57 protein-coding genes (2 of these 57 cut by a window edge) are annotated in these 57,671 nt (G+C 41.0%); 45 read left to right on the top strand and 12 right to left on the bottom strand.

The features are described from left to right. Positions 1–969: the 5' end (the start) of a pyruvate carboxylase gene (gene pyc / locus ACQV1I_RS20380; RefSeq protein ID WP_116334268.1), read on the bottom strand. The gene continues 2,478 nt to the left of window position 1, outside the view; 969 of the gene's 3,447 nt are visible here — the first part of the coding sequence; the start codon lies at positions 967–969; its stop codon lies off the left edge, out of view. A gap of 351 nt (positions 970–1,320) precedes the next feature. Here pyc and ACQV1I_RS20375 point away from each other — a divergent pair, with 351 nt between their 5' ends. From ACQV1I_RS20375 to ACQV1I_RS20315, 13 genes are all read left to right on the top strand, one after another. Further along, positions 1,321–2,148, top strand: coding sequence for a lipid II flippase family protein (locus tag ACQV1I_RS20375; protein WP_018671701.1), 828 nt, complete (start codon positions 1,321–1,323; stop codon positions 2,146–2,148). A gap of 354 nt (positions 2,149–2,502) precedes the next feature. Then, the gene (locus ACQV1I_RS20370; protein ID WP_116334267.1) at positions 2,503–3,030 is read left to right on the top strand and encodes a hypothetical protein; all 528 of its coding nucleotides are present in this window, start codon (positions 2,503–2,505) and stop codon (positions 3,028–3,030) included. Between the two features lie 95 nt (positions 3,031–3,125). After that, complete coding sequence (gene tpx, locus ACQV1I_RS20365) at positions 3,126–3,644, top strand: thiol peroxidase (protein WP_018671703.1); 519 nt, start codon at positions 3,126–3,128, stop codon at positions 3,642–3,644. 280 nt (positions 3,645–3,924) lie between these two features. Then, complete coding sequence (locus ACQV1I_RS20360) at positions 3,925–4,944, top strand: ABC transporter ATP-binding protein (RefSeq protein WP_094701073.1); 1,020 nt, start codon at positions 3,925–3,927, stop codon at positions 4,942–4,944. Next, the gene (locus ACQV1I_RS20355) at positions 4,941–5,936 is read left to right on the top strand and encodes an ABC transporter ATP-binding protein (protein WP_104149973.1); all 996 of its coding nucleotides are present in this window, start codon (positions 4,941–4,943) and stop codon (positions 5,934–5,936) included. Before ACQV1I_RS20360 ends, ACQV1I_RS20355 begins: the two co-directional genes overlap by 4 nt. 41 nt (positions 5,937–5,977) lie before the next feature. After that, positions 5,978–7,702: an oligopeptide ABC transporter substrate-binding protein gene (gene opp4A / locus ACQV1I_RS20350; RefSeq protein WP_116334266.1), complete on the top strand. Its 1,725-nt coding sequence runs from the start codon at positions 5,978–5,980 to the stop codon at positions 7,700–7,702. A 29-nt stretch (positions 7,703–7,731) separates the two neighbouring features. Further along, a complete protein-coding gene (opp4B, locus tag ACQV1I_RS20345; RefSeq protein WP_018671707.1) occupies positions 7,732–8,697 on the top strand; it encodes an oligopeptide ABC transporter permease in 966 nt (321 codons plus the stop codon). Positions 8,698–8,710: 13 nt separating this feature from the next. After that, entirely contained in the window at positions 8,711–9,622 is a 912-nt protein-coding gene (gene opp4C, locus ACQV1I_RS20340; RefSeq protein WP_116334265.1) for an oligopeptide ABC transporter permease, read from the top strand. A 122-nt stretch (positions 9,623–9,744) separates the two neighbouring features. After that, positions 9,745–10,638, top strand: a complete 894-nt coding sequence (locus ACQV1I_RS20335) for an RluA family pseudouridine synthase (RefSeq protein WP_104033314.1) — start codon at positions 9,745–9,747, stop codon at positions 10,636–10,638. Positions 10,639–10,691: 53 nt separating this feature from the next. Then, positions 10,692–11,033, top strand: a complete 342-nt coding sequence (locus ACQV1I_RS20330) for a DUF3870 domain-containing protein (RefSeq protein ID WP_018671710.1) — start codon at positions 10,692–10,694, stop codon at positions 11,031–11,033. 230 nt (positions 11,034–11,263) lie between these two features. Continuing rightward, positions 11,264–12,214: a fumarylacetoacetate hydrolase family protein gene (locus tag ACQV1I_RS20325; protein WP_116334276.1), complete on the top strand. Its 951-nt coding sequence runs from the start codon at positions 11,264–11,266 to the stop codon at positions 12,212–12,214. A gap of 15 nt (positions 12,215–12,229) precedes the next feature. Beyond that, positions 12,230–13,393 (top strand): homogentisate 1,2-dioxygenase, encoded by a 1,164-nt coding sequence (locus tag ACQV1I_RS20320; protein WP_094701077.1) that lies wholly within the window; start codon positions 12,230–12,232, stop codon positions 13,391–13,393. A gap of 21 nt (positions 13,394–13,414) precedes the next feature. Continuing rightward, positions 13,415–14,038 (top strand): flavin reductase family protein, encoded by a 624-nt coding sequence (locus ACQV1I_RS20315; RefSeq protein WP_116334264.1) that lies wholly within the window; start codon positions 13,415–13,417, stop codon positions 14,036–14,038. A 38-nt stretch (positions 14,039–14,076) separates the two neighbouring features. On the opposite strand, the gene ACQV1I_RS20310 is transcribed toward ACQV1I_RS20315, so the two are convergent. Together ACQV1I_RS20310 and ACQV1I_RS20305 are read right to left on the bottom strand one after the other, a co-directional pair. Then, entirely contained in the window at positions 14,077–15,813 is a 1,737-nt protein-coding gene (locus ACQV1I_RS20310) for an ABC transporter permease/substrate binding protein (RefSeq protein ID WP_094701078.1), read from the bottom strand. Continuing rightward, a complete protein-coding gene (locus ACQV1I_RS20305) occupies positions 15,813–17,009 on the bottom strand; it encodes a quaternary amine ABC transporter ATP-binding protein (RefSeq protein ID WP_116334263.1) in 1,197 nt (398 codons plus the stop codon). Before ACQV1I_RS20305 ends, ACQV1I_RS20310 begins: the two co-directional genes overlap by 1 nt. Before the next feature lie 289 nt (positions 17,010–17,298). Here ACQV1I_RS20305 and ACQV1I_RS20300 point away from each other — a divergent pair, with 289 nt between their 5' ends. Then, positions 17,299–17,859 carry a GbsR/MarR family transcriptional regulator gene (locus ACQV1I_RS20300; protein ID WP_094701080.1) on the top strand — a complete coding sequence of 187 codons (561 nt, stop codon included), beginning with the start codon at positions 17,299–17,301 and terminating at the stop codon, positions 17,857–17,859. A gap of 133 nt (positions 17,860–17,992) precedes the next feature. Here ACQV1I_RS20300 and ACQV1I_RS20295 read toward each other — a convergent pair whose 3' ends face one another. After that, positions 17,993–18,364: a hypothetical protein gene (locus ACQV1I_RS20295; protein WP_094701081.1), complete on the bottom strand. Its 372-nt coding sequence runs from the start codon at positions 18,362–18,364 to the stop codon at positions 17,993–17,995. Between the two features lie 121 nt (positions 18,365–18,485). On the opposite strand from ACQV1I_RS20295, the gene ACQV1I_RS20290 reads away from it, so the two are divergent. From ACQV1I_RS20290 to ACQV1I_RS20265, 6 genes are all read left to right on the top strand, one after another. Beyond that, complete coding sequence (locus ACQV1I_RS20290; RefSeq protein WP_018671718.1) at positions 18,486–18,851, top strand: PspC domain-containing protein; 366 nt, start codon at positions 18,486–18,488, stop codon at positions 18,849–18,851. An 84-nt stretch (positions 18,852–18,935) separates the two neighbouring features. Continuing rightward, positions 18,936–19,106, top strand: coding sequence for a hypothetical protein (locus ACQV1I_RS20285; RefSeq protein WP_181022778.1), 171 nt, complete (start codon positions 18,936–18,938; stop codon positions 19,104–19,106). A gap of 165 nt (positions 19,107–19,271) precedes the next feature. Continuing rightward, on the top strand, positions 19,272–19,511 hold the full coding sequence (locus ACQV1I_RS20280; protein WP_094701082.1) for a hypothetical protein: 240 nt from the start codon (positions 19,272–19,274) through the stop codon (positions 19,509–19,511). Positions 19,512–19,706: 195 nt separating this feature from the next. After that, entirely contained in the window at positions 19,707–20,333 is a 627-nt protein-coding gene (locus ACQV1I_RS20275) for a DedA family protein (RefSeq protein ID WP_116334262.1), read from the top strand. Then, a complete protein-coding gene (locus ACQV1I_RS20270; protein ID WP_094701084.1) occupies positions 20,326–20,805 on the top strand; it encodes a YkvA family protein in 480 nt (159 codons plus the stop codon). Before ACQV1I_RS20275 ends, ACQV1I_RS20270 begins: the two co-directional genes overlap by 8 nt. A 2-nt stretch (positions 20,806–20,807) precedes the next feature. Next, entirely contained in the window at positions 20,808–21,755 is a 948-nt protein-coding gene (locus ACQV1I_RS20265) for a 3'-5' exoribonuclease YhaM family protein (protein WP_116334261.1), read from the top strand. A 110-nt stretch (positions 21,756–21,865) separates the two neighbouring features. On the opposite strand, the gene ACQV1I_RS20260 is transcribed toward ACQV1I_RS20265, so the two are convergent. From ACQV1I_RS20260 to modA, 3 genes are read right to left on the bottom strand one after another with little or no spacing between them, the layout of a single operon-like run. Next, the gene (locus ACQV1I_RS20260) at positions 21,866–22,543 is read right to left on the bottom strand and encodes an ATP-binding cassette domain-containing protein (RefSeq protein ID WP_116334260.1); all 678 of its coding nucleotides are present in this window, start codon (positions 22,541–22,543) and stop codon (positions 21,866–21,868) included. A 30-nt stretch (positions 22,544–22,573) separates the two neighbouring features. Beyond that, complete coding sequence (gene modB, locus ACQV1I_RS20255; protein WP_018671725.1) at positions 22,574–23,263, bottom strand: molybdate ABC transporter permease subunit; 690 nt, start codon at positions 23,261–23,263, stop codon at positions 22,574–22,576. A 53-nt stretch (positions 23,264–23,316) separates the two neighbouring features. Further along, positions 23,317–24,147, bottom strand: coding sequence for a molybdate ABC transporter substrate-binding protein (gene modA / locus ACQV1I_RS20250; protein WP_116334259.1), 831 nt, complete (start codon positions 24,145–24,147; stop codon positions 23,317–23,319). Between the two features lie 139 nt (positions 24,148–24,286). Between modA and ACQV1I_RS20245 the strand changes: the two genes are divergently transcribed. From ACQV1I_RS20245 to ACQV1I_RS20225, 5 genes are all read left to right on the top strand, one after another. After that, positions 24,287–25,255 carry a helix-turn-helix transcriptional regulator gene (locus tag ACQV1I_RS20245; RefSeq protein WP_116334258.1) on the top strand — a complete coding sequence of 323 codons (969 nt, stop codon included), beginning with the start codon at positions 24,287–24,289 and terminating at the stop codon, positions 25,253–25,255. Between the two features lie 171 nt (positions 25,256–25,426). After that, positions 25,427–26,713 carry an ArsB/NhaD family transporter gene (locus tag ACQV1I_RS20240; RefSeq protein WP_104033301.1) on the top strand — a complete coding sequence of 429 codons (1,287 nt, stop codon included), beginning with the start codon at positions 25,427–25,429 and terminating at the stop codon, positions 26,711–26,713. A 130-nt stretch (positions 26,714–26,843) separates the two neighbouring features. Then, complete coding sequence (locus ACQV1I_RS20235) at positions 26,844–27,992, top strand: sugar diacid recognition domain-containing protein (RefSeq protein ID WP_094701090.1); 1,149 nt, start codon at positions 26,844–26,846, stop codon at positions 27,990–27,992. 197 nt (positions 27,993–28,189) lie between these two features. Continuing rightward, positions 28,190–29,458 (top strand): GntP family permease, encoded by a 1,269-nt coding sequence (locus ACQV1I_RS20230; RefSeq protein WP_018671730.1) that lies wholly within the window; start codon positions 28,190–28,192, stop codon positions 29,456–29,458. A 36-nt stretch (positions 29,459–29,494) separates the two neighbouring features. Beyond that, on the top strand, positions 29,495–30,646 hold the full coding sequence (locus ACQV1I_RS20225) for a glycerate kinase (RefSeq protein WP_116334257.1): 1,152 nt from the start codon (positions 29,495–29,497) through the stop codon (positions 30,644–30,646). Positions 30,647–30,719: 73 nt separating this feature from the next. Here the strand turns inward: ACQV1I_RS20225 and ACQV1I_RS20220 are convergent, their stop codons facing one another. Next, positions 30,720–31,466 (bottom strand): undecaprenyl-diphosphatase, encoded by a 747-nt coding sequence (locus ACQV1I_RS20220; RefSeq protein ID WP_018671732.1) that lies wholly within the window; start codon positions 31,464–31,466, stop codon positions 30,720–30,722. A gap of 245 nt (positions 31,467–31,711) precedes the next feature. On the opposite strand from ACQV1I_RS20220, the gene ACQV1I_RS20215 reads away from it, so the two are divergent. The 7 genes from ACQV1I_RS20215 (at position 31,712) to ACQV1I_RS20185 (ending at position 38,495) form a co-directional block, all read left to right on the top strand. Next, on the top strand, positions 31,712–32,683 hold the full coding sequence (locus tag ACQV1I_RS20215; protein ID WP_094701093.1) for a hypothetical protein: 972 nt from the start codon (positions 31,712–31,714) through the stop codon (positions 32,681–32,683). A gap of 23 nt (positions 32,684–32,706) precedes the next feature. Next, the gene (locus tag ACQV1I_RS20210) at positions 32,707–32,925 is read left to right on the top strand and encodes a hypothetical protein (RefSeq protein WP_116334256.1); all 219 of its coding nucleotides are present in this window, start codon (positions 32,707–32,709) and stop codon (positions 32,923–32,925) included. A 110-nt stretch (positions 32,926–33,035) separates the two neighbouring features. Continuing rightward, positions 33,036–35,063: an SEC-C metal-binding domain-containing protein gene (locus tag ACQV1I_RS20205; RefSeq protein ID WP_116334255.1), complete on the top strand. Its 2,028-nt coding sequence runs from the start codon at positions 33,036–33,038 to the stop codon at positions 35,061–35,063. Positions 35,064–35,183: 120 nt separating this feature from the next. Continuing rightward, positions 35,184–35,327, top strand: a complete 144-nt coding sequence (locus ACQV1I_RS20200; RefSeq protein ID WP_197260451.1) for a hypothetical protein — start codon at positions 35,184–35,186, stop codon at positions 35,325–35,327. 331 nt (positions 35,328–35,658) lie between these two features. Beyond that, positions 35,659–37,167 (top strand): LCP family protein, encoded by a 1,509-nt coding sequence (locus tag ACQV1I_RS20195; RefSeq protein WP_116334254.1) that lies wholly within the window; start codon positions 35,659–35,661, stop codon positions 37,165–37,167. Between the two features lie 448 nt (positions 37,168–37,615). Further along, on the top strand, positions 37,616–37,918 hold the full coding sequence (locus ACQV1I_RS20190; RefSeq protein WP_018673191.1) for a hypothetical protein: 303 nt from the start codon (positions 37,616–37,618) through the stop codon (positions 37,916–37,918). A 112-nt stretch (positions 37,919–38,030) separates the two neighbouring features. Then, positions 38,031–38,495, top strand: a complete 465-nt coding sequence (locus tag ACQV1I_RS20185) for a hypothetical protein (RefSeq protein WP_018673190.1) — start codon at positions 38,031–38,033, stop codon at positions 38,493–38,495. A gap of 21 nt (positions 38,496–38,516) precedes the next feature. On the opposite strand, the gene ACQV1I_RS20180 is transcribed toward ACQV1I_RS20185, so the two are convergent. After that, entirely contained in the window at positions 38,517–39,428 is a 912-nt protein-coding gene (locus ACQV1I_RS20180) for an NAD(P)-dependent oxidoreductase (protein WP_236645803.1), read from the bottom strand. Between the two features lie 134 nt (positions 39,429–39,562). Here ACQV1I_RS20180 and ACQV1I_RS20175 point away from each other — a divergent pair, with 134 nt between their 5' ends. Next, entirely contained in the window at positions 39,563–41,563 is a 2,001-nt protein-coding gene (locus ACQV1I_RS20175; protein ID WP_116334252.1) for an FAD-dependent oxidoreductase, read from the top strand. A 135-nt stretch (positions 41,564–41,698) separates the two neighbouring features. On the opposite strand, the gene ACQV1I_RS20170 is transcribed toward ACQV1I_RS20175, so the two are convergent. Together ACQV1I_RS20170 and ACQV1I_RS20165 are read right to left on the bottom strand one after the other, a co-directional pair. Then, on the bottom strand, positions 41,699–43,516 hold the full coding sequence (locus tag ACQV1I_RS20170; RefSeq protein ID WP_116334251.1) for a sensor histidine kinase: 1,818 nt from the start codon (positions 43,514–43,516) through the stop codon (positions 41,699–41,701). Continuing rightward, complete coding sequence (locus ACQV1I_RS20165) at positions 43,513–44,238, bottom strand: response regulator transcription factor (RefSeq protein WP_116334250.1); 726 nt, start codon at positions 44,236–44,238, stop codon at positions 43,513–43,515. The genes ACQV1I_RS20170 and ACQV1I_RS20165 overlap by 4 nt, the downstream gene beginning before the upstream one ends. Before the next feature lie 226 nt (positions 44,239–44,464). On the opposite strand from ACQV1I_RS20165, the gene ACQV1I_RS20160 reads away from it, so the two are divergent. Next, on the top strand, positions 44,465–45,466 hold the full coding sequence (locus ACQV1I_RS20160; protein ID WP_116334249.1) for a M23 family metallopeptidase: 1,002 nt from the start codon (positions 44,465–44,467) through the stop codon (positions 45,464–45,466). Between the two features lie 286 nt (positions 45,467–45,752). On the opposite strand, the gene ACQV1I_RS20155 is transcribed toward ACQV1I_RS20160, so the two are convergent. Then, the gene (locus tag ACQV1I_RS20155) at positions 45,753–47,222 is read right to left on the bottom strand and encodes a peptidase (protein ID WP_116334248.1); all 1,470 of its coding nucleotides are present in this window, start codon (positions 47,220–47,222) and stop codon (positions 45,753–45,755) included. A gap of 204 nt (positions 47,223–47,426) precedes the next feature. Here ACQV1I_RS20155 and ACQV1I_RS20150 point away from each other — a divergent pair, with 204 nt between their 5' ends. The 11 genes from ACQV1I_RS20150 to ACQV1I_RS20100 all read left to right on the top strand — a co-directional run. Next, complete coding sequence (locus tag ACQV1I_RS20150; protein WP_094701103.1) at positions 47,427–48,278, top strand: MurR/RpiR family transcriptional regulator; 852 nt, start codon at positions 47,427–47,429, stop codon at positions 48,276–48,278. 175 nt (positions 48,279–48,453) lie between these two features. Further along, a complete protein-coding gene (gene murQ, locus ACQV1I_RS20145) occupies positions 48,454–49,353 on the top strand; it encodes an N-acetylmuramic acid 6-phosphate etherase (protein WP_094701104.1) in 900 nt (299 codons plus the stop codon). A 230-nt stretch (positions 49,354–49,583) separates the two neighbouring features. Continuing rightward, positions 49,584–49,889: a PTS sugar transporter subunit IIB gene (locus ACQV1I_RS20140; RefSeq protein ID WP_094701105.1), complete on the top strand. Its 306-nt coding sequence runs from the start codon at positions 49,584–49,586 to the stop codon at positions 49,887–49,889. A gap of 62 nt (positions 49,890–49,951) precedes the next feature. After that, complete coding sequence (locus tag ACQV1I_RS20135; protein ID WP_094701106.1) at positions 49,952–51,229, top strand: PTS sugar transporter subunit IIC; 1,278 nt, start codon at positions 49,952–49,954, stop codon at positions 51,227–51,229. Between the two features lie 139 nt (positions 51,230–51,368). Beyond that, positions 51,369–51,656, top strand: coding sequence for a hypothetical protein (locus ACQV1I_RS20130; RefSeq protein ID WP_104033695.1), 288 nt, complete (start codon positions 51,369–51,371; stop codon positions 51,654–51,656). 76 nt (positions 51,657–51,732) lie between these two features. Then, positions 51,733–53,064 (top strand): 6-phospho-beta-glucosidase, encoded by a 1,332-nt coding sequence (locus ACQV1I_RS20125; protein ID WP_116334247.1) that lies wholly within the window; start codon positions 51,733–51,735, stop codon positions 53,062–53,064. 1 nt (position 53,065) lies between these two features. Further along, positions 53,066–54,220: an anhydro-N-acetylmuramic acid kinase AnmK gene (gene anmK, locus ACQV1I_RS20120; protein WP_104149757.1), complete on the top strand. Its 1,155-nt coding sequence runs from the start codon at positions 53,066–53,068 to the stop codon at positions 54,218–54,220. 49 nt (positions 54,221–54,269) lie between these two features. Beyond that, positions 54,270–54,605, top strand: coding sequence for a PTS lactose/cellobiose transporter subunit IIA (locus ACQV1I_RS20115; protein ID WP_026315292.1), 336 nt, complete (start codon positions 54,270–54,272; stop codon positions 54,603–54,605). 17 nt (positions 54,606–54,622) lie between these two features. Beyond that, entirely contained in the window at positions 54,623–55,711 is a 1,089-nt protein-coding gene (locus tag ACQV1I_RS20110) for a DUF871 domain-containing protein (RefSeq protein ID WP_116334246.1), read from the top strand. Between the two features lie 9 nt (positions 55,712–55,720). After that, on the top strand, positions 55,721–56,635 hold the full coding sequence (locus tag ACQV1I_RS20105; protein WP_236645802.1) for a BadF/BadG/BcrA/BcrD ATPase family protein: 915 nt from the start codon (positions 55,721–55,723) through the stop codon (positions 56,633–56,635). A 695-nt stretch (positions 56,636–57,330) separates the two neighbouring features. Continuing rightward, a protein-coding gene (locus tag ACQV1I_RS20100) for a hypothetical protein (protein ID WP_116334245.1) crosses the window boundary here: on the top strand, positions 57,331–57,671 show its 5' end (the start). It continues 1,171 nt past the right edge of the window; 341 of the gene's 1,512 nt are visible here — the first part of the coding sequence; it begins with the start codon at positions 57,331–57,333; its stop codon lies off the right edge, out of view.

Raw genomic sequence — 57,671 nt, 5'->3', positions numbered from 1 at the left:
GCCTTCTGCTACACGGATTTGGGTTTGCACGATATCAATGCCAGTAATCAGCTCTGTAATCGTATGTTCTACCTGAATCCGTGGATTTACCTCAATAAAATAAAATTTATTATCTGGTGTGAGTAAAAACTCAACGGTCCCTGCATTTGAATAACCAGCCGTTTTCATTAAGGTTAGGGCGGCTTGGCAGATTTCTTCACGTAGCTCGTCAGAGAGTGTTGTACTTGGTGCTACTTCTACGACTTTCTGATGACGGCGTTGGATAGAGCAATCGCGTTCAAATAAGTGAACCAGATTACCATACTGATCTCCTATGATTTGTACTTCAATATGTTTTGGATTTTCTAGGTATCGTTCCAGATAAACCTCTGCGTTTCCAAAGGAAGAGTTGGCTTCTGAGCGGGCTCTTTCCAATCCTTCCTGCAATTCCTCTGGACCCCGAACAATTCGCATACCTCGACCGCCGCCGCCGGATACCCCTTTGATAATGATAGGGAAACCTGATTGACGCGAAAAATCTAAGGCTTCATCCAAAGATTCAATGGAGTCTTCCGTACCTGGGATGACTGGGATACCAGCCTCAATTGCCAGTTTACGGGCTTCTACTTTATCACCAAATTTTTTGATTAAATCTGAAGAGGGACCAATAAAGATAATTCCTTCTTCCTTACAACGACGAGCAAACTCCTCATTTTCCGATAAGAAACCATAACCGGGATGGATAGCATCGATATTGTGTCTCTTAGCAATCTCAATGATTCCCTCGATATCCAGATAGGCTTCAATTGGTCCTTTTCCCTCGCCAATTAAGTAAGATTCATCGGCTTTAAATCGATGTAGTGAAATATTGTCTTGCTCTGAGTAAATGGCAACAGTACGGATTGTTAACTCAGTAGCTGCGCGGAAAATGCGAATAGCAATTTCTCCACGGTTTGCTACTAGCAGTCTTTTAATTTTTCTCTGCTCCATGATTTTTCTCCCCTATCGGTATGTAAGTGGTAGGTCAACAACTCTATCATGTGCTTTCTTTCCATGATACAAAAAAACACTTGTATTTACATTATTTTTTGTACCATTTTTCTTGCCTTTTCAGCTAATAAGACAAATTCGTGACTTTATCTACAACTATACCCAAAAAAGGTAGTTTTGAACAAAACGATAAAGAAAGTTAATTTTTAGATTTTCATAAGGATGGTCAAAATAACTCAATTAGAGAGGAAACATACTTTTCTTCTCCTACGAAACATTATAAAATAGGTTAGCGTTAATCAAGAATCATAGATTGCACCGTTATGTAATGTGAATAGGAGAATACTTATTATGAAACTAATGATCGTGGTGGTGGTTACCATGTTGATTAGCTGTGTAGAAACGGTGTCCTATGCTGCACGACTTTCCGGTGCACGTACAGGAAAAATTGGTGCTTCTACTTCGCTTTTCAACATATTGGTGTTATTCGCCCGGTTTGCTGTTATGAGTCAGTCCATTCTGTTGGCCTCAATGCTTGAAGCTGTTACTCGTTTTAAGGATAAGATTCCATTCATGAACTACGAGGAATTAATTAATGATTTGTTAATAAATTTTCGCATTGTTTTGTTTGGAATGAGCATGGGTATCGTGTTGGGGATGTTTCTGTTACCTACAGTTGCACGTGTGCTAGCCATTGGTACACGTAAATTGGATAAGCATGGTAGTGTTCCTAAAATTTTTCGTAGAGAAGGCATTCTGCGCCTATTTTGGAAAATGCCCTCCCAATTTTGGATTCCATCGTTTCGAAATAATTGGCAGATTATAAAAGAAACCCGTATAGGTGCTAATTTCTTTTGGATGAATGCCATTATTTTTTCATTCTATTCCATTGCTATCTTATCATCGCTTTACGCAGGGGTCCTTGTGCCCGATCATCGTACGGTAGCGAACCAAATGGCTACGGTCATTAATGGAGTGGGAACCATTTTATTGGTTATTTTTGTTGACCCGATCTGTTCAAAGCTACTCGATGATGTAGTTAGTGATGCACGACCTTATAAGGATTTAAAGGTTACGGTATTTCATCTCGGTGCTGGACGGTTACTGGGTACAGTAATTGCACAAGTTTTACTATTTCCATTTGCCTACCTGATATCACTCATAGCACCACATATTTAGGAAGAACAAGTATAGTACTACTTGGAATGCCCGAAACGGCTGTTAGGTGCTTCCTCTTACTAGCAGTATATAAGTGTGACCTCCACAGCGCAATTCCTCCCAAAATGGGGAATGCGCTTTTTTTGCTGTTTTATCTGATAGGAAGTCCACAAAGGGCATTAAAATTTCTACTAGACGTGAAAAAAGGCAGTATTTAGGAGGGTTTTTAAATAGCAAATAAACTCCTGCCTATGTTAGGTATTGGAAGCCAGATGATAAAATTAAAATAATCTGATCCTGATATGGATGGTGTATTTGCATGAAACGGTTTACCGGTTCTTTTTTTTGTCCAAAATAGGGAGAGGAGGGAATCATATGGACCTGCTGAGAAGAGAGCCAGTGGAGATTTGGAGATTGCTTATTCCACGAAAACAGTGGTTATTTGCTCAAGATACTGATCCCAGCGAATTTATTTTTCGCTATCGAGATAAAGTGTATGTAGTAAACGAGGATGGTTCTGTGATTTCACTACCTAGACCCCTACAAATAGATCGGATGAGTGTTGTTCAACTACTCGATTTAATGGTGATGGGCTCGGGTACATTTGATTACGATGATAATGGCATTTTTGATGTGGGTGGTGTGTTGAAGGATATGGGCTATATGGCGGCCATTGGATCGGAGAAGTATGATTATCATGTAGAGATTGTTAATACTCTTGATCCAGATACGATGAGTAGCCGCTATACTCTAAAGGATGTAAGCTTCACATTTGCCCTATATCACGCTATCCTGCGATGTCATGAGTTAAATCTAAAAAGTGACGGGCTATTTGAACATGAAGTGAAAGAAATCGTAAAGATTGAACCTAGAAAACATAGATCGAAACGCTATTTACATTAAGAATTACATTTTTAAACGTTTTGATAGTGAAATGTTTCATAAAAACATGTATGATAATTGTACTACATAGTTACAAAGTTAGAGGAGGGTTACCTATGTCTACAATTGAACGTCAAGGCGTCGTTACTTTTAAAGACCAACCAGTTACACTACTAGGTCCAGAAATTAAAGTGGGAGATACAGCTCCTGAGTTTTCCGTGCTTGCAAACAACCTAAGCCCAGTTACACTGGCTGATTCCAAAGGTACGATTCGTCTTATTTCTGTAGTGCCATCCTTAGATACAGGTGTTTGCGATCAACAAACTCGTCGTTTCAACGAAGAGGCAGCTAAATTAGACAATGTAACAATTCTTACCGTTTCTGTAGATTTGCCATTTGCGCAAGCACGTTGGTGTGGAGCTGCTGGCATTGATAAGGTTCAAACTGTATCTGATCATCGTGATCTTTCTTTCGGTTTGGCTTACGGTGTAGCTATTAAGGAACTTCGTTTATTGTCCCGCGCAGTATTCGTTGTAGATTCTAATGATAAAGTTGTTTACGTAGAATATTTGCCAGCAGTAGGCCAGCATCCTAATTACGAAGCAGCAATCGAAGCGGTAAAAGCAGCGAAATAAGGAAGGGAACATTCGCTGTTTCTTTTTTCATAAAGGAAATAAAAAAGTCTTCTCAATTAGAGAGGGCTTTTTTACGTTTGAAAAAGTTAAGTGCGATAAAAAAATTTTAGCATTTAAGAATAATGGTTCTGTATGGTTTTTTTGTATGAATAAATGATAACAATTGGTAAAATTGTTGACTTTTATAGATGTGCTACCCCATAATATGGATAAAATTGTTTTTATAAAATTTTAATTTATCACATAATTCATTCTACTACTCGTGCAAAGCAGGTGACCTATGGAGAAAAAACAGACCGAACCTTTGCTGGAAATCTCTAACCTAGAAGCTGGCTTCCGTATTAACAAACAATTTTACAATGCGGTAGATGGTGTTTCCTTTTCGGTTGATCCTGGCAAAGTGATTTGTATCGTTGGAGAATCAGGTTGCGGAAAAAGCGTCATGTCTTTATCCATTATGGGATTGTTACCAAAAGAAACAGGAAAAGTGGCAAATGGAAGCATTCTTTTCCAAAATAAAAATTTGGTGGGACTCCCAGCAGATGAATTGAATAAAATACGTGGAAAAGAGCTGGGAATGATCTTTCAAGAACCTATGACAGCATTAAACCCCGTGTTTACGATCGGATTCCAGATAGAAGAGGTTTTGTTTAATCATCTGAAAATTTCGAAAAATGAAGCAAGAAGTCGTTCCATTGAATTGCTCTCACATGTTGGAATCCCACGACCAGAAAAACTTGTAGACCAATATCCTCATCAACTATCGGGAGGAATGAGGCAACGTGTCATGATCGCCATGGCCATTGCATGCCAGCCAAAGCTACTGATTGCCGATGAACCTACTACAGCATTGGATGTGACGATTCAGGCACAGATTTTAGAACTATTACGTGACATTCAATCCAAGAGTGGGATGTCTGTCATGCTGATTACACATGATTTGGGAGTAGTAGCTGAGATGGCAGATGAAGTGATGGTTATGTATGCCGGTAAAATTGTGGAGCAAGGTAGTGTAGAACAAATTTTTTATGAGCCGAAGCATCCATACTTACAGCTGTTGTTAGAGTCTATTCCGAAATTGGATGAAAATAAAGACCGACTATATTCCATAAAGGGAATAGTGCCATCACTGGTCAACATGCCAAGGATAGGATGCAGATTTGCTTCCCGATGTCCAAAAGTCATGCCAGAGTGCACCGCGGTCTCGCCAGAGCTAGGTGATATTGGTGATTCACATAAAGTGCGTTGCCTACTTTACCCTCAAAGTCAACCTAACGAAATTGCGGAGGCGTCGCTATGAACCAAACCACTGCTCATACAAAAACAAAAGCTTTGCTAGAAGTCAAGAATCTTAAAAAATATTATCCAATCACAGGTGGCTTATTTAAACGAAAAATTGGTGAAGTGAAGGCAGTAGACGATATTTCATTTGTGCTAAGAGATGGAGAAACACTTGGACTGGTAGGGGAATCAGGCTGTGGAAAATCGACAGCAGGACGTACCATCTTGCGGCTAACGGACCCGACAGCCGGTAGCATTTACTTTGATAATAACGACATTACAAGCATTAAAGGAAAACAGCTATGGGATACTCGTCAACATATGCAAATGGTTTTTCAAGATCCCTACGCTTCGTTAAATCCTAAGATGATGGTAGGACATTTGGTGGCTGAACCAATTCGTAATTACACCAATCGGACGGAAAAAGATATAAAAGCTGAGGTTATGGAGCTACTTATACGTGTCGGGTTACCAGAAGAGGCTTATTATAAATATCCTCATGAATTCTCTGGTGGTCAACGTCAACGGGTTGGGATTGCAAGAGCACTAGCGTTAAAGCCTAAATTAATTTTGGCAGACGAGCCTGTTTCGGCTTTAGATGTATCAGTCCAATCACAAGTGTTGAATCTTTTGCAGGATTTACAGGAAGAATTCAAATTATCCTATTTGTTTATAGCTCATAACTTAAGTGTTGTAAAACATATCAGTGATCGGATAGGGGTTATGTATCTCGGGAGATTGGTTGAAGTAACCGATAAGCATAGCTTGTATAAAGAGCCATTGCATCCATACACACAAGCGCTACTATCTACAATTCCTGTGCCTGATCCACGAGCTAGATTCAACCGAGAGCGAATTATTTTACAAGGAGATGTTCCTTCACCTGAGAAGCCTCCTGCTGGCTGTGCTTTTCATCTTCGCTGTCCATATGTAAAGCAGGAGTGTAAAGAGATAAAACCGAGCTTGAAGGAGGTGAGCGAAGGACATCAAGTTGCTTGCCATTTATATTAGTCAACTAACTTTAATCAGAATAAAATAAGGGGGATTATTACATGAAAAAGAAAAATACAGTTGTTTTGTCAGCTTTTTTAGCCCTATCGATGGGCATAGTAGGGTGTTCTAAGCCAGCGGATACAACACAAACCAAACCAACTGAGCCAACACAAGCGGCTACCACTGAACAACAACCTAAAGATGGTGGGAAAATTGTCTATGCCTATGAAAGCCCGTTTCAAGGCTTATTGGATCGTAGTTTTTATGAAGGGGATGACGATGATCGAATCCTGCGCTTTATGATGGACTCCTTGCTAGATACAGGAGATGATTTGAAAACCTATTCGAAGATCGCTTCCTGGAAAGAAAGTCCTGACCACTTAACCTATACGTTTACCCTTAAAAAGGGCGTAAAGTGGCACAATGGTGATGAGTTGACGGTTGAGGACTGGTTATATGCTTTTGAGGTAATAGGACATAAGGATTATAAAGGATCTCGCTATTCGAATGTAAAAATGATTGCAGGAATGGATGAATATAATAAGGGAGTTGCAAAAACCATTTCTGGTGTAAAAATTATTGATCCGTACAATATTGAAATCAAAATTAAAAAACCTATGGTAAATTTCTTAGATAATATTTGGTCGAATCCAATGCCGAAAAAATATTATGCAGGCATCTCTGTAAAAGACCTACCAAATTCTCCAAAGGTTCGCCAGCAGCCGATCGGACTTGGACCATTTAAAGTGAAAAAAATTCAACCAGGTGAGTTTGTTGAACTAGAGCGTTTTGATGATTACTGGCAAGGCAAACCTCATTTGGATGGTGTTATATATAAAGTCATTGACGGAAAATTAGCAAATAGCTTGTTGAAAAAAGGCGAAGTTGATATTATGGCAATTCCGCGTTCCCAGGTTAAAGAGATAGAAAAAAATGATAATTTGATATTGAAAGAAGTGGATGAGCTAGCGTATAGCTATATTGGATTTAAGCTAGGTCATTGGGATGAAAATAAAAAGGTAAATGTGATGGATAATCCAAAATTTGCTGATAAGCGGTTACGTCAGGCGATGGCCTATGCGCTGGACCGTAAAGCGTTGGCTGATGCCTTTGAAAATGGTAAGGCTGTACCACTTAACTCACCAATGCCACCTGTGAGCTGGGCAAAGGTTCCTGCTGATCAAATTAATGCGTACGAATACAATCCTGAGAAAGCAAAACAGCTACTAGACGAGGCTGGATATAAGGATATTAATGGGGATGGATTCCGGGAAGATCCGCAAGGTAAGAAATTCACAATTAATTATGATGCGATGACACGTGACGAGACTGCCGAACCTCGGGCACAAGCAGTGATGCAATTCTGGAAAGAGGTAGGTTTAGATGCAAAGCTAAATGGTGGAGCATTAAAAGAATTTAACCTATTCTATCGAACAGTCGAAAAAGATGAGCCAAGTGTCGAGGTGTTTGCTGGAGCTTGGTCTCTGGCAAATGATCCTGATCCAACAGGTTTATGGAAAATAGATGCTTTCTGGAATTTCCCTCGATGGGTAAATGCGGAATCAGACAAATTGATTGAAGAAGGAATTAGTGAAAAGGCGTTTGATGAAAATTACCGTAAAGAAGTTTATTTTAAATGGCAAAAACTAGTCAACGAAGAAGTGCCGATGATTATCTTGCACGCTCGTAAGGATATTACCGCGTATAACAAACGTCTACAAGGCGTTCATACCAACTCCTTTACCAACCAGATAGATACGCATAAATGGTGGGTTACCAACTAATACAGCTGTAGAACAAGGGGAGTGTACGAATGGTTGCGTTTGCGCTGCGGAGATTTTTTACCATGATTCCAATTTTGATTCTGATCTCCATTGCGGTGTTCACCCTGGCAAAATTAATGCCAGGGGACGCCCTTTCGGGGAAGATTGACCCTAATAATGCCAATCCTGAGTATATAGCCAAAATGCGAGAATCACTCGGATTTAACGATCCCATTCCTGTTCAATATGGACGCTGGGTGGGTGGCTTTTTACAAGGAAATTTAGGTGATTCATTCAATCATAAAATGCCAGTTACTCAGCTAATTGGTGAACGGTTACCTAATACCATTTTTCTGATGAGTATGTCCTTGATTTTTACTTATCTGGGCGCTTTGGTGATGGGTATGATTGCAGCACGGCGTCGTTTTACATGGATAGATAATATCATTGTGACGCTAAATTATGTTGGATATGCCATTCCATCGTTCTTTGCAGCTATTGTGTGCATATATGTGTTTGCCATTTTATTGGGATGGGTACCCGCAAGCGGTTCCATCGGCGTGGATGTTGATCAGGGAACCCTATCTTACTATTTGAGCAAAATAGGACATACGATTTTGCCTGCTACTGTACTAGGTCTATTTAATACGGCTGCCTATACACAATTTTTGCGCAACGACATCATCGAAGGAAGCGGCAAGGATTATGTACGTACAGCAATGGCAAAAGGCACAGGTGAAACAGCTATTTATAACAAGCATATTTTGCGCAACTCTCTTATCCCGATGGTAACATTTCTAGGACTTGATATTGGTAACCTACTTGGGGGAGCGGTAATAGTCGAAACCATCTTTACTTATCCTGGACTGGGACAACTCTTTATCAACTCCGTTAACAACCGAGATTATTCTGTCGTTATGTCGATCACTATGCTGCTAACCTTTATGGCGCTATTAGGAAACCTGATAGCGGATTGGTTGTACAGTGTCGTTGATCCTCGGATACGATTGAAATAGGGAGGAAAGAGGTATGGAACCCGTAATTACAACTAACAGTCCAGAGGCTTCTGCTCATCAGGGGAAGCGTCGGGGAACTTCTCCATGGTCTATCGGAATGCGCAAGTTTACAAAAAATAAGCTGGCAATCGCTAGTATCATTTTTCTAGCATTGATCTTTCTAATCTGTTTTTTAGCAGACCTTTTGACTCATTATGATCCCATTAAGATTGATATCCGCAATTTGAACCAAGCCCCTAGTTCTGAGCATTGGCTAGGTACAGATAAAGGGGGACGTGATGTTTATACACGCCTTTTATATGGTGGACAAATTTCGCTCACTATTGGTCTCTCCATTACCTTATTTGTCGTGATCTTCGGTACCCTAATAGGGTCTATGGCTGGTTATTTTGGCGGAGTGGTGGACAATTTACTTATGCGTTTTACGGATTTTATTATTACATTTCCGTTTCTCATTTTCGTTATCGTATTAAACTCAGTCTTTACGGCCTCGGGTGTATTGACACTTATTACAGTGGTCAGCGTACTTAGTTGGGGGTCTACCGCGAGGATGGTACGCGGAAAGATTTTAGCAGAAAAAGAGAACGAATATGTGCATAGTGCTGTCTCAATTGGATGTACGCCCGCACAGGTTATTATCAAGCATATTTTACCTAATGTTATCTCCACTATCATTGTACAAGGGGTTTATCTGTTGGCTTCCATGATCGTAGTAGAGACAGGGCTTAGTTTCTTAGGATTTGGTGTTCCTTCTAACGTACCATCGTGGGGGAATATCATGTCAGATGCAGTCTCTCCAGAAGTAATTGAACAACAATGGTGGATTTGGCTACCAGCAGGTGCTTGTATTACGTTGACAATTTTGGCGATTAACTTCGTAGGAGAAGGATTAAAAGACGCTTTTAATCCGAAATCACTACGCTAGCAAAATACACAACTATCTTAGACGAAGCTCTTCTTGCACTGTTTTCTCTTTAGAGGACGCAGAGTGAGGAGGGCTTTTGTGCTATACTAACGGTAATCATTTCTCAGAGCGAGGATATAAATATGAAAGAGCTGTTATTACGTTTTCATGCAAGTGAGCAACAGGCAGGTCGAAGTTTGCGAGAGGTTCTACAAAAAGACTACGAGATATCTCGTAAACTGTTGATCCGAGCTAAATTCAGTGGTGAAATACAGATAAATGGAGAGCTTGCTTTTGTAACAAGAATTGTAGAAGCAGGAGATATTATTACGATCTGGATGGATGAGGAAGAATCTGAAAACCTTGAGCCCGAGGCAATGGATTTACAGATTCGATATGAAGACGAGGATGTTTTAGTACTAGCTAAGCCTCCCGGAATAGTAGTCCACCCTACTGGCATGCATGTAACAGGTACCTTGGCAAATGGTGTCATACATTACTGGCAGCAAAAGGGAGAACGTCGTAAATTTCGTCCAGTGAGTAGATTAGATAAGGATACCACTGGGCTAATTATTATTGCTAAAAATCAGTGGGCGCATGACCGATTCTCACGTATGCAAAAAGATCGGAGCTTAAAAAGACGTTACCAAGCTCTCGTTCATGGATGTGTAACCACGCAAAGTGGAGTAGTTGATGCACCAATTGGCCGCAAAGAGGGGTCCATTGTAGAGCGGGAGGTTCGCCCAGATGGACAGCAGGCGGTGACACACTATCAAGTTTTGCAAAGCTCAGATGACATGAGCCATATTCAGCTACAATTAGAAACAGGACGAACACATCAGATACGTGTCCATATGAGTTATTTAGGTTATCCATTGCTTGGAGATGATCTATATGGAGGAAGACGTGAGCTCATTGCAAGACAAGCGTTACATGCCTTTGAGCTACGATTTAAACATCCACGAACTGGTGAAGAAATATATCTAACAGAGCCACTTCCAGAAGATATGCAGAAAATTGTAGAATGTTCAGAATAGTTCTAGTCAAAGTAAAGCATTTGCTTTATTATGGAAGAAGGGGGGGAGGGATCATGGCAAATGTGCCCCTACCTCGTTATACCGACGACGCTTACATTTTAGCCACAGGATTTGCTCAATTACCTAAGGGAACACCTTTGACAGATACCCAAAAGATGTTTGCCTGTTCGTTAGTGATTGATAGTCGAACGGACCAAGTAGTTGATGCATCATTTACTTTTTTAATGGGGTTAAATGAAGAGTTTATTCGGGGATTGGTAATCGGTGTATGCTTGCCATTAGAATGGGATAAGCTACAGGCAACCATTCGCAAACGAGCTTTGGTCCCGACACAAGGGACAGTGTTGCAAGCTCTCCGCTCTGCACTGGATCGATATTTGGAAGGTAAGCAATGAGTAACACATAAATCTTAGATACCTTGAATATGTAATAAGATAGCAGAGAGGCACTGGGTGTTTATGGGGAATAAATCCTAAGAAGATTTTTCTCAATGAAGTAGACATAAGCCAGTTGCTCATACTGCCATACAATAAGTGACTCGAAAGGAGGATTCCTTTTGGTTTTTCTTGTGTGGTTTTATGTGCAACTGGTTTTTTTGTTTATGTATAAAATAGGAGGTGAAGTCATGAAATTAGTTAGTTATCAACGAAAAGTGGAGATTACATCGATAGGAAATCAGTTGGAATGGCGTGCTGGCTTGTATGTAGGTAAGGGAATAATCGACATAGCTCATGCAGTGAAAGGTGCTCCATCTACCATGCAGGGTGTATTAGACGAATGGGACAAATGGTACCCATGTTTACTTGAACAACAGCGAGTAGAGTATGGCGGTTTTATTCCTATGGAAGAGGTACAGCTTGGTGCTCCTATCCCTCGACCGCCCAGTTTCCGAGATTTTTATGCCTTTGAGCAGCATGTAAAAACGTGTCGGCAGCGTCGAGACCTTGAGATGGTCCCTGAGTGGTATCAGCTACCCGTCTTTTATTTTTCAAATCCAGCTGCGTTTGTCGGTACAGAAGCTAGTATCACTATCCCCAAGCAAACGATGTCTTTGGATTACGAGTTAGAGATCGCTTGTGTCATTAGTAAAAAAGGGATTGATATACCCATAGAAAAAGCAGACGAGTATATCGCTGGCTTTATGATTCTAAATGACTGGAGTGCACGCGATATTCAACGAGAAGAAGTGAAAGTGGGGCTTGGTCCTGCCAAGGCAAAGGATTTTGCAACCTCCACGGGTCCTTGGTTAGTTACTGTTGATGAACTACAAGGCCGTCTTATCCCCTCCTTAAAAGGCAATCGCTATGATTTACAAATGACGGCGAGCATAAATGGCAAAAAGTACTCACAGGGAAACTTTGTAGATATCTATTATACATTTGCCCAAATGATTGCCCGTGCTTCCGAAGCTTGTTTTTTGTACCCTGGAGATGTTATCGGCTCGGGCACGGTAGGTAGTGGATGCTTGTTAGAATTAGGCGGTGGAGAACAGTACAATTGGCTACAGCCAGGAGATGTTGTTGAATTGGAAATCGATCATCTGGGTATGTTGCGCAATACTATTATAGAAAAATAAGGGGAGGAATGATTCATGCCATTTTACGCAAAAATGGGTGAAGTACCACACAAGCGTCATACCACATTTTTCAAACCAAATGGTGAGTTGTACCGTGAGCAGTTAATGGGAACAAAAGGATTCTCTGGAATTCAATCCATTTTGTATCATCACAATCCTCCTACACAAGTGACGGAAGTAAAAAAAATTGCTACTATTGATATGGAATATGTTGAGCGAGAGGAGCTGCGTCATCAGCATTTTTTGAGCTTTGACGCTCCAAAAGGTGGAGACCCTATTCTTGGACGTCGTTACTTATTGGGAAATGATGATGTGGTGATGGCTGTCTGTTCACCAACTGAAAAAATGGATTATTATTATCGGAACTCGGAAGGAGACGAGGTAGTCTTCGTTCATAAGGGCGAGGGAGAACTTCAAACCATCTTTGGCACAATTACGTATCGGCCTGGAGATTATTTGGTTATTCCGATTGGGACGACCTATCGAATTGTGCCATCAACGGAAGAGACTCGTTTCCTTGTGATTGAATCTCAAAATGAAATTGTTCCACCTAAACGCTATCGAAACGAACATGGACAATTATTGGAACATTCTCCATTTTGTGAGCGGGATATGCGTCTGCCAGAGCGATTGGAAACCTACGATGAAGAAGGTAGCTTTGAAGTTCGAGTCAAACAAAATCAAACATTATATAGTTATACGTTTGATTTTCATCCGTTCGATGTTGTTGGTTGGGATGGTTATTTGTTCCCCTATGCACTGAGTATTCATGATTTTGAACCGATAACGGGTCGGGTGCATCAGCCACCTCCAGTTCATCAAACATTTGCTGGTCAGAATTTTGTGATTTGTTCCTTTGTCCCGCGTTTATATGATTATCATCCGCAGGCTATTCCAGCACCGTATTACCACAGTAACGTAGAGAGTGACGAAGTACTGTACTATGTGGATGGTAACTTTATGAGTCGCAAAGGTGTGGTAGAAGGCTCCATAACGCTACATCCAATGGGTATTCCTCATGGGCCACATCCGGGTAAGATCGAAGCAAGCATCGGTAAAAAAGAGACGAAAGAGTTGGCGGTCATGCTAGATACATTCCGTCCGTTAAAAGCAACAAAACAGGCTCTCGCAGTAGAGGATACAGCTTATATGTATAGCTGGTTACCTGTAAAAGAATAAGGTAAAAAGGAGGAATGGCGTGTGGAGTTACAAATAAGCGATTTAGATAGACAAGAAAAATATAAATTACTAATAGGTGGCATAATTCCTCGTCCCATTGCCTGGGTTACATCGCATAATCAGCTAGGTGTGGTAAATGCAGCTCCATTTAGTTATTTTAATGTTGCTTGTATTGAACCGATGATGATATCCATATCGGTTTCGCGTAAACCGGGTCAGGTAATGAAGGATACAGCTCGAAATATTTCTGAAACAAAAGAATTTGTCGTTAACACAGTAGATGTGCATAATGTTGCGTTGGTTAATGAAACTTCAGCCGACTTTCCAGCTGATCAAAGTGAGGCAGAGGCGCTAGGGCTTGATCTGGTCCCTTCTCAAGCAATAAAGGTACCGAGGTTAGCGTTATCTCGCATCCATTTTGAATGCAAGCTACACCAGATTGTTACTTTAGGTGAGCCTGCTGCTTCTGATTTAATCATTGGCGAGGTTGTGCATGTGCATGTCGATGATTCCATGTATTTTAATGGAAAAATCGATGCTGAAAAATTTGCTCCTGTTAGCCGTTTAGCAGGGCATACGTATGCTACGTTAGGTGAATTGTTTGATCATCCTCGACCTGTGTATGATCCAAAGAAATATTTGTAAGCAAAAAGGCACCCTCTGAAGTGAGGATGCCTTTTATTTTATTTCTTGAGTTCAATACCCGCCAGCCATTTTTCTACTATATCTGGGTGAGCCGAAATCCATTCGTTGGCTGCATCATCGGGCTCGATGCCTTCCTGAATACGAACCATTACTTGAGCCATATCATCCGGAGTCCATTTAAACTGGCGCAGGAATTGATACGCATCTGGTAAGTCCTCTTGTAATCCTAAGCGGACGATCGTGTGAATTTGTTCATCTTCACCAAATGCATTTTTGGGATCGTCAAGATACTTTAATTTCATTTTGGCGAACATCCAATGTGGTGTCCAGCCTGTGACAACAATTGGTTTTTGCTGGCTATACGCTTTTTGTAGCTCAGTAGCCATTGCCGCGGATGAAGCCTCCATTAGAGTCCAATCCGTTAGTTGATAATCCTGGAGCATTTTAGTAGCTGCCGACATCAGACCAGCCCCAGGTTCAATACCAATAATCGTTGCTTTGGTAGCATCTTTTATATCAGAACGTCTTAAGTCTTGAATAGACGTGATATTCATATATTCTGGAACAACCAAACCAAGTCGTGTACCTTCTAAATTTGCTCCTAAGTCTTCTACATGATCTTTATTTTTAGCGTAGAAGCTAGCGTGCGTTTTCGGTAGCCAAGCAGCAACAAGGGCATCAGCACTTTTGGTAGCAACACCTGTCCACATTGGACCTGCTTCGACCTGCAACATATTAACTTGATAACCTAATTTTTGTTCTAGCACTTGTTTGACTACATGTGTACTAGCAATTTCAGAATCCCATGCTACATAGGAAAGGGTAATGTTTTTCGCATTGCCTCCATGACCAACTACACCATTTACAATGCTAGAAATAACCAAAATGGCAACTGAAGCTAAAATCAATGGCCTACGATGTTTCACAGTAGCCTTTGCTGATTTCTTCTCTTGTCCTTTAATGAGCGTTTGGGTAAATCGATCTAAAATGATGGCTAGAATAACAACAGCAATCCCTGCTTCAAAGCCTACACCGGTCTTTGTTTGTGTAACGGCACGGTAAACATCCGAACCCAAGCCTTGTGCCCCGATCATGGATGAAATAACAACCATTGATAGCGACAGCATAATGGTCTGGTTAATCCCAGCCATAATGGAAGGAATGGCTAATGGGAATTGCAGCTTGATTAATTTTTGCATAGGGGTAGAGCCAAATGCATCTGCTGCTTCCACTAAATCCTCAGGGACTTGTCGAATCCCTAGATTCGTTAGGCGAATCGTTGGAGGAATTGCAAAGATAACAGAAGCGATAACACCTGGTACCACGCCTAGTGAAAAGAACGTAACCGCTGGTAGCAGATATACGAATGCTGGCATGGTCTGCATGAAATCTAGAATTGGTGTAACGATGTTTTGAACCGTATTTTTCTTTGCGCACCAAATCCCAATCGGCACCCCAAGAAGAATAGAAATCATGGCTGCCGTCAGAACCTGGGCTAACGTCATCATTGTTTGTGGCCAATAACCAAGGTTATATATGAGGAGTAAGCCCAATAAAGAGAAGAGAGCCATTTTCCAGCGTGCTACAAAATATATAATCAGGGAGAACAAGACGATAAAGAGCAGAGCAGGAATATTAATAAATAGCCACTCAAAACCGCTAACCAAACCGCCAATAATAGCACTAATCACTGCAAATAAAGGACCAAAGGAAGCATCGAACCATGCTTCTAATGATTCAATCCATGAACCTAAAGGAATTTTAAACATATTCATTATACTGTTTCACCGCCTTCTGTGTTGCCTGAGAGTGCGGCTAGTACGGCTCCGCGAATGATAATTCCCTGCAATCGATTTCCCTCATCTACAACTGCTACAGGGACCCGAGTAGAGCTTACGATATCAAAGAGATCATTGAGCACCGTATCAGGAGCAACAGTAGGAACCTCTTCCTTTATTAGAATATCCGCTAGCTTTTTACCCTCTTTCACTGCTTGAACGGCATCATCAGCAGTAATGGCTCCTAATAAACGTTTATGTGTGTCTACCACGTATAAAGTAGATACACCACGTTCTTGCATAAATTGCAAAGCAACACGCGGGCCACGTTCCAATGTAATGGTTTCAGGGCGTTTCATAACATGAGTAGCTGTGAGTACCTTGGACAGGTCTACGTCCTCTACAAAGCGTTCTACATATTTATTAGCCGGGTTGGTCAAAATTTCTTCCGGTGTTCCAACCTGGACGACATTTCCATCCTTCATTAAGGCAATACGGTCACCAATCCGTAATGCTTCATCCAAATCATGCGTGATAAAAATAATGGTTTTTTTCATTTTTGTTTGTAATTCTAATAGTTCATCTTGCATCTCTTTGCGTATCAAAGGATCAAGGGCACTAAAGGCTTCATCCATCAACAATACATCAGGATCATTAGCTAATCCACGAGCAAGACCGACACGTTGTTGCATACCACCGCTAAGCTGATCGGGTAAAGAGTTTTCCCAGCCTTTTAAACCAACCAATTCTAGGGATTTCATTGCTTTTTCTTGTCTTTCTGCTTTAGGTATGCCAGATACTTCCAAACCATACTCTGCATTCTCCAATACTGTACGATGTGGAAAAAGAGCAAATTTTTGGAAAACCATTGTAATATTTTTACGGCGTACATCACGAAGATCCTCATGATTTAAGGACACGATATCCTTTCCATTAATAAACACATGGCCATCTGTCGGCTCAATTAGACGATTTAGTAGTCGTACTAATGTGGATTTACCACTACCGGACAGCCCCATTATAACGAATATTTCTCCAGCCTCTATGGAAAAAGAAGCTTGATTTACCCCCACAGTCATTTTTGTCTCTTTGAGGATTTTTTCTTTTGTCCAGCCCTCTTTGAGCAGAGGTATTACTTTTTTTGGATCACGTCCAAATACCTTTGTTAAGTTTTTGACTTCAATAATTGGCATGAAGACACTCCCTTCTTCTGGTAATTTCTTTCTTTTGCTCCCAGAGAAAACGTTTAATTTAGTAACTAAACGCTCCGATAAGTGTATGAAAAATGTATGAACATGAGCAAACAGGAAATAACTTGATCAAGTACGTACAGAAAAAACTTTACGCACTTTATGTACAGTATACTCCATTTTTCGTAAAATTTCACCTATACCCAGTCCTTTACTGGGGTATGGTTGCCTCCTACAATAAAATCGATATAATGAAAGATGAAGTTTGACCTGTCCTAGGAGGTAAACAACAATGGATGAATTTGAAGGACTTCCTGAAGAGCTTCAGGTTGCCGTTCAAAAAACGCGCCATCGTATGATTGAAACGGTTGGTAAAAACATGGATTTATTTGGAGTGACGCAATCAGTTGGTCATTTGTATGGCATGATGTACTTTTCACAAGGCCCAGTTACTCTTGACGAAATGGGTCAGAAGATGGGAATGAGCAAAACCAGTATGAGTACTGGAATGCGAACCCTGATAGATCTGAAAATGGTCAACAAAGTTTGGAGCAAAGGTTCTCGTAAAGATCTTTATGAAACAGAACCAGATTGGCATCAAAATCTGGGTGATTACTTTTCGATTCGTTGGCGCAAATCAATGGAAAGCAATGTGCATCATTTGCACAAGTCCCTCAGAGAACTACAAATTCTGTTAGATAAGTACGGAGACAATCCTCAAGCTCACTATTTAATTAAGGGTGATATGCTTAAAATGCAACATGCACTGTCTTATTATAAGTGGTTAGAAAAATTAATCCGTTCCTTTGAAACAGGTGAGATATTTACTTTCTTACCTAAGGAGGATGAGTAATACGACAATACAAGTGTAGCGCTGAGGGAGTCCTTAGCGTTTTTTGTTTGCTCCAAAAGAAATACTAATTTATTTGTACCCATATATTGCTTCCTCAAAAACATTTATAAAGAGTTTTTACTTTAGCTTGCTGTTATTTGTGATAGGGAGAATTTGGGTTATTCGTCAAAATGATTTGTTTTTTCCCGAACAAACCTCCGTAATCGGACACGGATTCAGGTCTAACAACCAAATCATAATCTGTCCCACTCCCTGAATTTACCGGCATACCATATGGAGTAAAGTTATCTTGATTTGTTGCTGTTTGTGGATGACTTTGTAAAAAATAGACATGCGGATTAGATTTAATGGTAGCTGGTATGCCTTGTATTTGACTTGAATGGTTCCTATCACAGCCAGCTACACAAAGCAATCCTAGGCCAATACACAATACGGTTATTGCTTTTGTCTTACTCACATTGATCACCTCATCAATAGCGTGAGCAACCTGATCCTTTTTATGCAAGCCTGTCTCCGCCTATAGACGGAGGAAAAATCCCACTCTAGCCAGTTTTGAACAGTAGCTGATTTCGGTATCCTAGTAGTATCAAGAACAGGTATATATATTGAGAGGGGATGCGCTTATTATGAATCGTATCTATCGGTCCCAATCTGATAAAAAAATCTTTGGGGTTTGTGGCGGTTTCGCTGCTTATCTAGGAATTGATGCGACATTACTACGTTTGGTAACCGCTGTTGTCACCTTTTTTACAGGGGTGCCATTATTGCTGTACTTCTTACTTGCTTTCATCATGCCAAAAGAACCAATGTGGGAGCAGGCACGTTATCAGCGACCACAGCCTGAATTTGCATCAGGATTTTATCAAGAACCTTTCTATGAAAAAACAAACTATGATAAAGGTTTAGATCAAGAAATGGAGCGACTGGAAAAAGCCGCAATGCGTCAAGAAATAAAACGGCTTCGTGCGGAATTAGAAAAATATCAGTCCTGATGCAAAAGAAAGTGGAAACAATATGCTGTCGTTGCATATGATGTAAGGTGGTTCATTGGATCTTACATAGGGAGGGAAACGATAGTGTATATCGGTGTTTTTGATATGCAAGAGCGCTTAGATCAAACACGAAAGATGCTTCGGGATAAAAAGCATCTGCTTAAGATGCTAGAAGAAGACGTTCGTGGTTTAGAAAATGATGTCCAAGTGTTAGAAGAGATGCTGACAACATGTCCATCAGTTACAAGCAAATAATGACATGCAAAAGAGGCACAAGGGATTATGTAGCCTCTTTTGAGTTTGTAAGGAAGTATATTTACTGTCTAAAGCTGGCAATACATAAGGTTATGGACAGAAGGTTGATTCCTTGGGCAGTTTGGGAGATAATAGTTTCTATACTGTAGGATGAGGTGGAAGTTAATGTCAACGACTGAACTATTGTTAAAGACGCATTTTGAAGGGCGTGTATTGCGAACGTTGCAATCCTTTTTCCGTCGCAACAACGACGTTCTTTTAAAAGAAAGTCTAATCGCGACCGGTTTAGAAAAAGAAGACGTTGAACATGTTATGACAATGATTCATAACAAACATACGGTTAGCGAAATTATGGTAGTTCTCCGTGAACGTAATGCATTTGCTCGCGACCAACAAGCAAAATAAAGTCATGAAAGGGACCAGCGCATTATGGAGCGTGGTTCCTTTCTTTTTTATTGTAGCCAATTTATAAGCAAACATGTTGTGCATTTGTATGCAACCAATGGTGGACAAGGACGTCATATTGGGTAGATAAAGACAACTTGAACTTACTTGCTATGATTTGGCACGATATATAGAGAAAGGAAAGGGAAGACCTGAATGAATGAATTTATTAATCATTTTGGCGGATATATCTCACAATATGGTTACTTTGCTCTATATGGACTATTCTTTTTTGGCTTGATTGGCTTACCTGTTCCTGAGGAGACGCTTCTGGTGTTTTCAGGGTTTTTAGTATCTAGGGGAGACCTGTATTTTCTACCAACCTTTTTAGTCTGCTATCTAGGCTCCATAAGTGCAATGACGGCAGCTTATTGGATTGGATTTAAATTGGGGCATCCTTTTATAGAAAAGCGCTTGAAGCGTTTCGAAAAAGGGTATCGATTGTTTAAAAAGACGGAGGAATGGTTTCAACGTTTTGGAAAGTGGGCCATTCCCATTGGCTATTTTTTGCCAGGGATTCGTCAATATACTGCTTACTTTGCTGGTATTACAGAGTTACGTTTTCGTACCTTTGCTATTTTAGCCTATGCAGGAGGGGCATTTTGGACGGCTTTGTTTGTTAGTTTAGGTTTTATTTTAGGCGAGAGCTGGGAGAGAGTCTTCCAATTAGCTATTAAAAAAGTGACTATTTGGATTCTACTCATCTTTGTTGCAGTGGTTCTTGTGGTATATATTTATCAGCGTGTTCGGAAAAAAAGAGCAGGAGGAAAACCAGATGAATGATGAACAAATTATGCTGATCCCAAAAAAACATCAACGATTTTATGATAAGCTAAGAGAAAAAGTGGAGAAGTTCATTCGTGGCAAAGGCATGCGGGAGGATTCTACTCAATATATTCTACTTGCCCCTGATCTATTTGTGCTTTTGGCCAGATTGCTAGTGGACAAGCGAGTTGCTACGAAAGCCAAGGCTACAGCAGCATTTGCCGTTGCCTACTTTATTTCACCTGTAGATTTAATTCCTGAGGTTCTTACAGGGCCTATTGGTTATTTAGATGATATAGTACTAGCTGTATATGCTTTACATAAGATTCTTAGTAGCACTGAGCAAGTCATTGTCCAAGAGCATTGGAACGGAAAAGATAACTTGCTACAGGTGATTACGGATGTTATTTCGAAAGCGGATGATTTAGTAGGGACTCATATCTTGAAAAAGATTGAAGCCCTCCTTTTCCACAAAACAAAGGGGAATTAGATATGAAATTTTTGGCTGATTATGTGGAGGGAGAACGCGTAATCGCCTTTTGTCTCGTTAAAAGTAGAGAAATTGGCGTTGCTAGTAACCAGAGCGAATATATGAATGTAGAGATCGGTGACAGATCTGGTAGCTTGCCTGCAAAGATTTGGGATGTCACGGATGAGCTTAAAGAAAATCTTCAAGTAAAATCGATCATTAAAATTGATGCACAGGTCCAAATGTACCGTGGTAAAAAGCAATTGGTCATTCAACGAGTGCGCCATGCTACGCCTGCGGACGAGGTTTTAATGGAATCTCTAGTCCCTACTTCTAAATATGCGACAGATGAATTGTGGACAAGGCTGGAAAGTCATATATCCGATATTCAAAGCCCAACACTGCGAGCCATCATTTCACATCTGATCGGGAAAGAAGACGTTTATGAACGGATGCGTTCTTTCCCTGCGGGTGTGCGTATGCACCATCATTACTACTCAGGCTTATTGGAGCATATCGTCTCTTTATTGGATTTAGGCAAACGCTTATTACCGCTATATCCGCAGGTAGATCATGATGTATTGCTTACAACCTGCATCTTACACGATATTGGAAAACTGTATGAGCTATCCGATCCAGTGGCACCAGAGTATACGACTCCAGGACAGTTAATTGGTCATTTGGTTATGGGAGTAGAGATGGTGACGAAAGCATGTACAGACTTAGATATTCCATTGGAGGATAGTGAAGTGTTGCATCTGAAGCATTGCATTTTAAGTCATCATGGCGATTTGGAAATGGGATGGGGAAGCGCTGTTTCCGGTAAGACACCAACCGCTGTCATTTTCCACTATCTTGATCAAATTGATAGTAAAATGAATGCGTTAGGAAATACCTTACAAGAGATGCCTGAAGAGCAAGAATGGCAATATGCACCCGTGTTAAAACGGAAGGTGTGGAGAGGTTTTTAGACGACTACAGATAAGTGTATGTTTGTTAAAGGAAACGCGTGTAAACAGATGTAGACTTCCTATAAATTAGGAATTGATAGTAAAAAAGCTGACGTAGGCTGTATCCTACTTCAGCTTTTTTTGTGAGTAACGGACATGGGGGGTTGAAGCAATACTTCCTCCTCTATCCTTCCCGTTCGTAAGCGCAAGATTCTATTTCCTAGCTTGTACGCTTCTGCCTCATCGTGTGTGACTAATAAGACGGGAATGTTCCAGAGCTGATGCAAGCGAAGCAACTCGTCCTGACATTCCGCTCTGGTTGCAGGATCTAGGGCTGATAGAGGCTCATCTAAAAGCAATAAATCTGGTTTGATTGCTAAAGCACGAGCCAATGCAACTCGTTGCTTTTCTCCACCTGAGATTTTACTAGGAAAGCTTTTCCACAAATGACGAATACCGAGCGTTTCGCAGATTTGCTCCAAGAAGGCCTTATCAACAGCCTGTTTTCTGGAATGAATCCCGTACAAAATATTTTTTTCAACGGTCATGTGAGGAAACAATGCATAGTCCTGAAAGACATATCCGATATTTCGTTTTTGGGGAGGTACGCTTTTTACAGGAGTGCATAATGCTTGTCCGTGTAGTGTAATTTGAGCTGCATCTGGAGTGAGCAAACCAGCGATACATTCCAAGATACTGGTTTTCCCTGAGCCAGATTGACCAAACAAGACGACAATTTCGTTATGAACAGTAAATGATACTTCTAATGCGAAATGCGCACGTTGTTTCATGAGTTGGACCTGTAGCATGGAAATACCTCATCTACATAAAAGTGACTTCTAATCTTTAAACTGCGTATGACGATTTAATGTATGTTTACTCCACCAGTTAAGCCAAAGTATGGTACTAAAGCCGATGGCAACGATAATAGCTACCCAAAAGGCGGCGATTTCCATACGCCCACCCTCGACGGCAAAATAGATGGCGATGGGAAGTGTTTCCGTTTTCCCAGGAATATTACCAGCTAACATGAGTGTTGCTCCGAATTCACCCAGCGCTCTTGCAAAGGAAAGCACAAGTCCAGCCAAAAGCCCGGGCCAGCACAAAGGAAACGTGACGGTCCAAAAGACCCTCCAAGCAGAAGCGCCAAGCATAACAGCTGCTTGCTCGTAGCGTCGATTCATATTTTGGAAGGCAGCGTGAGCGGCTTGATACATCAGGGGGAATGAGACCACAGCAGAGGCGATCACCGCTCCTACCCAGGTAAAAACAATTTGAAATTGAAAAGCTTCCAATAAAAATTTACCTATTAATCCGTTTTTACCAAACAGTAGAAGCAGACCAAAGCCTACTACAGTGGGAGGAAGCACGAGAGGCAATAGAAACAATGCTTCCAAAATACTTTTGCCAAAAAATTGACGACGCGAGAACCAATAGGCGATAAATAATCCGCTGATAAATACAACGATAGTGGAAATCCCCGCTACCTGCAACGACAGGTAGAGCGGGGAATAAGAGATGTCAGGCATGAAAAAGTACCCTCACTTTATATTGCTTTACATATACATGATTGAAAGATTGCTTATTTTACAGGATGAAATCCGTATTTTTCAAAAGCAGCTTTCGAAAAATCAGCGGTGAGGAATGTTAAAAATTCTTGAGCTTCCTTTTGATGCTGTGTAGCGTTTACTATAGCTGCTGGGTATACAATGGGGCTATGCCACTCTTGCTTGGCAGTTGCTAGAATTTTAATCTTATCAGATGTAAGTGCATCACTTTTATATACGACACCCAGTTCGGCATTACCTGATTCAACATAGGTTAATACTTGACGTACATCTTTTGCATAAACCATGGTTGGCTTCATTTTTTCCCATAGACCTAATTTTGTCAAGGCTTCCTCCGTATAACGACCGACTGGGACGGAGCTAGGCTCACCAATCGCAAATTGCTTACCTGTCTCAGGTACTATTTTCTCAAATGAATCAACGGAAACGGTACTTTCTTTTGGAGCAATTAATACCATCTCATTTGTGACTAGTTCGGTTTGGGAGTCTTCGATGATCAGGCTTTTATCTTTTAACGTATTCATATCCTTGGAACTAGCAGAGATGAAGAGATCGCTTGGTGCTCCCTGTTCAATTTGTTGGGCGAGTTTACCTGATCCACCGAAGTTATAGGTCAGTGTAATATCAGGATGGTTTGTTTCATATTCTTTTTTTACATCTTGGAGCACATCGGTCATGCTTGCTGCGGCAGACACAAAGATTTCCGTCTTGGTTTGTTGGGATTTCGAATCAGTAGTAGGTTGGGTGGTCGATGGAGCGGGAGTGGAACAGCCTACTGTTGCAAGTAATAAGGAGAAACTGATCAAACTGCTCAGAAAGGTTTTTTTCTTGCGTGATGTTAACATGAAAGACTCTCCTTCAATATAAGTAGTTATAATTAATTATATTTAGATATAACTAATTAAGAACATTATAGCTTGGATTACTAGTTATGATAAGATATTTTTACTATCGAAGATTCGGTACTTGAAAAGGAGGCTATTCATGACGCAAAACATCTCCTATACGACAGAAGAAGTTGCCAATATTTTGCGAGTATCCAAGCTGACAGTATATGACCTCATTAAGAAGGGGGAGCTGTCTGCTTATCGGGTTGGTAGACAGATGCGAGTAGATGCAAGCGACCTGGAATCCTACAAGCAAAAAACAAAATCGAAAAAAGGTGCTTACACCCCCTCCTTTTCACAAGCGGGAAAACCTATCGTAGCTGATCAACCATCTTCTAGTGGAGTACAATCTATTATTATAAGTGGACAGGATATGGCGCTAGATTTGTTAGCTTCTCAGCTAGAAAAGCAAACAGGCCAACTGAGAGCGCTACGTTCCTACCAAGGAAGCTTGAATAGCTTGGTTTCTCTTTATCGAGGAGAAGCGCATATTGTGAGTACACATCTATTTGATGGAGACAGCGGGATCTACAATGTACCTTATGTACAACGTATATTAACGGGGCGACCATACCTGATTGTTCATATGATGGCTCGCCAAGCCGGTCTATATGTAGCGAAGGGGAACCCCTTACAGCTACGTACGTGGGCCGATTTACAAAAGTCAGGAGTCAGAATAGTCAATCGGGAGGCGGGTTCTGGAGCGAGAGTTCTATTAGATGAGCAATTGCGCCTTCATCAGCTTGATCCATCTCGATTATTTGGCTATTTTGATCATGTGGAACATAGTCATTTAGCAGTTGCAACGGCTGTGGCGAGGGGGGCGGCTGACGTAGGGATTGGAATTGAAAAAGCTGCTAGGATTGTAGACGTGGAGTTTATCCCCTTAATCAAAGAGCACTATGATCTGGTAATGTTAGTGACGGAAGAGAGTCATTATTGGATAAACAGTCTCCTGAAATTGTTACAAAGTGAAGCTTTTAAACAAGAACTACAGGCTATCGGGGGATATGATGTAACGCTCACGGGCCAGACCAAGCTGAAGGGTCCTATCCATTCTTGGTGATAAATTACTTTACAAATGATCAAAATACCGGTATACTATAGGGTATAAACTTGATACGAATGTGTTATGGAGGAGCCTGTCATTAGATGGGCTCTTTTTGTCGTTTTTTACATCCAGCTTTTGGATAATATAACAAAATAAACTTCAGGGGAAAGAAAGAGAGGTTATCAAGTGGATAATCAAGCATTACTAGCAATTGCGATTTTTCTCATTACCTACGCTTTTATTATCAGTGAAAAACTGCACCGCACAATTGTTGCGATGGCAGGGGGATTGCTCATGATCCTCACGGGTATAGTTACCCAAGAGGAAGGGATTCATCATATTGATTTTAATACATTAGGCTTATTAATCGGGATGATGATTATCGTGAGCATAACCGCACAAACAGGGGTGTTCACCTTCGTAGCCATTAAGGCCGCTAAAGCAGTAAAGGGCGACCCGGTTAAAATTCTGATTGCACTGAGCTTAATTACAGCTCTTGCGTCTGCTTTACTGGATAACGTAACGACTGTTCTACTCATGGTCCCTATCACATTTAGTATTGCTCGTCAGTTGAACGTAAATCCGATTCCTTATCTGATTAGTGAGATCATTTGCTCCAATGTTGGGGGAGCTGGGACACTGATTGGTGATCCGCCCAACATCATGATAGGGAGTGCTGTACCCGAATTAACCTTTGTGGCTTTTCTGGTACATATGGCTCCAGTCATAGCTATTATTTTAGTTGTTGTAATTATTTACTTGCTACTTGTTTATCGAAAGGGATTAAAGACAACTCCAGAATTACAGCAAAAACTAATGTTACTAGATGAAAAACAAGAACTAACGAATCCTACTTTATTAAAGAAGTCATTAACAGTGCTTACGCTGACCATTATTGGCTTTGGCTTGCATGGTGTATTCCATTTAGAATCAGCCACGATTGCATTAGTAGGAGCATTCTTATTACTACTGTTAACAGGAGAGCATTATTTAGAAGAAGCTTTGCTTAAAGTAGAATGGAATACGATCTTCTTCTTTGCAGGGTTGTTCGTATTGGTATCTGGTCTGGTTAACACAGGTGTTATAGCTTCCTTAGCTGAAAAAGCAATCGAATTCACACAAGGTGATACAATGAAAACATCGCTAATCATTCTGTGGATGAGTGGGATTGCATCTGCATTTGTTGATAACATTCCATTCGTAGCAACAATGATCCCCATGATTAAAGAGATGGGAAGCCTTGGTATTACTAATCTGGAGCCACTATGGTGGAGTCTTGCGCTTGGTGCTTGCTTGGGTGGGAATGGTACGATTATCGGTGCTAGTGCTAACGTAATTGTTGTAGGAATGGCTTCGAAAGAAAAATACCCAATTAGCTTTGGGATGTTTTTCAAGGTTGCGTTCCCGATCACGATCATTACATTGCTCATATCTCACGTATACGTCTATTTGCGTTATTTCTACTTTGCTTAACAGAGTCTATATATGTTTAAAAACCATCGAAAGAGGCGAGAGCCTTAGACGATGGTTTTTTGCTACTAGTCTGCTTTTATAAGATAATACATGGAGCAAAAACATCGATCAGGTAAGGGAAGTGGCCGGAGTGTTGCAAGTTACACAAGAGCTCGCGCAAGAAATTGTTACTAGGATGATGAAAGTCATTGGTTATAACGTAAACGTGATGGATGAGCGTGGATACATCATTGCTTCAGGAGATAAAAAGAGACTGCATCAAAAACATGAAGGTGCGGTTATTGCTATTGAGCGTCGAGGTCGTTTTGAAGTGTATCCAGAAGATGTAGGGCGTTTGGTTGGTGTGCAGGCTGGGACCAATTTAGTTATTCAATTTCAAAATGAAATTGTGGGTGTCATTGGCATCACCGGTGATCCACGTGAAGTGACGAAGTATGGAGAGCTTGTCAAAATGACAGCAGAAATGTTTCTAGAGCAATCCTATTTGCTAGAGCAGGCCAAGCTGGATAAACGGTTACGGGAAGATTTTTTGTTGTCGATCATACATTCTGACCAGCAGGATATATCCTTATGGAAGGAACAGGCAAGGCGACTGCAAATCGATTTGTCCATTAAGAGGGTGGCGGTTGTCATTGAATTAATGGATATAGGAATTTCTGATGATAGTGCTTACACGACATTACGCCAAATGGTCGGTTTATTGGAGATGCGTGATACCATTGAGATGATGGCAATTAAGAATTCAAAACAGATTGTTTTAGTGAAAGAATCACGTCATTATCGAGATAAGGAAGCAATTTGTGAAGGTGTTGAACAAATTTTATCATTGCTAAAAAATCAGCTCATTACACCTATTAAAGTATCAGTAGGAAAAGCTTTTTCAGGTGCAGAAGGGCTACGGTATTGCTATGAGTCTGCTCAAGATACTTTATTAGCTGGTAAAGCTATGGCTCCAGAATTAACGGTTTATTACTATGATGATTTTTTAAATGAGACACTGATGGTATCGGTTCAGGATTCTTGGAAATCAGAAGAGATGATCAAGGTGTATAAGAACCTTATCGAACAGGATAAAAGCGGAGAGCTTCAGCAAACCCTTCAAGTTTATATGGCAGAAGAGGGAGAGCTGAATCGAATTGCTAAGCGGCTCGTAATTCACCGTAATACGCTCAGGTACCGACTACAACGCATTCATGACATCACAGGAAAGGACCCTAAGCGAATCAGTGATTTAATTTCGTTACAATTTGCTATGTGGCTATATAAGTTAAAAAAATGATCATGTAGTAAATAAGTAACAACTTCCAATTCTGCCAACTGAAAAGAATTTATTGTGCAAATGAACAAAAACTCCTTGTCCGTAAGGCGGGAGTTTTGTTTTAGTGGCTGATGAATCCGCTTTCATGAAAGCGCTATGATATAGACAGGAAATAAAAATGAGACAAATAGAGCAAAAGTCAGAAGGAGGAGTCATACATGGATGTAACCGTAAGCGTTTTCGGGGCATTGGCGGCGTTGATTGTAGCTATCGTTCTTATTTTACGTAAAGTGCCACCTGCTTATGGAATGATTGCTGGTGCCCTGGTTGGTGGCGTCATAGGCGGAGTCAATTTGCCGGATACTGTTACCTTAATGATTGAGGGAACCAAGGGTGTTATACCAGCTGTCTTACGTATCCTTGCAGCTGGTGTTTTGGCAGGGGTACTAATTGAATCGGGAGCAGCATCCACGATTGCTGAGACCATTGTGAAAAAAGTAGGCGAAACGAGAGCACTACTAGCCCTAGCTATCGCAACGATGATTTTGACAGCTGTGGGGGTTTTTATTGACGTGGCAGTAATTACCGTAGCTCCGATTGCTCTAGCGATTGCGCTGCGCGCTGATATATCGAAGATGGGTATTTTGCTTGCGATGATTGGAGGAGGTAAAGCTGGTAACATCATGTCACCGAATCCTAATACAATTGCAGCGGCAGATACATTTCACGTACCATTGACCTCTGTGATGGCCGCCGGAATTATTCCAGCTCTCATTGGGGTAGTTGTGACCTACATGATTGCAAAAAGATTATCGCAAAAAGGAAGTAAAGTAGCGGCAAATGAAAGTAATGAAGTTGATAGAAGTAAGCTTCCGAGCTTTGGAACAGCGATTTTAGCACCGCTTACAGCTATTGTTCTTCTGTCTTTACGACCTCTATTTGATATCAATATCGATCCGTTAATTGCTTTGCCAGTGGGTGGTCTTGTAGGAGCAATTGCTATGGGACGCATAAAGAAAGTTAATCAGTACGCGATATATGGGTTAGGTAAGATGTCTGGTGTAGCAATCATGCTGATTGGAACGGGAACGCTTGCCGGAATTATTGCTAACTCAGAACTAAAAGGTGTCATTATTTCTGCATTGACTGCTTCTGGTCTCCCTGCTTACTTGTTGGCACCAATCAGCGGTGCGTTGATGTCTTTGGCTACAGCTTCTACAACAGCTGGTACTGTGGTAGCAAGTTCTGTATTTGGCAGTACGATCGTTGAGTTAGGTGTAAGCTCACTAGCGGCAGCAGCGATGATACATGCAGGTGCGACTGTATTTGATCATATGCCACACGGAAGCTTCTTCCATGCTACGGGTGGTAGCATTAATATGGCAATGAAAGAACGGTTACGCTTAATTCCTTATGAGACAATGATTGGTTTTGTACTTGCTGTAATTTCTACTCTTTTATTTGGTATTTTTCAAATTATGGTATAAAGATGGCGAGTACGACGCATGAGAGGAGAGACAACGATGAAATTCGTTATTGCACCGGATTCTTTTAAAGAAAGTCTAACGGCTATGCAAGCAGCAGAGGCAATTGAAAAAGGAGTAAAAGAAGTCTTCCCTAACGCTGAGTGTGTTTTGATACCAATGGCCGATGGTGGAGAAGGAACGGTTCAATCGCTGGTGGATGCTACAGGTGGAGAGATTGTTACTTGCCAAGTAACCGGTCCTATGGATCAACCTGTGAAGGCATTCTATGGTTTATTAGGTGATAAAAAAACGGCAGTCATTGAAATGGCAGCAGCTTCAGGCTTGCACCTAGTACCACGAGAACAGAGAAATCCGCTTGTCACAACAACGCGAGGTACTGGCGAATTAATTCTCCATGCTCTGGACTCAGGCGTCAAACATATCATATTAGGTCTTGGTGGAAGTGCAACGAATGATGGTGGTGCGGGTGTAGCACAGGCGCTAGGTGTAAAGCTACTAGACCGTAACGGTAAGGAGCTTGGTAATGGAGGCGGAGAGCTTGATAAGCTTGTTCAGATCGACATAAGCGGTTTGGACCCCCGTTTACAGCAAGTAACCTTTGAGATAGCGTGTGATGTTGATAATCCTTTGACAGGACCAAAGGGAGCTTCCGCTGTATTTGGACCACAGAAAGGCGCGACCCCTGAACAGGTAGCCCTACTGGATCAAAATTTAGTACATTATGCTAAAAAACTGAAAGAATGCCTTGGAAAAGATGTTGATAGGATCGAAGGAGCTGGGGCAGCAGGTGGTCTAGGAGCAGGTGTGCTAGCTTTCTTTCAATGCGAATTAAAACGCGGCATTCAAATTGTAATAGAGGCAACTGAGTTAACTAAACATGTACAGGACGCTGACTTTGTCATCACAGGGGAAGGGCGTGTAGATTTCCAGACCATCCATGGAAAAACTCCGATTGGTGTAGCCAAAACAGCGAAGCTATTCAATGTTCCAGTGATCGGAATTGCGGGTTGTGTGACAGAGGAGAGTAAGGTTGTACATGAGCATGGAATTGACCTTTTATTCCCGATTATCCCTCACTTAGCTCCCTTGGAAGAAATTTTGCAAGAAGGCGCACAAAATATGGAGCGGACGGCACGTAATGTGGCAATGTCTTTGAAACTGGGTGCCATGTGGCAGAAGAGTAAATAGAAAACCAAAAAGCCCTTCTCATCAGGAAACTTGCTGAAGTTTCAAGTGATGAAAAGGGCTTTTTATCAGGTTATTATTCAATCGTGTGATGTCTTTTGCGTGTAGCTGATTTTTTAGGTGGTATAATGGCACTCTCCATTTTTTCGTACAAAAGAATACCCTCATCGATTAAGCCTACTACACGAGGGAATTTTGGAAGTAACCTGTGAATAGCATAAGCACAACTCATTCCAAGCACCATACCGGATAAAACGTCTGTTGGATAATGCACACCAATGAATACGCGGGAAAGGGAGACACCCACAGCAAGGATCATCCAGAAGCGTCTACCCTTTGGTTTGATGTAATACCAGTAGGTAGCTGCGATGGCTAGTGCTGCTGTCGCATGGTCACTTGGAAAAGAAGCATCCGCATCATGTGGTACCAATGGTGTAAGTGGTAATGTGACGAATGGTCGTTCACGATGGATGAGCTGTCCTAGCAACCAACTTATTCCCATGGAAATACAACAGACAATAATGGTTTGGATAATCATTCGCTTATTTTTACGATTTCCAAAAAACCAATAAACTGGGATGCTCAAATAAAACAGGTATTCTGCATATTTGGCTAGAAAAATACTAATCCAGCCGACAACTGAATAGGAACCAGCAAAGGAGCTGAGGGCTTGTACAACAGTAGAATCCAACGTTATTTCCTCCAGTTCATAAACTCTGTCAAACAACCTTTCCCCATTATATACCGTAGGGGTAGTAAATCCACCACCAATCCTTACTATTTTATCTCCATCTAAAATCAAAGATGGAAGTATGCTTTCCATAGGCTATTTACCATTACGTTTGAGGAAAGAAAAAGGTTACGGAGCTAACGAGTTGTTTTAAAAAAATGACTGAAACCTAGATAGGATAAGGCATGTATGCGATTACAATGGTGGCTAGGCTGTTACAAAATCACATTCAGTCATAAAAAAACAATAGTAAATGTAGGATTTTCTGCTTTGATGTAGAATATAGGTTACTATTCCGTCTTGTGGAAAGTCTTTGCAATGCAGAAGGAGAATGTTTCATGAATAGGCCAACATATACCATCGCTAGTTACATCAAGAAGGTTTTTCGGCCAGGGGAGCGTTCACTTCCAAGAACTGATATCATTACGCGCTTGGAAGAGCAATTACATCTTATGCCAAATGGAAAAAGCGCGGAAGAAACCCTCTCCGAAGCCATGCAGCTTACTGAATCGCCCATAAAGGTTGGCAGAACCGAAGCGATACTAGAGCTTACTTACCAACCACATCAATTATTTGATCAGGCATATCGTTTTGTGAGAAAATCTCATTCTCCCAAAAATTTAGACCAAATGATGCGTGAATTGCGTCAACATACCCATTTTTCCTGGAATCAGATCACAAAATTGCTGATACTGGATAAAGATCCTCGTTTCATTCAGTACGTTGGAGATGAACGTTGGTATCTTGCTGAATGGAAACTGGCCAATGACTCCATTTATGAATTTTTGGTTAGTAAGGAAATCGACAGACTCTCCATCCGCCTTTTGTTCCACATGGTGGAAAATGAGTTGAAGCTGTCCATTAAAGAAAGCATGTTTGTACCGGAATTGGACGGGCGCTTTACTGTTAGTGGTGAAAACATTTACGTAAATGGCCAAGATGATAAGGGAATAGCTGTGCAGGAAATGGAAACAGCACAGGCACAAGTAGCTACGACAGATACTGTGATTGAAATCGAACAACGAGCACTTGACCAAACCGAGCCACAAGGAAAAAATTTAGAGGCCGTACAGGAGGAAAAAATCATGATTACAACGCAAACGAAAAACGTATTAGCAGAAGTAGAACAGCTATTAAATAAAGCAGTTTCCCTTTTGGATCAACGCAATGCAGAAATGTCCCAAGAGGTAATTTCTCATTTCCAAGAGAGTAACATGGATGCGATTGAAATTTTGATGAAAGAGAAACATAAAAACGAACAGGTAGTTACCGACATTAAAACCATTGTGACTACACTTGATCAAGAATAATGAAAGCAGAAGAGTCCATTTGCATGGAAAAGAGATTTTATGTGATCCGTGAGATCATTTTGCAGTATGAGGCTCGCTTAAAGCGTATGGAAATGATGGTGGTACAATTTTTTACCACCAATCAATTAGAAGCGATTTCTGAATGTGTTGATGAACGTGAGAGAATTGAGAAGCTTATTAAAAAGCTACAACAATTTGTTGAAAAATGGGAAGCATACACAGATATGAGTATTGATTACTAGGCATTCGGGTAGAATAACTTGCAATCAATTCGGGAAATGCGATATAACTAGAAGGATTGTGGCAATTCCTAGCTGAAGGTTAGCTGGGTCGAAAGGAGAAACAACCCCCCATGTCAGTCGGTAGAAATGAACTGTGTCCATGTGGCAGCGGTAAGAAATATAAAAAGTGCTGTGGTGTTGTGACGGACATTGCCCATGTACGTATGGCTCGCGAGCAAAAGCTGCGCAAAGAGTTTGCTACTTGGACAGAACGTCTAACCAAGTATGTGGTGCAGCATGTAAACGATATAGAAATAAGTAGAGCTAGAGACCGTTTTGCTGAAGAAACAGGTCTTACTCTAAAAGAGCTGTTCCAACCACGCTGGATGGACCATTTTATGAATTGGTATGTGTTCGATGTGAAAAACGAGGGTGTTTCTGTCCTTGAACATTTCATCGCTCAATACGGTAAACGAATGGATCAAGAGATAAAAGATGGGTTATTGCATCTTCAATTAGGTCTATACGAGATTACATCTGTTACAGAAAATATGACTGTTGTTACTGATTTGTACAGTAATCAGGAACACAATCTAATCTCTTCCCAATCTGTTGTGTTAAAGCCAGGCCAGTTATTGCTCGGTAGATTGATTCCGCTTGGCTTCCGTGATTCTATCTTCTCAGGTAGTCTAATGGTCAGCGCTACTTTAAAGGCAGAATTGCTATCGATAGTGAAAAAGATGGAGAGTGCTGGGAGAGAAGCTATTTCACTAGCTCTTTACAAGCGTTTAAATGAACAGGGTGTAAGCTATGAGCAGGAGCCTGAGGAAGAGAGTATGGTTCGCTTTGTTTATGAAGGCGTGCATGCTCCTGAAATCAGACGCTTATTAAAAACACACGGGTCCTTTGAATCAAAAAAGCAAGAAGCTTCTCAAGAGACTTGGGTTTATGCTTCGCAAAAGGATGAGTTCCTGATTCGCTCTTTGGATAGTGCTTTGTTGGAACTTCATGAAATAGCAGCTGAATTGATTTTAGAAAAAAATCGACTAACGATTGAAGGCTATAAACCAGGCGTCGAAAAAGCGAGTGATGCGCTTCAACTAAGTGCTCCCACTGAAGAGATAGCTATTGATCAATTAAGCTCGACAGGAACCAAATTGACGAAGGGTACTTTGTTTATCACGAGTGCGCCTACATTACCACCTAAAGTATTACAATGGGCTATCCAGAGTTACTTTACAGAGAAGTGGTTGCAGACGTCTCAGATGGAGCTTCAGGATGTACCACCATTGCTGGTAGCTGCTTCTGATAAACAAGAGTTAAAAAATATTCTCAATCAAATTCTGGAAAAGCTAGAGCATGAGGAATCGATGGGACAAGGTCTTGCGCGCTTTATGAATATTGAAGTGCTGAAAACCAAACTGTCCATGCCGAATCATCTACATCATGTTGCTAATTTGTTGGACCGTCCGTTAATCGAAGGTCTACCAGAGAGCATTTTTACTGTTCGCCCAGAAGTGCTGGCTGATATTGCGTCTTTCGTAGAGGAAATGACAACAGGAAAATCTGAGCTAACGATGAAAAAATATGATGAGACGATGAATTTGTTCCGTACATTTATTCGTAATGCATTTGGTCCTACTTTTGATTGGAACACATTACGTATTCAGCATGTTGCTTATTTCTTAGCACATGATGTGTTGGAACGTGTAGATACGCCTTCCAAAACATTGGCAACCAATCTGCTTTCTGTATTGACAGCGTTCTTTAAATGGCTAGATAAGAAGCACCAGACTTTATTATCTACTGATATGCTTACATTGATTGGTCAGCTTAAAGAAGATTTACCTGAAGCATACCGTATGCGTACGTTGCTATCCAAGGAAGCTAATCATTCTTTGCACCAAGGCACTCTACAACCGCAGGTGGTGCTAGAAGAAATGTTAGCTTATGCTGGGCCTGAGCATGTCTTGATGCGTCAAAATGGTGAACAACTATCATTTGTAACAGAACAAGAAATAGTGATGAGCGAGGGGTGGAGTATGTTTGCTATCGCTGGTCTTGTAGAGGATGGTACACTCCGTCTCTATGGTGCTCCAGAGATTTATCCACCTGCCATTACTGATTTGGTGATAGCTGCGACTAAACAAAAAGCGTAATTTACTTTCATCCCGTCTTACTAGTTGAGTGAGACGGGATGTTTTGCTTATGGTCAATTATGAATGGAGAAGGAAGCATACTCACACAATAGAGAAAGCAAGATAAAAGGAGGAGAGCAGATGGCAAAGCAAATCAAAGGCAAAAGCGATAAGTATCATATTCATCATGGCGGAGATGCGCACCATAGTGGTCAAAATGCAAAGCATGAGAATGAAAGTAAGCCGGTAAAAGGCTTTAGCCAAGCACCTCATGGGATGCAATAGCTCATCTGTAGACTCCAAATAGTATCTCGCTAGCTTCATTTTTCCTGCCCCCTTTCGTTTCTTATTAGCGAAAGGGGTTTCTAATTTCATAGACATTTTTCTACAAAATCCCACATGCTTGTGATATGATAGAGGATGTAGTTTTTAGCAAAAATAGGTGAAAAGCTCTATTTCACTTCCCGAAATCTCAATTTATAATGATGAGAATTGTGAGACAAGAGGCTTGAGTTGTAATGTTGATTGTAACCTTTCGGAGATGTTGGCTGTCTTATCAAAGGAACATAGATTGCGAGTGACAAGATTATTTGTCACATAAGGAGACTGATTACATATGCAAGAAACGGTTGCGAACACGAGTAAGCGCACCGCTTCCAAACCGAAGAAACCTAAGAAAAAGAAGACAAAGCTGCGCATAATTCTACTCACCCTATTAGCCTTACTGGTTTTGGGTGGCGGGGCATATGCCTATTATGTGTACCAGACAATCGATAAAGCTATGGATAAAGCAACGGAAGATCCTTATCAAGACGTAACCAGTACATTGCCTGTTGATACGAGCTATAGCTCCAGTAAACCTATCTCTGTTGTAATGTTAGGACGAGATTCGAGGCCAGAGACAGGCTCGGCTAATACCGATGTAATGATTGTGGGAATTATTGATCCTGATACGAAAAAGGTGACAATGATCTCCATTCCTCGAGATACTCGAGTAAAAATTCCAGGCTACCGCGGATATCATAAGGTGAATGCTGTATTTGCCAACGGAGAGGTTGAGCGCCGTCAGGCAAAAGCAAAGGGTGAGACACCTACTGAAAATGGGATCACCTTAACGAAAAAAACTCTTGAGCAAGTGTTAGGCATACCAATTAACCACTATGTTGAGGTTGATTTTAATGGATTTAAAGCGGTCGTGGATGCGGTAGGTGGAGTGGAAGTCAACATAGATCGTCGACTTGTATACGATGATCCAACTGATAACACCCATATTAACCTTAATCCGGGTCAACAAGTGCTGAATGGGAAGAATGCACTTGATTATGTGCGTCATCGTCACGATAATCGCGGGACCAAGTATTATTCCAACGACTTTGATCGAAACCAACGTCAGCAGGAAGTAATTAAAGCGATTATGAATAAGATGCTATCGATCGAAGGTTTTGCTAAACTGCCTAAAGTGATCGAGACAACTGGCGATAATGTGCACACTGATTTTAGCAAGGAACAAATACTAGGAATTGCAACTGATTTTAAAAGCTTTAAAATGGATAATTTTATCGTAGTAGACAGTGGGGCTTTCTGGAGTTCAAGTACAAGCTACACATTGCTACCAACGAGCAAAAAAGATGAGATTCGCCAAACCCTACAGGCTGCTATGAAACTAGACAGTAGTGAATTGGCTAAAATTGATTACAATGACTCTCCATTTGATAATCAAGTAGTGGAATATGTAAACAATTCCAAATCAAATAAGAAGCAGCAATCAAGTAAACCAAAGGAATCGGTAAACAAAGTCCAATCGGAAGCAAAAGGTTCTGAAACAAACAAAGATGCTACCTTGAATGAGCAACAACAAGGTAACGAACAAGAGTTACTAGATAATAATGGACAAAACGGTGTAAATGGTTCGGGGAACGATGGCTCGGATAACAATAATGGAAGCTCAGGACAATCAGAGAGTAATTCACCACCAGCTGATATTATTGACGCACCTAATTTCCAGCAAAACACTCCAGCTTCTAACAATGAAATGACACCTCCACCAGTAACTATTACGCCATCTTCAGGTATGAGTTCACCTTCAGTTGGAAGGGTAACACTTCCGGAGAGACAGGTGTCTTAAAAGGTTGGACAGCCAACGAGAATAGAGATAGTAGGATATCTATAGTCCAAAAAATATAGTAGCAAGCCAGCTGGAGAACCCCAGCTGGTTTTTTTTACAGATAAGAATTTATAACTCAGCTTTTTTAGCGTAAGTAGACAGGTAATCCTTTATCCTTTATATAACTGGGAAGGTTGCTCATCAACAGTATAGTAAGGGTCTGCATGTATATGAGGACAAACTCTCGATTTTCGCTAAAGTAAAAATAACCGTCAGAGTAAGTCCTGACCGTTATTCTTAGTTGCAGGCTTTTGATTTATAAAAATTTTCCAAATAAATTGTTGCAAAGGGAAAGGGGCTAGTTACCAAAGAGTAAAAACATGATAAAATAAAAGGAACAATCAGAATATTTATAGTGGTATATGTTATGTATGAATGACATTGGCTGTAAGGGAAAGGGGAGATAGGTATGACACTTTTTTTGGTGAATACGGGCCTTGTTCTTTTATTCTTGTATTTTATCAGTCATCAGAACGAAGATGAAATCCTGTATGATGAAAATTATTTCCTCGAACACCCTTCTGCGTTGGAAGAATATCAACAAATGCCAATTGAATTTCAGAATGCCTTCTTCCGTAAGCATAAGGAGTGGCTAAAAGAAAAGTATATGCTTGGAGATAGTTACCTGCTTGGATACTGTCCAAATAAAGATGTCAGGCGGATATGGTTGTCGGAATTTCTCAATAAAAAGGACTGCCATCCGACATCATGAATAAGAAAGCAATCGGTCCCTTTTTATGAAAGCGGTTTCTTTATGTGTAACTTTACGGCTTCCTCCGATTTCAGTATGATGGATGAAGTGCATCATGAGGAGGAAGAAAACAATGTTAGATATATTGGTAGCAAAAGTAGATGAGGAACTTTCAGCCTACGGTGTAACCACAGAGGTATTGCTAAAAACAGAGCGCTCTATTTTAGAAGGGGAAGAGTACCACGAAGTAGAGATGAGATTTATGGAAGATGAAACAAGAGAAGGTGCTCCGGTCGCTGTTATTCATTTATTTCCGCTTGAAGAAGCAAATATGTGTGAAATTGAAGTAGAGGTTACTTATCCTGTAGAGGGACGAGATACCAATGCTTTGTGGCAAGCTGCTCAAGCAATTGTGCCAGAGATCGCCATCACAAGTAAAAAGCGCATGCTATCGCCAGATCAGGACTCACAGGTGGAGTGGATTGCTGATTTTCATTTTATGCTCCCGTTACATCCAATGGACGAGAAGGTTGAGTGGGAAACAGTAATTACAAACATGGCAGCACATATAGGAAAATTGGTTCGTATTAGTTATTAATCTGCTAAAGGCAAAAGGCTCTCAATCGAGAGCCTTTTCTTTAACCATAATTCCAGTTTTTTCTTCATAAATTTTAAATAAAGCAGCCATATCCTCCAGTGGATATTTTTCGCTAGCTTGTTGGTACATTTGTTCAGCCAACTTATTGATAGGCATGTCCAACTCGTAGGCTTTTGCTAATTCTCCAGCAATACGCATGTCTTTATATAACAATTGATTACTAAAGCGTGCATCAAAATCACGTTGGTGTACCAATGGAACGATACGATGCAGCATTTTGCTATCACCTGTACTTGCTGATAGAACCTCATACAACTGAGTTGTATCAACTCCTGCTTTGGTAGCCAAAATGAAGGTTTCTGCTAAAGCAGCCGTATGTACACCAATAATGTAGTTATTCATCAGCTTAGCAATACTACCATTACCGATTTTTCCTAAGTAAAACAAATTTGTTCCGAGTGCTTCAAATACTGGTTTAGCTCGCTCATAATCGTTTTCTAAGCCACCACACATGATAGCTAGAGTTCCGGCAGTAGCCCCCATAGGTCCGCCACTGATAGGAGCATCCATGTAAGATCCACCTTTTTCTGTGATAGCATCAAACACACGTTGATTTAATAATGGGCTTATTGTTGAGTGATCAATAACCAGTGTTCCTGTCAGATCGGCGCTTAGAATGCCATTTTCTCCAAAATAAACTTCCTCAATTGTAGAGGGAAGAGGTAAGCAGGTAAGTAAAATATCTACCTTTTCCGCTAAATCAGCAGGATTTTTAGCTTCAACGGCGCCTAGAGAAACAGCTTTGTCTATAGGACCACGACTTCTCGAAACAACATGCACAGAAAATCCAGCCTTTAGTAAATTTTGCACCATAGGTAGTCCCATCGTACCTAGTCCAATAAATCCAATCGTATCCAGTGTAATCTCCTCCAATTTTACATTACTAATGCTTACGCTTACGTTTTATTATAACAGGGCAAACAAACATAGTCAGAAAAAAAGGAATTTTTGAAGTCTGTAGAGAAATGAGTGAACATTCATTCAAAAATAGAAAGCGGGGATTTCGGATGCTATCGCATATTTTCCAACCGATTCAAATTGCTACACTACAGCTGCCTAATCGTGTCATTATGGGTTCCATGCATGTGGGATTGGAAGCATTAGATCATGGATACGAGCGTCTTACTGCCTTTTATGTAGAGCGTGCAAGAGGGGAAGCAGGCTTAATTGTTACGGGAGGGGCCGCAGTCCTACCAGAAGGAGGTGGCGGAGCAGGCTTTACGAACATTTATGCAGATGAGCATATTCAGCCACTTTATAACATGACCCGTGCAGTCCATGAAGCTGGTGGAAGGATTGCACTACAGCTGTTCCATGCGGGACGCTATGCTTATAAGGAAATGACAGGTCTCGATCCTGTAGCCCCATCTCCATTACAAGCACCAATTAATCGAACTGCCCCTCTTGAAATGAATGAAGAATTAATTTTACATACCATTCAAGCTTTTGCAGAGGCAGCGCGTCGAGCAAAGGAAGCAGGGTTTGACGCGGTTGAAATCATGGGCTCGGAAGGCTATTTAATTAATCAATTTTTATCACCTGTGACCAATCAGCGTTCAGATGGATGGGGAGGAGACTTTGAACGACGTGCACGATTTGGACTGGAGGTAGCTAGGCAGGTTAGGAAAGCTGCTGGTCCTGAGTATCCTGTTCTCTTTCGAATGTCTGGACTTGATGTCATGCCGAACAGCACAACGCTAGAAGAAACTGTTCAATTTGCTGTACGACTGGAGGAACTAGGTATCGACGCCTTAAATATTGGCATTGGCTGGCATGAGTCGCAGGTGCCAACCATTTCAATGATGGTTCCTCGTGCTTCCTATGTCTGGGTAGCAAAGGAGATTAAAGAGGCAGTTGGCATTCCGGTTATTGCTAGTAATCGTATAAACGATGTTCGTTTGGCTAATCAAATCGTTGCAGAGGGACATAGTGATCTTGTTTCCATGGCTCGTCCATTTTTGGCAGACCCTTATATTGTAGCTAAGAGCAGAGCTGGGCGTTTTGCTGAGGTTAACACATGCATCGCCTGTAATCAGGCTTGTCTCGACCATATTTTTGAAGGAAAGACGGCTTCTTGTTTAGTTAATCCATTAGCAGGGCGTGAATGGGACATCAGCATTACACCAGCTGAAAAGATCAAGAAAGTGGCAGTTATCGGGGCAGGTCCAGCTGGGATGGAAGCGGCGCGTGTGCTAGCATTACGCGGGCATGACGTGTCATTATGGGAGAAGAATAATCGATTGGGTGGTCAACTTAACTTTGCCAGTCAGGTACCTGGGAAGAGTGAGTTTAAGGAGACGCTCCGTTACTATGAGAATGAGTTACGTAGGCTTGGGGTACAGGTGCATCTGGGGGAGGAGGCAACCAGTGATAAACTTGTCGCCGAAGGGGTGAGTGAAGTCATTCTAGCTACTGGAGTAACACCACGATCCCCTGAGCTTCCAGGAATAGAGCTACCACATGTTGTAAGCTATGCTGATGTTTTTACAGGAAAGGTACCAGTGGGTCAACAGGTAGTGATCATTGGGGCAGGGGGAATTGCCTGCGATTTATCACATTTACTGGTAACGAACACCACCCTGTCAGCAGAATCAGGCCAATACTTGGCGGAGTATGGAATCGTGTCTGCCAAATCATATCTTAACATGCAACATAACAAGCGTTCTATCACGCTTTTACGCCGTGGCAAACATGTTGGAACCGGATTAGGTAAAACCACTCGTTGGGCTGTTCTATCGTTATTAAAGAGGCATGGAGTAATGATGAAAACAGAAATTGAGTACAAAGAAATTCTACCAGATGGTGTGCGTATTATAGAGAAAGAACAAGAAGTATTTATTCCGGCTGACACTGTAATTATTGCAGCTGGAAGCACACCTAATCGGCTTCTTGTGGATTCTTTGCCACCTGATATGAAAGTTCATCTGATTGGTGGAGCTAAAGAAGCAGGGGAATTGGATGCAAAACGAGCAATATGGGAGGGCATGAGCGTGGGGAGAGAAGTGTAGTGTTTAAAAAGCTAGCGCATGAAAGGAACTTTTAGTGCTACATGAAGTCATGCTTTACTTTTTTCCAATCACATAGATTCACAGAATTGAAGTGCTCGAACGAAAATATTTCAAAAAACCTCTCACCCACTTTTATTAATTACTGTGGGTAGAGAGGCTTTTTAGATGATAAGAAGGGAATAAACTTTTCTCTTTATGAAATGTAAATTGAATAGTCGTCCCCTGCCCAAGCTCACTTGCCACCTGAATTTCTCCTCCATGTGCCAATGCTAACTCTTTGGCAATTGCCATGCCTAATCCAGTTCCTTGGGCCAATCCTTCTGTATTCGTTCCCCGATAGTAGCGTTCGAATAATTGCTGGGTAACTTCGGGTTCCATTCCTGTACCACAATCGCGGATCGTTAACGCGAAGCCCTCAGCATCCAGACCATCCGTTTCACATGCTACCAAGCAAATTTCAATTGGTGTACCTACAGGATTATGCAGGATGGCATTTGCAATCACATTATCAACCATCCGCTGAAAGGCGTACGAGTCTACAGGATAATGAATGGTTTTTAAAGCTGGTTGAAAGGTAAGAGCTGCCTCTTGAAATGGAGGATGATTCAAAAAGGAAATAATAGACCGTCGAACAAGCTCATTAATATCCTGAGATGTAAAAGTAAGCGAATAAGCTCCATTTTTTAAACGATAGGTCATGCTCAAATCATTTATTAATGCATCCATATAAGCAGATTTTTCGCTCATAATAGAGCCAAAATCCTGAATTTCTTCCGGTGTCCATTCATAGGTTGTATTCTCCAGCATCTTGGAATATCCCAGTATCGAGGAAAGAGGAGTCTTTAGGTCATGTGAGACACCCGCTATCCATTCCTCACGAGTTTTCTCAAGTTGATTTCGAATTTCGTTGTTACGTTGTAAGCATTCAACAAGATGATGCATAGACAGCATAACTTCCTGATAGATGCGATAGTTACGTTTATAGCTACCGGATTTGGTGAGACTTTTAGGTAACCCATTCCTATCTTGGGGTTCCTCCCATGTTCCTTTCGCGATCTGCTTCAGCCATTCTAATAAATGCAGCATAGGTGTTCCAAACCGATGTCCATACCAAAGAGACAATAATAAAAATAAGGTAATGATAGCGATTAGCAGGACAATGATAGTGACACCAGCAATCTGATCCTCGGATGCAAGGGAAATCAAGCTTGTAGGCTCACCTGAAGCAGTGGTAGGTACATGGAGAATCCAGGTTTGTTCCGTTTTATCATCATAGGTGGTGAAAAGATGTTCTTGATAGCGGGCTGGATACTGTACCCGCAGCGTTAATTCTTGCACAGAATAGTGGTTCAGGGCATTAGGTGGTTTCGATAAGGAAGCAATTTCTGTCCCGTTTGCATCTAGGATTTGAACCCACATATTCCGTTGAATTATTTCCTGTTCTAAGGAGGGTGGGATAGCTAATCTGTCTGATTGCAGGGTTGCAGCTTTGCTAATTTGTTTAATTAGTTCTGCCTCCCTGTATTTAACCCCATATAAAAGTGTGTAGGTTATACCATCTTTAGGTTCAATCCAAATGTACAGAGAGTAAGGAAACTGCTTTTCACCGCTCCAAATCGCATGAATTTCCCCAGGTTTATAGTGAGTTGGCACATCAGGAGGGGTCAAGTAGCTGGAGGTTACTACTCCGTTTTCATCAATAGTTTGCAACCAACCTCCTGTTCTTTTCACCAGAGCCAGCATGTCAGGATCAAAAATAATATTCCCGTTCTCTAAGCGTAGTGTGGTTACTAAATTGGATAAACCTGCACGAGTAAAATCTCGGTTCATCTCTAGCTCATTGATTTTGGAGCGCATAAAAGAAAAAGCAACAGTGACTAAGCCAATTGAGATTAATGAGGCGACCAATAATAAGGAAATGAATTGAAGGATAAGTCGATTCTTCATATTCATAATGACTTGGCCCCGTGCTGGAGTAGCTTGTAACCAAGTCCCCTAATAGTAACTAGATAAATTGGATTACTTGGAATTGGTTCAATTCGTTCACGAATCCGATGAATATGTACCATTACCGTATTGTCATCAGAAAACGAATCGTGTCCCCAAACGTGTTCATAAAGCTGTTGCTTGCTAAAAATCCGATTAGGATTCTGGCATAAAAATAGCAAGAGCTGATAAACCTGAGCGGGGAAATCGACAACCTTGTTGGCTACTCTCACTTCTCCAGCTTGTTCATCTAACTGAAAATGGCCAAAATCATAGATTGTAGTCGGAATGATTGGCACTGGCTCACGTTCTGTTGATTGTAAATAACGACGGAGATGGGCTTTTATACGGGCGACCACTTCTAAAGGATGAAAGGGTTTGGTAATGTAATCGTCTGCACCCACCGCAAAGCCAGACAGTTTATCTAAATCCGTATGCTTTGCTGTTAGAAATAGTATGGGAGCATTGGTATGTAATCGTAGTAATGGACATATCTCTATTCCGCTTTTTCCAGGCAACATGACATCCAATAGGATAAGATCATAAGTTTTAATCTGACAGGCATTCAAGGCATCTTCGGCTGAGGTTGCCACATCCACATGCTCAAACCCTTCTTTAGAGAGAACGGTTGTTAGCATTTTACCGATGGCTAGCTCATCGTCCACCACCAAAAGTTGTGCATGAAGCATGCACCATTCCTCCTTTATGTATGTATCCTTTCCCAAATGCTTCTAGGGTTTATCATACCATGATTCTGAAGGGATTTTAGACACTCGATCTTAACTCAGTCTTAACGAATAAAGGAGGGAAGTAGGAGGACAGGGGTACAAAGTAAGCTACTCGTAAGGCAGAGTTTCGTGAGTTGTAATGTTATTTTGATATGGTTATAGAGAAAATTTCGAGAGGGGTTTATTCATGAAACGATCTATTTGCCAACCCATACTTTTAGTAGTTGCGGTGGGGATAAGTCTCACTGCTTGCGAACAACAGATGGTTAATCAGTCTGGGAAAGAACAAGTAGTGCAAAAAGAGGAGATTGGAAGCACTATGCAGCCCATCGAGCCCAAGCAATTAGGTGATGTATTTTTACACGAAGATTATGAGCGAATCCATGCACAAATGTCTCAGGAATTTCAGCAGCAAGTAAGCCTAGAGCAGCTAAAACAAATTGCCCATCCTTTTCAGGAAGGAATAACAGGCTATACTTTACAGGCTACTGTACCGATAGGTGATGGACAACAGCAATATCTGTGGCTTGATCAAAGTGGGACAAAGGGATTAAGTGCTATATTTGACCAACAACAAAAAATTGGGGGGCTTCAAATTATGCCGCTCAAAACTTTTCCACAGACAGATCAAACCTTCACCAAAAATGTCTATTCTCCCCCTCTCAAACAGGATTGGTTTGTCTTCTGGGGAGGGACCAATGAATTATTTAACTATCACTATGATTATGAAAGTCAACGCTATGCCTACGATTTGGTTATCATGAAGCAAGGAAAGTCCCATCAGGGTGACCCTACTAAGAATGAAAGCTACTATGCTTACGGGCAGGAGGTAAGTGCTGCGGCAGACGGAAAGGTAGTGAAGGTGGAAAACGAAATCCCTGATAATGACCCAGTTGGCACGACGAATAAAACACAACTGCTCGGTAATCATGTGATTATTGACCATGGGAATGGCGAGTACAGTGTCACTGCGCATTTAAAAACAGGCTCTCTTACAGTAAAAGGAGGAGATCAGGTAAAACGAGGCGAGGTCATCGGCCTGTGTGGAAATTCAGGTAATTCTAGTGAAGCACATATTCATTTTCAAGTCTCTAACTCACCTGAGGTTATGGAGAATAAGTCAGTTCGTATTAAATGGGAAGGGAATGTTAACCCGATACGTGGCGAGATCATGAAGAAGGGCTCATAGATTTTTACGAACTGGCAGTAACTTATAATGATGCAGAATCAAGACCAAGACCAAGACCTAATGACATCCAAAAGAATGTAGTCTAGCAATCAAGTGAAAGCTGTCGAGATACCTCGGCAGCTTTTTTTTGCCGGGGGCATCATAGATTTGCATTGGTTTATCAGAGAACCAACAAAATGATATAAATAACATTTTAATTTTGATTGCAAGGAATAAAGAAAACGTAGCAAGAAGCATGAGTATAAAGCTTCTTACTACGTTTTTTATCTACACAGATAGGGATTTATTAGCTTCTATTATAAAGCGAGTAAGCGAAGTGATAGACACTGTCTACATTAGAATTCAGCTTCGTTGATCCACTTGCTACTACAAGCGGAATCACATCATAATAGTGTATAAATGAGTAGAGGTAGTGGGTGTTTTGACCGATAGCTGGACCAATTCCGTTAACAGCGATACTAAAATTACCATTCGCATCAGCTGTTCCTGTACCTGAATAGACCGTATTATTAAGACGCGTCACGACATAAACCGTAATGGGAACGTTATAAGCGGGGTAACCATTGGCATCGAATGCTTTTCCATGTACGGTAATATTATTTTTAATTCTCCATTTTTTTCCTTGTGAATAATCGACTAATCCTTCCACACCTCCATCTGAGTTAATGCTACTGATTACAACAGAGCTAGCTACTGATTGGTCTTTAACACTTAACGTATAGGTTTGAGAATCACTATAGCCTGATGAAGAGAGAACACGGACAAAATAGTCACCTTTAGGGAAATTAATGAGATACTGTTTGTTTTGATCGAGGCTGGCGAGTACATTTGCTGCTGCATCTAATATATCTGCACGATAAACGGTACCTGGAATTTGATTGTTTAAAGTGACAGAGATTGATTTTGGTTCTAGTACGTGGAAGTAGCTCCAATCTTCATCGAATGGGTTATCAATGGTTTGGGTATTGGTAAAGGTGGTGGATTCTTTCTCATGAGCGAGCCATGCGTTGTCATCGGGTTCAGAGGTGTCGTAGGTAGTGGAGTGTTTAACTACGAGAGCAAATGTATTAGCTGTATCAAAGCCTTGAACTGAGTTTACGGCTATGTAGTAATAGCCTTCAGGGGCGATGCGGGCAACCTGTTCGTTTTTCCCTGCTTGATAGGAGGAGATAATTTCTTCTTCAAGTTTCATGGTATCTTCATTTAATTTAAAGAAATGCAGATCATAATTGACGTCAGTGGAGCGAACCGTTTGAAGGAAAACGGTTAATTTTCCAGGCTTAGTATTATAGAAAGCATACCATCTAATTTCGCCTTCCTTATTGATGGTACCCGAGTGAATGGAGTCGATTGTGATTGGCTTAGCGTTACTTGCGTCCGTATTTTCTGCCTCAGCTTCGGCAGTAGCGGATTTTTTCTTTTTGGCGGCCGACAGAGTGTCATCAATGTCGACAGTCTTTTCTTCAGGCTCAAGTAGGTCTTCTGCACCTTCTTCAACAACTAGCTTATCTCCTAGAGGTTTTCCTAGTTTTTCTGAGCCTAAATCTACTTCTTTAATAAGGGGCTTGTCTTGCTTTTTCTTTGTCTCTTGTTCTTTCACTTGCTCTTTCACTTGCTCTTTCTCTTGCTCTTTCTCTTGCTCTTTCACTTGTTCTTTCACTTGCTCTTTCTCTTCTACTACTTCTTTGGCAAAACTTACATTACTAAAAGCGGTTGTAAAGAGAATAGCGACAGATAATAACACTTTTTTTAACATATAAATAATAAACCTCCCTTTGTGATGAAGTTAACACCTCAAATACTATATTATCAATATATTACATAATATTCCATTCCTATTTATTACATTTTTTTGAATTTAATATAAAAATTTAATTGTGATTTATCCTAGTAGATTAGTTTCTACTATTACAAACTAGGTAAGATGTGGTAAAACTAGAGAAGAACGGAGGAGAATGAGATGCATTCCATGATTGTAAGCAAGATTGAAAGTCAGTTAAGCAGCTTTACGCAGGCAGAGAAAAAAGTAGCAAGCTATATTGTGAATCATGCCGAATTAATTCCAACTATGACAACAAAACAAATCTCCAAACAATCGGGGGCAAGCGAAGCGAGTGTCGTTCGGTTTTGTAAATCAATTGGGATGAGTAGCTTTCAGGCATTTAAGTTGGCACTAGTTCGGGATTTAACCCGCTCAGATATGAATATGAGCGACTTCTCCATCATTAAAAAGCAGGATGAGCCATATGAATTGTTTCAAAAAGTCCAGTATCACAATAAGACTGCGATTGAGGAAATATCAACTTCTCTCGATAAACGGGAATTAGAAAAAGCCATAGAGGCCATTTTACTAACGAAAAGCGTCGTTTTTTATGGTGTAGGTGGTTCTTCAGTGGTGTCTTTGGATGGTTGTCATAAGTTTAGAAAAATCGGCTATTATTCTGAGATGACCACCGATTTTCATATGATGCTTCCAGTAGTGTCCAATATGAAAAAAGGGGAAGTATTGATTGCCATTTCCGTAAGTGGTAATACAAAAGAGGTACTGGAAATCGTACGTTTTGCAAAAAAGAAACAAGTAACCGTTATCGCTATTACCAATTTAACGAAGTCTCTTTTGTATAAAGAAGCTGATATTAAACTATGTACGCCAAACATTGAACAGGATTTTCGTGTAGGTAGTTTTGCTTCCAGAATCATGCATTTAACGATTGTGGATGCCTTATATGTCAGCGTGTTTAATCAAATAGGAGAAACGGTAATTGAGCACTTTAATGAAATTCGTGAAGAGGTATTAAAGTCTAGCAGGTAGGAAGGGAGACTAGATGCGCGGATGCTTGCCTTTATGCTGCATCCTTGCTCTTTTGCCTACCTATTTTTTTGTTCAATAATGAAATGTTGATTCATAAATTAAATAAAATAATTGACGTTTTATTTCAAAGTGGTAAAATGAAAGCGGAAACAAAATAGGAGTAGAAGGTGAGCGCATGCTGGAGAAATTGGTAACAGAGACACGTAATAATAGAACGATGAATTTGGACCAGATGACGATCCTAAACGTATTGAAAATCATGAATGAAGAAGATCAAAAGGTACCACTCGCCATTGCAGCTGAACTGGAACAGATCGAAAGAGCCATTCAGCTAGTGATCCGATCCTTTAAACAAGGTGGGCGACTCATTTATATAGGGGCTGGTACCAGCGGGCGATTAGGAATCCTAGATGCAGTGGAATGCCCTCCTACTTTTGGTACTGATTTTGAGATGGTACAAGGAGTGATTGCCGGGGGAAAAGAGGCTTTTGTTGTTGCGGTGGAAGGTGCCGAGGATAATGCTGAGCTTGCTAAAAATGATTTGCAAGCCATTGGATTAACTGACAAAGACACCGTTATTGGGATTGCTGCCAGCGGACGTACACCTTATGTTATCGGCGCTCTTCAGTACGCGAGCAGTGTAGGAGCCAGCACGGCCAGCCTCGCTTGCAATAAGGGTGCGGAGATTAGTCATTTTGCTCATGTAGCAATCGAGGTAGTTCCGGGTCCTGAAATCTTGACTGGTTCCACCCGACTAAAGGCGGGTACAGCACAGAAGCTCGTGTTAAATATGATCTCTACCTGTTCAATGATTGGCGTTGGCAAAGTGTATAAAAACCTGATGGTAGATGTTCAGCCAACCAATCTAAAGCTGGTGGAACGTTCCAAACGGATTATTATGCAGGCTACAGAGGTTAGTTACGAGCAAGCTACTGAATTCTATGAAAAGGCTAACAAGAATGTAAAAGCAGCAATCGTGATGATTTTAGCTGGATGTGAGTATGAAGAAGCGCTAGAGCGCTTGCAAAAGTATGAAGGATTTGTCCAGCATGCCCTACAGCAACCGTCAGAATAGTGACGCAAGTAGAAATACAACCATTATAAACAAATCGATTCGACAACATGCATAGTGGGGTGTAACACTAAAGGCAGGTACTAAGCAGCTATCGAAAAGTATTCCGATATCATCAGGTTTGTATATAAACCTAACTGCTGGTATCCAAGGGCTTCCCCCGCTCTTGTAGCAAGTGCTTTATCCATCAAAGGTTACAAAAAACTTTCATACATGCAAAAGGAGGAATCATAATGAAGGTATTATTCGTATGTTCCGCAGGGATGTCCAGTGCTATTGTGGTAAACGCTCTTAAAAAAGAGGCAGATAAGCATGGAGTAGAGATGGAAGTGAAGGCTGTCAGTACACAAGAATTTGCTGAGGAAGTGAAAAATGGCTGGAATGTAGCCATGGTAGCTCCTCAGGTACGTCACCGTTTTGATCAGTTAAAACAAGAGGCGGATGTAGCGGGAGTGCCGTGCGAACTGATTCCACCTCAAGGCTACACACCACTTGGTGGAGCAATATTATTTAAAAAAGTACAAGAAGTAGCAAAGTAATCAGACACCTAGAACATTTCTTGTAAAGAGGATGTACGCAGGAGTAAAGGGGGAAGTAAGACATGGACGCTTTTGTGCAATTTCTAGATAAACACTTGTCAGGTCCTATTGCTCGTATCGCTGAACAACGACATTTACGTGCAATCCGCGACGGGGTTATCTCCGCTTTACCGTTTATTATCGTAGGTAGTTTCTTCTTAATCATCGCTTTTCCACCGTTGCCACAAGATTGGGCAATTACCATGTGGGCAAAAGAGAATGCAGGTCAAATTCTAATTCCATATCGTTTGACGATGTTTATCATGTCGCTCTACATTTCATTTGGGATTGGGCATAATCTAGCGAAGAGCTATAATCTTGATCCGTTGGCCGGTTCACAATTAGCAATCATGGCATTTCTAATGACGATTGCGCCTAAAGTGATGGATGGTGTAGGTTTTGTTCTTCCTATGACCAATCTGGGCGGACACGGCTTGTTCGTAGCGATGCTAGCTTCTATTTTTGCCGTAGAGGTGTTGCGTTTCTGTAAACAGCGGAATTTAATGATAAAACTTCCAGATCAGGTACCACCTTCCTTGCTACGTTCCTTTGAAGCCTTGATTCCAGTAGCAATAGTACTTCTGGTCATGACAATCATTACTGTTGTCTTCAAAATTGATTTACATGGACTTGTTGATAAAATTATTGCACCGTTAGTTAAAGCAGGAGATAGCTTACCAGGTATTTTAATCCCAGTCATTTTAATTACTTTCTTCTGGGCATTTGGTATCCATGGGGTTTCCATTGTAGGTACGATTGCCCGTCCACTATGGGAAGTGTATTTGGCCAAAAATGCTGAGGCCGTTGCCGCAGGTCAAGCGATTCCGCACGTGGCACCTGAAACATTTTTTCAATGGTTTGTCTGGGTTGGGGGATCTGGTGCGACACTTGGTCTCGTCCTGTGCATGCTGTTGTTTGCCAAATCAAACTATCACAAGACATTAGGGAAAACTGTCATTGTACCAGGGATCTTCAATATTAACGAACCAGTTATTTTCGGGATGCCAATTGTGTTAAATCCAGTGCTGATTATACCTTTCGTTATTGTTCCCGTTATTACAGCCTCCTTGTCGTATTATGCTACTGTGCTCGGGTTGGTGAATCCGACCTACATCATGGTACCGTGGACACTGCCAGCACCAATTGGAGCTTATCTGGCAACTGGTGGGGACTGGAGAGCCATTATACTGGTCGTAATTAATATCCTAATTTCATTCCTTGTCTACATTCCATTCTTTAAAATGTATGACAAAAAAGTAGTGGAACAAGAAAGAGAAGCTGAGGAAACAGCAACAATCTAAACATGATGTAAGATAAAGAGAGGGGGGACGTGGAGCAAAGGGAGCTTATGGCATTCTTTGTCCACGTCTCTTTTGTTTTAGTAGCATACATGAGGAATAAGTAACAAGGGTTGTACGACATATAGGGGAGGAATGGACAATGGAAGAGAGCAACAAGCTTATGAAATTTCGTTGGAAAAGCGCCTTTTTCTTTTTTACGTTTGTTGTGGGTTTAAATTTACTACTCACCCCGCTCCTGACGTGGTTGGGACTATCCCAACGAGCAAGTCTGTTTCTAGTAAATAGCTTGGCTGGAGGCGCAGGAGTTAGCATGGTCATGCTCTACTTTGAAGGCAAATATAAAAGTCGTAAGCAGGCCATCACATTTATCATCGGTTCATTGGTGGTTTGTACGGCGGCTAGTTATTATCTCGTTTACTTGTATTAAGCTTACTAATATTTCCTCAAAAGACTAGAAATCTACGAAAAGTATAGGAGAAATGGGACAGAGAGGGGAAACTAAGATGAATAAAAAAGGGATTAAAATTGTAACGATCGGTGGTGGCTCTAGCTATACTCCGGAGTTGGTGGAAGGTTTTATTAAGAGATATGCTGAAATGCCAATCCGTGAATTATGGCTGGTAGATATTGAAGAAGGACGAGAGAAGCTACACATTGTGGGTGAATTAGCCAAACGCATGGTCAAAAAAGCGCAAGTACCGATGGAGATTCATCTAACGTTGGATCGCAGGGAAGCTCTACGGGACGCTGATTATGTTACGACACAGATGCGGGTTGGATTACTGGAAGCGCGGATTAAGGATGAACGGATTCCATTAATGCATAACATGATTGGCCAGGAAACAAATGGAGCAGGTGGATTATTTAAAGGATTGCGTACGATCCCTGTGCTGTTACAAATCGCCGAGGATATGCAAGAGCTTTGTCCGAATGCGTGGCTAATTAACTTTACCAATCCGGCTGGTATGGTAACAGAAGCCTTATTGCGTTATGGTAAGCATTCTAAAGTCATTGGTATTTGTAACGTACCTATTACCACAAAGATGACGATAGCAAAGATGCTTGATATTGATGTAGGACGACTTCATATTGATTTTGCTGGACTTAATCATCTTGTATATGGACTTCGCGCTACTGTTGATGGAAAGGATGTAACCGAGCAGGTCTTGCACATGTTGGCTGACCCGAAAAAACAATTATCTATGCGTAATATCGCTCCAATGCCTTGGGAACCAGCTTTCTTGCAAGCATTAGGAGTGATCCCATGCCCATATCACCGTTACTACTATAAAACACAAGATATTTTAGCAGAGGAATTAAAAGCATTCGCATCAGGAACCACGCGAGCAGAGGTAGTAAAACGGTTGGAAGACGACCTATTTGAGCTATATCGGGATGAACATCTACAAATAAAACCTCCACAATTGGAAAAACGAGGTGGTGCGTATTATAGTGATGCCGCATGTAGCCTTATTTCCTCTTTGTATAATGGAACAAATGATATTCAGACATTAAATGTTAGAAACAATGGAACCATTCAGGGGATTCCTAATGATTCGGCTGTAGAAGTGAATTGTATCGTTACGAAGGAAGGCCCAAAACCAATCACAGTAGGCGAGTTACCTACAGCTATTAATGGACTTGTTCAACAGATTAAATCGTTTGAACGAGTAGGAGCAGAGGCGGCTGTGACTGGTTCCTATGAGAAAGCATTGTTGGCATTAACTATTAATCCTCTAGTGCCAAGTGATGAAAAAGCTAAGGCTGTTCTAGATGATTTGTTAGAGGCACATCGTGATTATCTGCCTCAATTTTATAAAGAGGAGCAAGCTTGATATGGCCTACGTGATCGGACTTATGTCAGGTACGTCTTTGGATGGCATTGATGTAGCCCTGGTCGATATTCAGGGAAAGGGTTATGACTCACAGGTTAAACTACTTGATTTCATGACACTTCCATTTGCTCAGTCTGTGCGCGAGGAGATTGTGGATAGCTTGTCACTTGATCGCTCGAACGTACAGTTAATTTGTAGTCTTAACTTTAAACTGGGAGAATTATTTGCTGATGCCGTAGAAGCCATTTGTAGGCGGAATCAGCTTGACTTTACCAGTGTTTCTGTCATTGGTTCCCATGGTCAGACAATCTATCATCAGCCCCAGTCAAATGGGCAGTATGTAGCATCCACTTTGCAGATCGGTGAACCTGCAATAATTGCCTATCGTACCAACACAACTGTTATTTCCAATTTTCGCACCATGGACATGGCTGCTGGAGGACAAGGAGCTCCTCTTGTACCTTACACTGAGCTGATCATGTACCGAGATCAGGAGAAGTCGCGGCTGTTGCAAAACATTGGTGGGATTGGTAATGTAACCGTCATTCCTAAAGCAGCTCAGTTACATGATGTGTATGCCTTTGACACAGGTCCAGGTAACATGATTATTGATGAGATATGTCGAGTATGCTTCGGTACAGCTTATGATAAGGATGGGGCATGGGCGGCTAAAGGAGTTGTGAATGAGGCGTTGCTTGAACAGTGTATGAACATCGATTATATGCAGCTAGCACCACCTAAATCTACAGGTAGAGAGCTATTTGGGAAGCAGTTTGTAGAGAGGATCATACGAGAAAATACCCATCTATCCCCATACGATTTACTTGCTACCATGACGATGTTTACAGCTAGCTCCATTGCTTATCATTACAAGAAATTTATCTTTCCCACATTACAGGTGGATGAGGTGATTATTGGAGGTGGCGGTAGCTATAATAAAACGCTACTCTCCATGTTACAACAACAGCTGGGGAATACGTGCAAAGTTATCACACAGGAAGATGTCGGATTGTCATCCGAGGCTAAGGAAGCAGTTGCATTTGCGTTGTTGGCCCATGAAACATTACACCGCCTGCCAAGCAATGTACCAACTGCAACAGGGGCCCGGGAACCTGTTATTTTGGGGAACGTAACGTATCCTCCGAGAAGCGTGTAAAGAATAGCAAGTAGGATATGAATAGGAGTGGATCAAGATGCAAAACGAAATGAACAACGAAATCAATAACAATGAAACAGCCATTTTCGAAATTATCGTCCACAGTGGAAATGCTCGTGGTCTTGCTTTTGAAGCCTTGTCAGCAGCCGAAGAGTATAACTTTGATCAAGCGGCTGAGTTGATGAAGCAGGCACAGGAAGAATTAACACTTGCTCACCACACACAAACAGAGTTAATTCAAGCTGAATTAAACGGAACACCTGCGGAGAAGACATTATTAATGATTCATGCACAAGACCATCTTATGACCTCAATGAGTGAGCAAAAGCTAATTGAGCATATGATTCGTATTTTACAAAAAGTAAAAGCAGAGACTTCAAAATAGACAAGGGAGGGTTTGGTATGCATCAGCTAGGTATCTCTATTTACCCTGAACATAGTACAGTCGAGAAGGACAAAGCGTATATCGCACTAGCCCATCGGTATGGTTTCACACGGATTTTTACTTGCCTATTGTCTGTTGAGGGTGATGCTGAGACAATCGTGCAGGAATTTAAAGAAACCATTGATTATGCTAATAGTCTAGGTATGCAAGTCATCGTAGATATAGCACCGCGTGTTTTTGGTAAACTGGGCATTTCCTATGATGATCTATCCTTTTTCCATCGTCTAGGTGCTTATGGCATTCGTCTTGATATGGGATTTACTGGTCATGAAGAAGCGATGATGACCTATAATCCATATGGGCTAAAAATTGAGTTAAATATGAGCAGTGGAACGAAATACATTGATAATATCATGACCTACCAGCCTCAAGTAGATAATATTTTGGGCTCACATAACTTTTATCCTCATCGGTATGCAGGTTTATCATTGAAGCATTTTGAAGCTTGTAGCAGACAATTTAAAGAAAAAGGAATTCGAACAGCGGCGTTTGTTACTTCGCAGGCAGCTACGTTTGGACCATGGCCCGTGACTGAGGGGCTTTGCTCACTGGAAATGCACCGTACGCTCCCTATCGGTACACAGGTTAAACACCTGTATTCAATGGGGCTGATTGACGATATCATTATCGCAAATGCTTATGCGTCAGAGTCTGAGCTGCGTGAAGTAAGTGAAGTGAATCCTAATAAATTAACATTTAGGGTCGAACTACATGAGAGTATTACATCTCTTGAGAAAAAGATTGTATTAGAAGAGCCACATTTTTATCGTGGGGACGTTTCCGATTACCTGATTCGTTCCACACAGTCTCGCGTGAAATATAAGCAAGAGGATTTCCCGCCATCAAACACACCACACATTCGCCGTGGAGATGTACTGGTGGAAAATAATCTATATGGACAGTACAAAGGAGAACTACAATTAGCTTTGCAGGATATGGAGAATTCAGGTAAAACAAATGTGGTTGGTCGTATTGCTGAAGAAGAAATTTTCTTGTTGGATCAATTACAGCCATGGGGTAAGTTTGCGTTTGTGGAAAAAGCGTAAATAAGGTGAGTGAAGAAATTGGCCTATATCATCGGAGTTGATGGCGGCGGAACGAAAACAATAGCAGTAGCCTACAATTTTCAAGGCACAGAGCTTGCTAGGGCAGAGAGCGGATACGGTAATGTCCTGGTGCATACAGAGACAGCTATCTCTCATATGATCCAAGCCATTGAACAATGCCAGAGTGCAATTGTTGATGATAGTGAATGTGTCTATTTATTTATGGGGCTAGCCGGAATTGAGGGCGGAACACATCGGGAAGTAGTAGAAACAAGTCTACAAGAGCGTTTTGGGATACCCCTCACGATCACAAATGATGCTAGAATTGCCCATGCGGCCTGCTTGCAAGGGAAAGACGGTATATTGACTATAGCAGGTACGGGGGCGGTAGCGCTTGGCGTGCACAAAGGTCAAAGCTTGATGACGGGAGGGTGGGGGCATCTACTAGGTGACGAAGGTAGTGGATATTGGATTGGAATTGAAGCTCTACGTCAGTTGATCCTAGAGGAAGAGTGTGGACTAGAATACAGTTCATTAGGCCAGGTGCTGGTCGAAAATTTGAAGATCCAAAAGGCAGCACAGATGAAAGGCTTTGTCTATTCTTCTTCAAAGGATAAAATCGCAGCCCTAACCCCATTAGTTGTAAGAGAAGCGGAAGCGGGTGAGCCGAATGCGCAACGAATTCTACGGATGGCAGGGAAATATTTGGCCCAAATGACGATTCGTTTGTATCATAAATCCAAGTTTGAAGCACCTGTTTCCATTGCTCTAAAGGGTAGTGTATTGACCAAGATTACCATTGTCCAAAAGGCGTTTTACAAAGAAGTAAAAAAATTGATACCAGACGCCGTATTTGTTATAGACGAGGTTTGTTCTTCTAAAGGGGCTTATTATTTGGCAATGCAAGCAATGAGTGAGCAGTGAGTAAGCAGTGAGCAAAACAGATAGAGCATCAGAGCAAAACGGCCACGTAGGATAGAACAAAATAAACAATCCAAAATCAAGTTTATCAGGAGTAGTAGAAAGGAATTTGTCCCTCTATCGCTCCTTTTTTATTTCCATTGTCCCATATTTCAGTTCTTATTCATTAGCTATATGTGAAAATACCCAAGAAATTAGCTGAAGATGTAACTTAAATAGTGTAATTTACCCACTAAAAATAGTATAATATAAAATTTTTGTAATATTATTGAAATTTTCAGAAAAATCTATCATAATAACGATATTGATAGATTTTACTCCTATCATGTAAGTCTAGTTATAAGGAGGGTGAATGATGAAAAAAGTAGTAAAAGTAGAACTCTCGGATAATAAGAATGTAAAGCAAATGAAAGATTTAATGTGGCGTGTAGTTGTTGATGTTTGTTTGTAATGTAGTACTTTTTTTAAAAAGTAAAAGTATCTTTCAACGTAAAGGAGAGTTTTTACTGTGAAAAAAGTTGTAAAAATTACGGTTAACAATGAAAAAGTAGCTGAACTTAAAGTGATGCATCATCCAATTATTACCATGGTTTGTAAAAAATAATGTTTAAGGCAAGAGCACGTATTGTATGACGCGTGCTCTTGTTTTCTTATTGGATGAAGGCATTTCTATCAATTTGAAGAAGGGATAGGATAAAATGAATTCCTTTCACATGATACAGCGTTATGAAGAACTGCGTCAGCTAGCACATCATACCGATCAATGGTTGGAGTCTAAAATAGGTTCGGACCTCTGGGTAGATGGAATTAATGTATTTTTAACGATCGAGCACGAAGATTTTGCAGAGGCTCTTGAACAGTTTCAACAACAATATACATATGAAGTAGAAGGTGTGACGAATTGCCTTAGACAGCTACAGCTGTATGCACGACGTTCGGTTACACAAGGTGAATTTGCGCTGTATCAGGCTTTGGCAGTGGGAATGACATGGTTATCTTTGCAGGAAGAAACGAATGGTCTACATTTTAATCTGCCTGT

Origin of the sequence: Brevibacillus sp. JB24b (genome assembly GCF_051713385.1) — a bacterium.
In the GTDB taxonomy this organism is placed as follows: domain Bacteria; phylum Bacillota; class Bacilli; order Brevibacillales; family Brevibacillaceae; genus Brevibacillus_B; species Brevibacillus_B laterosporus.
This window is presented reverse-complemented; position numbering and strand designations above follow the sequence as displayed.

Coding starts and splice junctions, on each gene's coding strand:
- ACQV1I_RS20375 (WP_018671701.1), top strand. CDS start 1,321: ATGAAACTAATGATCGTGGTGGTGGTTACCATGTTGATTAGCTGTGTA.
- ACQV1I_RS20370 (WP_116334267.1), top strand. CDS start 2,503: ATGGACCTGCTGAGAAGAGAGCCAGTGGAGATTTGGAGATTGCTTATT.
- tpx (WP_018671703.1), top strand. CDS start 3,126: ATGTCTACAATTGAACGTCAAGGCGTCGTTACTTTTAAAGACCAACCA.
- ACQV1I_RS20360 (WP_094701073.1), top strand. CDS start 3,925: ATGGAGAAAAAACAGACCGAACCTTTGCTGGAAATCTCTAACCTAGAA.
- ACQV1I_RS20355 (WP_104149973.1), top strand. CDS start 4,941: ATGAACCAAACCACTGCTCATACAAAAACAAAAGCTTTGCTAGAAGTC.
- opp4A (WP_116334266.1), top strand. CDS start 5,978: ATGAAAAAGAAAAATACAGTTGTTTTGTCAGCTTTTTTAGCCCTATCG.
- opp4B (WP_018671707.1), top strand. CDS start 7,732: ATGGTTGCGTTTGCGCTGCGGAGATTTTTTACCATGATTCCAATTTTG.
- opp4C (WP_116334265.1), top strand. CDS start 8,711: ATGGAACCCGTAATTACAACTAACAGTCCAGAGGCTTCTGCTCATCAG.
- ACQV1I_RS20335 (WP_104033314.1), top strand. CDS start 9,745: ATGAAAGAGCTGTTATTACGTTTTCATGCAAGTGAGCAACAGGCAGGT.
- ACQV1I_RS20330 (WP_018671710.1), top strand. CDS start 10,692: ATGGCAAATGTGCCCCTACCTCGTTATACCGACGACGCTTACATTTTA.
- ACQV1I_RS20325 (WP_116334276.1), top strand. CDS start 11,264: ATGAAATTAGTTAGTTATCAACGAAAAGTGGAGATTACATCGATAGGA.
- ACQV1I_RS20320 (WP_094701077.1), top strand. CDS start 12,230: ATGCCATTTTACGCAAAAATGGGTGAAGTACCACACAAGCGTCATACC.
- ACQV1I_RS20310 (WP_094701078.1), bottom strand. CDS start 15,813: ATGAATATGTTTAAAATTCCTTTAGGTTCATGGATTGAATCATTAGAA.
- ACQV1I_RS20305 (WP_116334263.1), bottom strand. CDS start 17,009: ATGCCAATTATTGAAGTCAAAAACTTAACAAAGGTATTTGGACGTGAT.
- ACQV1I_RS20300 (WP_094701080.1), top strand. CDS start 17,299: ATGGATGAATTTGAAGGACTTCCTGAAGAGCTTCAGGTTGCCGTTCAA.
- ACQV1I_RS20290 (WP_018671718.1), top strand. CDS start 18,486: ATGAATCGTATCTATCGGTCCCAATCTGATAAAAAAATCTTTGGGGTT.
- ACQV1I_RS20280 (WP_094701082.1), top strand. CDS start 19,272: ATGTCAACGACTGAACTATTGTTAAAGACGCATTTTGAAGGGCGTGTA.
- ACQV1I_RS20275 (WP_116334262.1), top strand. CDS start 19,707: ATGAATGAATTTATTAATCATTTTGGCGGATATATCTCACAATATGGT.
- ACQV1I_RS20270 (WP_094701084.1), top strand. CDS start 20,326: ATGAATGATGAACAAATTATGCTGATCCCAAAAAAACATCAACGATTT.
- ACQV1I_RS20265 (WP_116334261.1), top strand. CDS start 20,808: ATGAAATTTTTGGCTGATTATGTGGAGGGAGAACGCGTAATCGCCTTT.
- ACQV1I_RS20260 (WP_116334260.1), bottom strand. CDS start 22,543: ATGCTACAGGTCCAACTCATGAAACAACGTGCGCATTTCGCATTAGAA.
- modB (WP_018671725.1), bottom strand. CDS start 23,263: ATGCCTGACATCTCTTATTCCCCGCTCTACCTGTCGTTGCAGGTAGCG.
- modA (WP_116334259.1), bottom strand. CDS start 24,147: ATGTTAACATCACGCAAGAAAAAAACCTTTCTGAGCAGTTTGATCAGT.
- ACQV1I_RS20245 (WP_116334258.1), top strand. CDS start 24,287: ATGACGCAAAACATCTCCTATACGACAGAAGAAGTTGCCAATATTTTG.
- ACQV1I_RS20230 (WP_018671730.1), top strand. CDS start 28,190: ATGGATGTAACCGTAAGCGTTTTCGGGGCATTGGCGGCGTTGATTGTA.
- ACQV1I_RS20225 (WP_116334257.1), top strand. CDS start 29,495: ATGAAATTCGTTATTGCACCGGATTCTTTTAAAGAAAGTCTAACGGCT.
- ACQV1I_RS20220 (WP_018671732.1), bottom strand. CDS start 31,466: ATGGAAAGCATACTTCCATCTTTGATTTTAGATGGAGATAAAATAGTA.
- ACQV1I_RS20215 (WP_094701093.1), top strand. CDS start 31,712: ATGAATAGGCCAACATATACCATCGCTAGTTACATCAAGAAGGTTTTT.
- ACQV1I_RS20210 (WP_116334256.1), top strand. CDS start 32,707: ATGGAAAAGAGATTTTATGTGATCCGTGAGATCATTTTGCAGTATGAG.
- ACQV1I_RS20205 (WP_116334255.1), top strand. CDS start 33,036: ATGTCAGTCGGTAGAAATGAACTGTGTCCATGTGGCAGCGGTAAGAAA.
- ACQV1I_RS20200 (WP_197260451.1), top strand. CDS start 35,184: ATGGCAAAGCAAATCAAAGGCAAAAGCGATAAGTATCATATTCATCAT.
- ACQV1I_RS20195 (WP_116334254.1), top strand. CDS start 35,659: ATGCAAGAAACGGTTGCGAACACGAGTAAGCGCACCGCTTCCAAACCG.
- ACQV1I_RS20190 (WP_018673191.1), top strand. CDS start 37,616: ATGACACTTTTTTTGGTGAATACGGGCCTTGTTCTTTTATTCTTGTAT.
- ACQV1I_RS20185 (WP_018673190.1), top strand. CDS start 38,031: ATGTTAGATATATTGGTAGCAAAAGTAGATGAGGAACTTTCAGCCTAC.
- ACQV1I_RS20175 (WP_116334252.1), top strand. CDS start 39,563: ATGCTATCGCATATTTTCCAACCGATTCAAATTGCTACACTACAGCTG.
- ACQV1I_RS20170 (WP_116334251.1), bottom strand. CDS start 43,516: ATGAATATGAAGAATCGACTTATCCTTCAATTCATTTCCTTATTATTG.
- ACQV1I_RS20165 (WP_116334250.1), bottom strand. CDS start 44,238: ATGCTTCATGCACAACTTTTGGTGGTGGACGATGAGCTAGCCATCGGT.
- ACQV1I_RS20160 (WP_116334249.1), top strand. CDS start 44,465: ATGAAACGATCTATTTGCCAACCCATACTTTTAGTAGTTGCGGTGGGG.
- ACQV1I_RS20155 (WP_116334248.1), bottom strand. CDS start 47,222: ATGTTAAAAAAAGTGTTATTATCTGTCGCTATTCTCTTTACAACCGCT.
- ACQV1I_RS20150 (WP_094701103.1), top strand. CDS start 47,427: ATGCATTCCATGATTGTAAGCAAGATTGAAAGTCAGTTAAGCAGCTTT.
- murQ (WP_094701104.1), top strand. CDS start 48,454: ATGCTGGAGAAATTGGTAACAGAGACACGTAATAATAGAACGATGAAT.
- ACQV1I_RS20140 (WP_094701105.1), top strand. CDS start 49,584: ATGAAGGTATTATTCGTATGTTCCGCAGGGATGTCCAGTGCTATTGTG.
- ACQV1I_RS20135 (WP_094701106.1), top strand. CDS start 49,952: ATGGACGCTTTTGTGCAATTTCTAGATAAACACTTGTCAGGTCCTATT.
- ACQV1I_RS20130 (WP_104033695.1), top strand. CDS start 51,369: ATGGAAGAGAGCAACAAGCTTATGAAATTTCGTTGGAAAAGCGCCTTT.
- ACQV1I_RS20125 (WP_116334247.1), top strand. CDS start 51,733: ATGAATAAAAAAGGGATTAAAATTGTAACGATCGGTGGTGGCTCTAGC.
- anmK (WP_104149757.1), top strand. CDS start 53,066: ATGGCCTACGTGATCGGACTTATGTCAGGTACGTCTTTGGATGGCATT.
- ACQV1I_RS20115 (WP_026315292.1), top strand. CDS start 54,270: ATGAACAACGAAATCAATAACAATGAAACAGCCATTTTCGAAATTATC.
- ACQV1I_RS20110 (WP_116334246.1), top strand. CDS start 54,623: ATGCATCAGCTAGGTATCTCTATTTACCCTGAACATAGTACAGTCGAG.